At 71.4% G+C, this 57,271-nt stretch carries 51 protein-coding genes, 1 tRNA gene and 1 pseudogene (2 of these 53 only partly in view); 27 read left to right on the top strand and 26 right to left on the bottom strand.

Annotated features, from left to right (window positions below):
* From ACWGR4_RS10085 to ACWGR4_RS10070, 4 genes and pseudogenes are all read left to right on the top strand, one after another.
* Positions 1-1,290 carry the 3' portion of a transcriptional regulator gene (locus tag ACWGR4_RS10085; RefSeq protein ID WP_452133461.1) on the top strand. It extends 45 nt beyond the left edge of the window, so only the last 1,290 of its 1,335 coding nucleotides appear in the window; the start codon falls outside the window, past its left edge; the stop codon is at positions 1,288-1,290.
* 125 nt (positions 1,291-1,415) lie between these two features.
* Positions 1,416-1,709 (top strand): 4a-hydroxytetrahydrobiopterin dehydratase, encoded by a 294-nt coding sequence (locus ACWGR4_RS10080; protein WP_452133462.1) that lies wholly within the window; start codon positions 1,416-1,418, stop codon positions 1,707-1,709.
* A gap of 62 nt (positions 1,710-1,771) precedes the next feature.
* Positions 1,772-2,346: pseudogene (locus ACWGR4_RS10075) on the top strand (HD domain-containing protein).
* A 55-nt stretch (positions 2,347-2,401) separates the two neighbouring features.
* Positions 2,402-2,950 carry a flavoprotein gene (locus ACWGR4_RS10070; RefSeq protein WP_452134195.1) on the top strand — a complete coding sequence of 183 codons (549 nt, stop codon included), beginning with the start codon at positions 2,402-2,404 and terminating at the stop codon, positions 2,948-2,950.
* Between the two features lie 241 nt (positions 2,951-3,191).
* Here the strand turns inward: ACWGR4_RS10070 and ACWGR4_RS10065 are convergent, their stop codons facing one another.
* From ACWGR4_RS10065 to ACWGR4_RS10050, 4 genes are all read right to left on the bottom strand, one after another.
* Positions 3,192-3,518: a DUF1048 domain-containing protein gene (locus tag ACWGR4_RS10065; RefSeq protein WP_379998585.1), complete on the bottom strand. Its 327-nt coding sequence runs from the start codon at positions 3,516-3,518 to the stop codon at positions 3,192-3,194.
* A 1-nt stretch (position 3,519) separates the two neighbouring features.
* Positions 3,520-3,876: a DUF1048 domain-containing protein gene (locus ACWGR4_RS10060; protein ID WP_452133463.1), complete on the bottom strand. Its 357-nt coding sequence runs from the start codon at positions 3,874-3,876 to the stop codon at positions 3,520-3,522.
* The gene (locus ACWGR4_RS10055) at positions 3,873-4,199 is read right to left on the bottom strand and encodes a PadR family transcriptional regulator (protein WP_379998589.1); all 327 of its coding nucleotides are present in this window, start codon (positions 4,197-4,199) and stop codon (positions 3,873-3,875) included. The genes ACWGR4_RS10060 and ACWGR4_RS10055 overlap by 4 nt, the downstream gene beginning before the upstream one ends.
* A 234-nt stretch (positions 4,200-4,433) precedes the next feature.
* Positions 4,434-4,895 (bottom strand): MarR family winged helix-turn-helix transcriptional regulator, encoded by a 462-nt coding sequence (locus ACWGR4_RS10050; RefSeq protein ID WP_379998591.1) that lies wholly within the window; start codon positions 4,893-4,895, stop codon positions 4,434-4,436.
* Positions 4,896-5,052: 157 nt separating this feature from the next.
* Here ACWGR4_RS10050 and ACWGR4_RS10045 point away from each other — a divergent pair, with 157 nt between their 5' ends.
* The 3 genes from ACWGR4_RS10045 (at position 5,053) to ACWGR4_RS10035 (ending at position 7,839) form a co-directional block, all read left to right on the top strand.
* Positions 5,053-5,727: a nitroreductase family protein gene (locus ACWGR4_RS10045; protein WP_452133464.1), complete on the top strand. Its 675-nt coding sequence runs from the start codon at positions 5,053-5,055 to the stop codon at positions 5,725-5,727.
* A gap of 197 nt (positions 5,728-5,924) precedes the next feature.
* Entirely contained in the window at positions 5,925-6,986 is a 1,062-nt protein-coding gene (locus ACWGR4_RS10040) for a hypothetical protein (protein WP_452133465.1), read from the top strand.
* A gap of 133 nt (positions 6,987-7,119) precedes the next feature.
* Complete coding sequence (locus ACWGR4_RS10035; protein ID WP_379998597.1) at positions 7,120-7,839, top strand: M50 family metallopeptidase; 720 nt, start codon at positions 7,120-7,122, stop codon at positions 7,837-7,839.
* Positions 7,840-7,933: 94 nt separating this feature from the next.
* Here ACWGR4_RS10035 and ACWGR4_RS10030 read toward each other — a convergent pair whose 3' ends face one another.
* The 4 genes from ACWGR4_RS10030 to ACWGR4_RS10015 form a co-directional block, all read right to left on the bottom strand.
* Positions 7,934-8,368, bottom strand: a complete 435-nt coding sequence (locus ACWGR4_RS10030) for an SRPBCC family protein (protein ID WP_078977955.1) — start codon at positions 8,366-8,368, stop codon at positions 7,934-7,936.
* Between the two features lie 124 nt (positions 8,369-8,492).
* Positions 8,493-10,433: an exonuclease domain-containing protein gene (locus tag ACWGR4_RS10025; RefSeq protein ID WP_452132872.1), complete on the bottom strand. Its 1,941-nt coding sequence runs from the start codon at positions 10,431-10,433 to the stop codon at positions 8,493-8,495.
* A gap of 84 nt (positions 10,434-10,517) precedes the next feature.
* Positions 10,518-12,131, bottom strand: a complete 1,614-nt coding sequence (locus ACWGR4_RS10020; protein ID WP_452132871.1) for an alpha/beta hydrolase — start codon at positions 12,129-12,131, stop codon at positions 10,518-10,520.
* 38 nt (positions 12,132-12,169) lie between these two features.
* On the bottom strand, positions 12,170-13,282 hold the full coding sequence (locus tag ACWGR4_RS10015; RefSeq protein ID WP_379998603.1) for an LLM class flavin-dependent oxidoreductase: 1,113 nt from the start codon (positions 13,280-13,282) through the stop codon (positions 12,170-12,172).
* A gap of 142 nt (positions 13,283-13,424) precedes the next feature.
* Here ACWGR4_RS10015 and ACWGR4_RS10010 point away from each other — a divergent pair, with 142 nt between their 5' ends.
* Positions 13,425-14,318, top strand: coding sequence for an IclR family transcriptional regulator (locus ACWGR4_RS10010; protein WP_452132870.1), 894 nt, complete (start codon positions 13,425-13,427; stop codon positions 14,316-14,318).
* 211 nt (positions 14,319-14,529) lie between these two features.
* On the top strand, positions 14,530-15,849 hold the full coding sequence (locus ACWGR4_RS10005) for an ammonium transporter (protein ID WP_452132869.1): 1,320 nt from the start codon (positions 14,530-14,532) through the stop codon (positions 15,847-15,849).
* 34 nt (positions 15,850-15,883) lie between these two features.
* On the opposite strand, the gene ACWGR4_RS10000 is transcribed toward ACWGR4_RS10005, so the two are convergent.
* Positions 15,884-16,267, bottom strand: a complete 384-nt coding sequence (locus ACWGR4_RS10000) for an HD domain-containing protein (protein WP_452132868.1) — start codon at positions 16,265-16,267, stop codon at positions 15,884-15,886.
* Between the two features lie 138 nt (positions 16,268-16,405).
* Here ACWGR4_RS10000 and ACWGR4_RS09995 point away from each other — a divergent pair, with 138 nt between their 5' ends.
* A complete protein-coding gene (locus tag ACWGR4_RS09995; protein ID WP_452132867.1) occupies positions 16,406-17,221 on the top strand; it encodes an ATP-grasp domain-containing protein in 816 nt (271 codons plus the stop codon).
* 37 nt (positions 17,222-17,258) lie between these two features.
* Here the strand turns inward: ACWGR4_RS09995 and ACWGR4_RS09990 are convergent, their stop codons facing one another.
* Positions 17,259-17,762 carry a hypothetical protein gene (locus ACWGR4_RS09990; protein WP_452132866.1) on the bottom strand — a complete coding sequence of 168 codons (504 nt, stop codon included), beginning with the start codon at positions 17,760-17,762 and terminating at the stop codon, positions 17,259-17,261.
* A 292-nt stretch (positions 17,763-18,054) separates the two neighbouring features.
* Between ACWGR4_RS09990 and ACWGR4_RS09985 the strand changes: the two genes are divergently transcribed.
* The 7 genes from ACWGR4_RS09985 (at position 18,055) to ACWGR4_RS09955 (ending at position 26,288) form a co-directional block, all read left to right on the top strand.
* Positions 18,055-19,035 carry a helix-turn-helix domain-containing protein gene (locus tag ACWGR4_RS09985; RefSeq protein WP_452132865.1) on the top strand — a complete coding sequence of 327 codons (981 nt, stop codon included), beginning with the start codon at positions 18,055-18,057 and terminating at the stop codon, positions 19,033-19,035.
* 27 nt (positions 19,036-19,062) lie between these two features.
* Entirely contained in the window at positions 19,063-19,251 is a 189-nt protein-coding gene (locus tag ACWGR4_RS09980) for a DUF397 domain-containing protein (RefSeq protein WP_379998563.1), read from the top strand.
* Positions 19,252-19,461: 210 nt separating this feature from the next.
* On the top strand, positions 19,462-21,981 hold the full coding sequence (gene valS, locus ACWGR4_RS09975; protein ID WP_452132864.1) for a valine--tRNA ligase: 2,520 nt from the start codon (positions 19,462-19,464) through the stop codon (positions 21,979-21,981).
* Between the two features lie 100 nt (positions 21,982-22,081).
* A complete protein-coding gene (locus ACWGR4_RS09970; protein ID WP_379998558.1) occupies positions 22,082-23,032 on the top strand; it encodes a DUF7065 domain-containing protein in 951 nt (316 codons plus the stop codon).
* A 188-nt stretch (positions 23,033-23,220) separates the two neighbouring features.
* Positions 23,221-24,159, top strand: a complete 939-nt coding sequence (locus ACWGR4_RS09965; protein ID WP_452132863.1) for a heme/hemin ABC transporter substrate-binding protein — start codon at positions 23,221-23,223, stop codon at positions 24,157-24,159.
* Positions 24,160-24,348: 189 nt separating this feature from the next.
* Complete coding sequence (locus ACWGR4_RS09960) at positions 24,349-25,464, top strand: FecCD family ABC transporter permease (protein ID WP_379998702.1); 1,116 nt, start codon at positions 24,349-24,351, stop codon at positions 25,462-25,464.
* A complete protein-coding gene (locus tag ACWGR4_RS09955) occupies positions 25,464-26,288 on the top strand; it encodes a heme ABC transporter ATP-binding protein (protein WP_379998554.1) in 825 nt (274 codons plus the stop codon). Before ACWGR4_RS09960 ends, ACWGR4_RS09955 begins: the two co-directional genes overlap by 1 nt.
* 49 nt (positions 26,289-26,337) lie before the next feature.
* Here ACWGR4_RS09955 and ACWGR4_RS09950 read toward each other — a convergent pair whose 3' ends face one another.
* Positions 26,338-27,258 (bottom strand): alpha/beta hydrolase, encoded by a 921-nt coding sequence (locus ACWGR4_RS09950; protein WP_452132862.1) that lies wholly within the window; start codon positions 27,256-27,258, stop codon positions 26,338-26,340.
* Positions 27,259-27,363: 105 nt separating this feature from the next.
* Entirely contained in the window at positions 27,364-28,569 is a 1,206-nt protein-coding gene (locus ACWGR4_RS09945) for an FAD-dependent monooxygenase (protein WP_452132861.1), read from the bottom strand.
* A gap of 159 nt (positions 28,570-28,728) precedes the next feature.
* Here ACWGR4_RS09945 and ACWGR4_RS09940 point away from each other — a divergent pair, with 159 nt between their 5' ends.
* Positions 28,729-29,394, top strand: a complete 666-nt coding sequence (locus tag ACWGR4_RS09940) for a TetR/AcrR family transcriptional regulator (RefSeq protein WP_452132860.1) — start codon at positions 28,729-28,731, stop codon at positions 29,392-29,394.
* Positions 29,395-29,483: 89 nt separating this feature from the next.
* Positions 29,484-31,049, top strand: coding sequence for an APC family permease (locus tag ACWGR4_RS09935; RefSeq protein WP_452132859.1), 1,566 nt, complete (start codon positions 29,484-29,486; stop codon positions 31,047-31,049).
* Between the two features lie 76 nt (positions 31,050-31,125).
* Here ACWGR4_RS09935 and ACWGR4_RS09930 read toward each other — a convergent pair whose 3' ends face one another.
* The 8 genes from ACWGR4_RS09930 to ACWGR4_RS09895 all read right to left on the bottom strand — a co-directional run bounded on the left by ACWGR4_RS09930 (position 31,126) and on the right by ACWGR4_RS09895 (position 42,665).
* Positions 31,126-31,725, bottom strand: a complete 600-nt coding sequence (locus ACWGR4_RS09930) for an LURP-one-related/scramblase family protein (protein WP_379998547.1) — start codon at positions 31,723-31,725, stop codon at positions 31,126-31,128.
* Between the two features lie 77 nt (positions 31,726-31,802).
* Positions 31,803-33,350, bottom strand: a complete 1,548-nt coding sequence (locus ACWGR4_RS09925) for an AMP-binding protein (protein WP_452130711.1) — start codon at positions 33,348-33,350, stop codon at positions 31,803-31,805.
* Positions 33,351-33,478: 128 nt separating this feature from the next.
* Positions 33,479-34,759, bottom strand: a complete 1,281-nt coding sequence (locus ACWGR4_RS09920; RefSeq protein ID WP_379998543.1) for an alpha/beta hydrolase — start codon at positions 34,757-34,759, stop codon at positions 33,479-33,481.
* Positions 34,760-34,948: 189 nt separating this feature from the next.
* On the bottom strand, positions 34,949-36,163 hold the full coding sequence (locus ACWGR4_RS09915) for an acyl-CoA dehydrogenase family protein (protein ID WP_452130712.1): 1,215 nt from the start codon (positions 36,161-36,163) through the stop codon (positions 34,949-34,951).
* A 3-nt stretch (positions 36,164-36,166) separates the two neighbouring features.
* Positions 36,167-37,945: an acyclic terpene utilization AtuA family protein gene (locus tag ACWGR4_RS09910; protein WP_452130713.1), complete on the bottom strand. Its 1,779-nt coding sequence runs from the start codon at positions 37,943-37,945 to the stop codon at positions 36,167-36,169.
* Complete coding sequence (locus ACWGR4_RS09905; protein ID WP_452130714.1) at positions 37,942-39,987, bottom strand: acetyl/propionyl/methylcrotonyl-CoA carboxylase subunit alpha; 2,046 nt, start codon at positions 39,985-39,987, stop codon at positions 37,942-37,944. Before ACWGR4_RS09905 ends, ACWGR4_RS09910 begins: the two co-directional genes overlap by 4 nt.
* Before the next feature lie 97 nt (positions 39,988-40,084).
* Positions 40,085-41,683 carry an acyl-CoA carboxylase subunit beta gene (locus ACWGR4_RS09900; RefSeq protein WP_452130715.1) on the bottom strand — a complete coding sequence of 533 codons (1,599 nt, stop codon included), beginning with the start codon at positions 41,681-41,683 and terminating at the stop codon, positions 40,085-40,087.
* A 178-nt stretch (positions 41,684-41,861) separates the two neighbouring features.
* On the bottom strand, positions 41,862-42,665 hold the full coding sequence (locus ACWGR4_RS09895) for a hypothetical protein (RefSeq protein WP_379998533.1): 804 nt from the start codon (positions 42,663-42,665) through the stop codon (positions 41,862-41,864).
* Positions 42,666-42,924: 259 nt separating this feature from the next.
* On the opposite strand from ACWGR4_RS09895, the gene ACWGR4_RS09890 reads away from it, so the two are divergent.
* The 3 genes from ACWGR4_RS09890 (at position 42,925) to ACWGR4_RS09880 (ending at position 44,957) form a co-directional block, all read left to right on the top strand.
* Complete coding sequence (locus tag ACWGR4_RS09890; protein ID WP_452130716.1) at positions 42,925-43,617, top strand: nucleotidyltransferase domain-containing protein; 693 nt, start codon at positions 42,925-42,927, stop codon at positions 43,615-43,617.
* A gap of 69 nt (positions 43,618-43,686) precedes the next feature.
* Positions 43,687-43,863 (top strand): hypothetical protein, encoded by a 177-nt coding sequence (locus ACWGR4_RS09885; protein ID WP_379998529.1) that lies wholly within the window; start codon positions 43,687-43,689, stop codon positions 43,861-43,863.
* A 134-nt stretch (positions 43,864-43,997) separates the two neighbouring features.
* Positions 43,998-44,957 (top strand): DUF1152 domain-containing protein, encoded by a 960-nt coding sequence (locus tag ACWGR4_RS09880; RefSeq protein ID WP_452130717.1) that lies wholly within the window; start codon positions 43,998-44,000, stop codon positions 44,955-44,957.
* 13 nt (positions 44,958-44,970) lie between these two features.
* On the opposite strand, the gene ACWGR4_RS09875 is transcribed toward ACWGR4_RS09880, so the two are convergent.
* From ACWGR4_RS09875 to ACWGR4_RS09860, 4 genes are all read right to left on the bottom strand, one after another.
* Positions 44,971-46,407 (bottom strand): DUF6745 domain-containing protein, encoded by a 1,437-nt coding sequence (locus ACWGR4_RS09875; RefSeq protein WP_452130718.1) that lies wholly within the window; start codon positions 46,405-46,407, stop codon positions 44,971-44,973.
* A 253-nt stretch (positions 46,408-46,660) separates the two neighbouring features.
* Entirely contained in the window at positions 46,661-47,329 is a 669-nt protein-coding gene (locus ACWGR4_RS09870) for a response regulator (RefSeq protein WP_452130719.1), read from the bottom strand.
* A 13-nt stretch (positions 47,330-47,342) separates the two neighbouring features.
* Positions 47,343-48,629, bottom strand: a complete 1,287-nt coding sequence (locus ACWGR4_RS09865; protein WP_452130720.1) for a sensor histidine kinase — start codon at positions 48,627-48,629, stop codon at positions 47,343-47,345.
* Positions 48,630-48,804: 175 nt separating this feature from the next.
* Positions 48,805-50,973 (bottom strand): putative bifunctional diguanylate cyclase/phosphodiesterase, encoded by a 2,169-nt coding sequence (locus ACWGR4_RS09860; RefSeq protein ID WP_379998519.1) that lies wholly within the window; start codon positions 50,971-50,973, stop codon positions 48,805-48,807.
* Between the two features lie 542 nt (positions 50,974-51,515).
* Here ACWGR4_RS09860 and ACWGR4_RS09855 point away from each other — a divergent pair.
* Positions 51,516-52,370, top strand: coding sequence for an ADP-ribosylglycohydrolase family protein (locus tag ACWGR4_RS09855; RefSeq protein ID WP_452130721.1), 855 nt, complete (start codon positions 51,516-51,518; stop codon positions 52,368-52,370).
* A gap of 129 nt (positions 52,371-52,499) precedes the next feature.
* Here the strand turns inward: ACWGR4_RS09855 and ACWGR4_RS09850 are convergent.
* Positions 52,500-52,575: transfer RNA gene (locus ACWGR4_RS09850), tRNA-Thr, on the bottom strand.
* 119 nt (positions 52,576-52,694) lie between these two features.
* Complete coding sequence (locus ACWGR4_RS09845; protein ID WP_379998698.1) at positions 52,695-53,492, bottom strand: STM4013/SEN3800 family hydrolase; 798 nt, start codon at positions 53,490-53,492, stop codon at positions 52,695-52,697.
* A gap of 288 nt (positions 53,493-53,780) precedes the next feature.
* Here ACWGR4_RS09845 and ACWGR4_RS09840 point away from each other — a divergent pair, with 288 nt between their 5' ends.
* From ACWGR4_RS09840 to ACWGR4_RS09825, 4 genes are all read left to right on the top strand, one after another.
* Positions 53,781-54,683 (top strand): NUDIX hydrolase, encoded by a 903-nt coding sequence (locus ACWGR4_RS09840; protein WP_452130722.1) that lies wholly within the window; start codon positions 53,781-53,783, stop codon positions 54,681-54,683.
* Positions 54,680-55,834, top strand: coding sequence for a lipopolysaccharide kinase InaA family protein (locus tag ACWGR4_RS09835; protein WP_379998513.1), 1,155 nt, complete (start codon positions 54,680-54,682; stop codon positions 55,832-55,834). The genes ACWGR4_RS09840 and ACWGR4_RS09835 overlap by 4 nt, the downstream gene beginning before the upstream one ends.
* A 120-nt stretch (positions 55,835-55,954) precedes the next feature.
* Positions 55,955-56,950 carry a hypothetical protein gene (locus ACWGR4_RS09830; protein WP_379998511.1) on the top strand — a complete coding sequence of 332 codons (996 nt, stop codon included), beginning with the start codon at positions 55,955-55,957 and terminating at the stop codon, positions 56,948-56,950.
* Positions 56,947-57,271: the beginning of an adenylosuccinate synthetase gene (locus ACWGR4_RS09825; RefSeq protein ID WP_452130723.1), read on the top strand. 962 nt of this gene lie beyond the right edge of the window; 325 of the gene's 1,287 nt are visible here — the first part of the coding sequence; its start codon is at positions 56,947-56,949; its stop codon lies beyond the right edge, outside the window. Before ACWGR4_RS09830 ends, ACWGR4_RS09825 begins: the two co-directional genes overlap by 4 nt.

The raw sequence follows: 57,271 nt of genomic DNA, 5'->3' as shown, positions 1-57,271 counted from the left end.
CGGCAACAGGGCAAGACCCAACAACGCCTCGCCGATCTGCTGTGCGAGGCGTCCGGCGACGCCACGGTCACCAGGCACGAGGTCTCGCGTTGGGAGCGCGGCACCCGCCTGCCCACCCGATGGTTGCCCTGGATCTCGATCGTCCTCGGGATCAGCCGGGACGAACTCGAAGTCGCTGCGGCCCCGTTGCGCGGGCGCCGTGGCCAAGTCGGATCGACGACGCCGGGTTCGGCCGCACCCTGGTGCACCGAAGAATGGACTCGGGCCGACGTGGAGGCCGTCGCCCACGCCCTCACCGCCGATCACGCCGATGGGCTCGCCGCGCGGGTGGCGCATGAATGGCTGCTCGCGGACGCGCCCCAGGTTTACGAGATGCGCTCCGGGAGGCGTGTCGGAGCCGCGCTCGCCGACACCATCCGACTCCGCAGCGACCGCCTTCGACGCATGGACGACGTCGTCGGCGGCACCGACCTCTACCCCGCCATCGCCACGGAGCTCGCCGATACCCTCCGCGTGCTCCGCGAAGGTGCCTACACCGACGAGACCGGCCGGGCCCTGTTGACGGTGGGGGCCGAACTCGCCCAGCTCGCCGGGTGGGTGGCGTCCGATCTCGGGATGCATGCACAAGCCGAGCGCGACTACCTCGCCGGCGTGCGGCTCGCGCACGGCGCGGGCGATCGGCCCCTCGCGGCGAATCTTCTGTCTACGCTCTCGTACCAAATGGCCAACACAGGTCGGGAAGCCGAGGCCGTCCTGGTCGCCCGGTCGGCGGAGGCGGGAGGCCGGAGGGAGGCGACCGCCGACGTGCGCGCACTCCTGCTCGAACGCGTGGCATGGGCCCACGCCCGAGCCGACCAACCCCGCGAGTGCGACCGGGCACTCGGTGCCGCCGACGACGCGTTCGAGCGCGGCCGACCGGGCGACGAGGAGCCCGAGTGGGTGTACTGGCTGAACCGCGACGAGATGGACGTCATGGCCGGCCGCTGCTACACCGAACTCCGCAGACCGCTGCGTGCCGAGCCGCTGCTGCGCGGCGCCGTCGACCGGTACGACGCGAGACACACGAGGGAAGTGTCCCTTTACCTGTCGTGGTTGGCCGAGGCGTACCTCCAGGCGCGCGAAGTCGACGAGGCGGCCGGTATCGCCATGCGGGTACTCGATATCGCGGCCGGCATCGACTCGGTACGCAGCCACGCCCGGCTGTCCCTGTTGGCCGATCGGCTCGCTCGACACGAGTCGGTTCCGGCGGTGCGCGAGTTCCGTGACCGCTTCGCGGAAGTCGTCCCGTAGCCGACTCGCCACCGTACTCCTGGCGGCGGCTCGGACCCTGGCGTCGCGAACCTCGGGTGCGTCAGGCTGAGTGCGCAGTGGCCGGCCCGGCGGTGGCCGGGAAAAGGCAGAGGAGGACGGATCTCATGGGCAAGCGCACACCCCTCGATGCCGCCGACGTGACAGCTCGGTTGGCGGTTCGAGAGGGCTGGTCCGGAGACTCGACGCGCATCTCGAAGTCCTACGCCGTGGACTATCACGACGGCGTGCGACTGATCGTCGAGGTTGCGGAGGTCGCCAAGGAAATGGAGCATCACCCGGATGTCGAACTGCACTGGCAGCAGGTTCGGTTCAGCCTGACCACCTACTCCGCAGGGGGCGTGGTGACCGAACTCGACTTCAAGCTCGCCGACACCATCGACAAGATCGTCAACGCGTAGCGCCGGGCGCCCGAAAGCGCACGACACGCTGCGAGGGCACGAGACACGGTAAGGAGCATGGTGTGGTCGGCGAGGATCGGGCGGTGGCGAACTTCCTCTTCGAGGCGGGGACGCTGAAGAACCACAGGCGCACCGGGTGGTGGAACGCCGGGGTGAAGGATCCGGAGAGTGTGGCCGAGCATTCGTGGCGGGCTGCGCTTTTGGACTCGTCGTCGCGGAGTCGAAGGGTGCGGATCCGGCGAGGGCGGCGTTGTTGAGTGTGTGGCACGACACCGGGGAGAGTCGTACGGGGGATCTCGCGCACATCGGTCAGAAGTACGTCGGCAAGGGGGACGCGGTGGCCATCGTCGCGGACCAGTCGAAGGGTATGCCCGCCGGGTTGGGGGCGTTGATGCGGTCGATCGTGGGCGAGTACGAGGCGCGGGAGACGCCCGAGGCGGTCTGTGCGGGTGACGCGGACAAGTTGGAGTGCCTGGTGCAGGCGATCGAGTATCGGGACCGGGGGTATGCCAACGTGGAGCGCTGGATCGTGAACTCACAGAAGCGGATTCGGACCGAGTCCGCCAGGCGCATCGCGGCCGAACTCCTGGAGACCGGCTCGCTCGACCGGCTTCGCGAGGCCATGGGCGAGTCGTAGCCGGACACGCAGGGTTCGGAAGCCCGTTGGCCGGCTGTGTGATCGGGGGGCTGCCGTGAGCCGGGTGTTGTATCTCGTGGTTTGTGCGGCGGGGCCTGCGCCGCATGTCGTGGCCCTGGTTCGGGATGCGGTCGGGCGGGGGTGGGATGTGTGCACGATCGCGACGCCGGCGGCCGAGAGTGGCGGGTTCGTTGATACGGCTGCCGTCGAGGACGCTTCCGGGCGGGCCGTTCGGCATCGCTATCGGCGTGCCGACGAGGCCGGGCGGTGGCCGAAGGCGGATGCCGTAGCGGTGGCGCCCATGACCATGAACACCCTCACCAAGTGGGCCGACGGGCACGCCGACACCTACGCGCTCGGCGTCCTCACCGAAGCCATCGGCCTGCGCCTGCCCATCGCCGCGCTGCCGTTCTGGAACGCCGCCCAGGCCGCCCACCCCGCCGTCGACCGGGCCGTGGCCACACTGCGCTCCTGCGGCGTGCAAGTCCTGTACGGCGAACCCCACTTCGTCCCGCACCCACCCGGCAGCGGCGACACCCGCATCCCCACCTACCCCTGGCACCTCGTCCTCGACGCGCTCGCGGAGTACGCCACCGGCGGCTGACCGGACCCATACCTCCACCACCCGCACGCCCCGATCGGCGATCATGGCAACCCGGCTCGGAAACCATTGGCCCTGTCGTGCCGCTCGCCGCAGGCCGCCGAGTGCTGCCCGGAGCGATGCCCACCGGGCGGGTTCCAGCGGGCCACTTCGACGGCCAGGCGCGGTGTGGTTCGTGACGGCTGCGCACGGTCTCTGCGCTCCGCGTCTGCGGACCGGGGCGACCGGTGCGAGGCGGGTGGTTCTACCGCTCGGCCGGGCCGGGTCGACCGCCGATGGCCTCCTGGAGGATGTCCGCATGGGTGCGGGAGCCCTTGATCAGTTCGTCGCAGAACGCGGCGACGTCGGTGCCGATGAGTTCGAGGACTCCCTTGCCCGCGGCGGCGCCCTCCTCGAAGAAGTCGACGATTCCCGGGAGTAGGGGCCCGTCGGGCAGGTCGAGCGGGCCGACCTTGAACAGGTACGTCTGCATTTCCTTGTACACGATGCGGTAGTCCGGCGGGAGTGCCTTGACCCGAGCCATGTGCGCCCGCCACTGCTTCTTGCCCTCGATGATGTCCCGGATGCTCACGTCAGCCTCCCAGCCGGCTCAGTTTCCGTGCCACGTTCCTGTTCAGCTGCTCGCGCCACCGGTCGCGATAGGTACGGGCTCCTTCGCCGCCGGCCAGGGCCGAGCAAAAGCCCGGGATGTCGTCGCCGAGCACCTCGTGGGCGCTCTGCCCATCCGCCGCCGATTCCTCGAGCAGCCCCAGCGCGCCGTCGAGGATCGGCATCAGGTTGCGGCCGGTGAAGTCCCCGTAGGGGAAGAGGTTGGCCTTGATCTGTTCCCACGCCGCCCGGTGGTCGTCCGGGAGGGCCTCGGCCCGGGCCTCGAACGCCTTCCATTCCCTGGTGAGATCGCTGCCGGTGATGGTCTCCCGGAAGTTCATCCGCCGCCCTCCTTGAGCTTGTCGATGCGTGACGAGACGTACTGCCATTTCGCCCAGAACCTCGCGAGTTGCTCGCGTCCGGCGTCGTTGAGCGCGTAGAACTTGCGCGGCGGACCGACCCCGGACGGTTGTTTCGTCACCTGGACCAAGCCGTTGCGCTCCAGTCGCAGCAGGATGGTGTACACCGTCCCCTCGACGACGTCGGCGAAGCCGAGTTCGTTCAGCCGACGGGTGATGGCGTAGCCGTAGGTTTCCTCGCCATCGATGATTTCGAGCACGCAACCTTCGAGCGTGCCCTTCAACATCTCCGTCAAGTCGTCCATCGCGGTTCTCCTCGGCTTCCCCTGGTACTGAGTGACACCGAGTACCACTATAAAGTATCACCGAGTAGTGGCGATGCCAACCGCCGGCCACGCGAGTAGGGGATCGCCGAGGCAGGCCCGGAAGCCGCCGGGAGTCGATCTCGGCGGGGGAGTGTCGGGGCGGCCTTCAGCCCCGGGTGCGGGCCGCGGTGGATGGAGGTGCCCGGGTCCTCTTCGAAGACGACCGGGTCCGTGTCAGGGGCGGAGGCGCAGGACTTTCGCGAGCAGCGCGGAGAGTTGCTCGCGTTCGGCCGGGGTGAGGTCCGCGAAGGTGGCGTCGAGGAATTCGGGTACCGCGTCCTCGGCGCGGGCGAGGAGCCGGCGGCCCGAGTCGGTGATCGTGACGGCGTAGGCGCGGCGATCGCCCGCGTCGCGTTCGCGCCGTACGTGCCCCGCCTGCTCCAGGCCGTCGCAGATGCCGACCATGACGCTGCGGTCGATGCGCAGTTGGTCACTCAGGATTCGCTGCGAGCCGGGGCCGACCTCGGCGAGCATCTTGAGCACCAGATGCTGCCCGACGCCGATCCCGGACTCGTTTGCCCGGGCTTCCGCGGCGCGGGCGACGACCGTCGAGGCCCGGCACAGCGCGATGTCCGGGCGCTCCGCGGCAAGCCTCGAAAAGTAGCCGGCCTCGCGGTTTGCGGTCTTGGGCGGCATGCCCACCTCCTCTGCGTGTGCGGCGGTCACTCGCCGACCCTACCAAAACTAATCTGCATCAAGATTGTTTGCGCACCACTCATTAGATTTGTATGCTCGCCAATCATCTGATGGCAGATGGTCTGTCTAAAGACGAAGATCTGCGAAGGAAGCGGCCGTGACCCTGGATCTGACCCCCGACCAACTCCTGTCGACCACCCGCGCCGTGCGCAAACGCCTCGACCTGGACCGCCCGGTCCCGCGATCCCTGATCGAGGAGTGCGTGGATCTGGCCACGCAGGCGCCGACCGGTCGCAACCGGCAGCGCTGGCATTTCATCGTCGTCACCGAAGACGCTCAGCGGCGGGCCGTGGCGGACATCTTCCTGCGCGCCCTACCAAGGGCCACCGGACACCCCCTGACCGAACGCGACGCGTGGCGGATGAACTACCACGCCGGCTCCACCGAGCGTGTCTTCGACGGCCTGCGTCACCTGGCCGCGAACATCCACCGGGTGCCCGCCTTCGTCATCCCTGGGGTGGAAGGACGTACCGACCACGCTCCGGTGACCGTGCAAGCGGGGGCGTGGGGCTCGATCCTGCCGGCGGTGTGGAGCTTCATGCTGGCCGCCCGGGCACGCGGCCTGGGCACCACCTGGACGACAGCGCAAGGACCACTGGAGCAGGACTTGGCCAAGGTACTCGGCGTTCCGTACGACGAGATCATGCTGGCCGCCTTCATCCCGCTGGCCTACACCATCGGCACCGACTTCAAGCCTGCCCGCCGAATCCCCCGCGAGCACGTCCTGCACTGGGACCGATGGGAACAGCGCTCCGCCGGGCCCACTCGGTAGCGCACCACTGCTCTCGCCGCCGCCGCACGTCACGCACTTCCTCGGCCGACGATCACCGAACCAGCACCGAACCCCAAGATCGACTACTGGCGGCCTCCGAACCTGCCTCGGTGATCCCCCGCGTACGGCGGCGTGTGGCGCGGCGGGGTGGGCGGGTTTCGGATAGGAATGGGGCAGGGTTCGAGCAGGGGGACGGTATGTGGGACGCGATCGTGGATGTGGCCGATGTGTGTCACTCCGAGGAGTGGGAACCGGCCGGCGCGGAGGGCGCGGTTCTGGCTCGGGTCGATGCCGCCAAGGCGGCTTGGCGGGCCTGCCACGGGGCCGATGCACGGGTCGAACTCGTGGTCGACCGGGCGTTGTTGTACACCCTGAGTCCGGCCGACGCGCAGGCGTTGCGGCGGCTGGTCGGGCTCGGTGAGGCGAGTCTGGTGCCGGTCGCGGACACGGTGATCCTGGAGCGGGCCGAAGCCGGCGGGCTGCATGTGCTGAGCGGGGATCGTTACCTCGACTTTCGCCGCCGACACCCGTGGATCGAGGCGCATCCCGAGCGGTTCCACCACTGGCGGCGTGATGCGGACGGAGTGGTGCGCTTCGTGCCCGCCGGGATCCGGCCCGAGGCGCCCGCCACCCGCACCGAGGACGACGTCGACGACCGCTGTCCCGACCCGGCGCGGCATCCGGAGATCGTGCGCACCCGGTGGCGATGCGCCGAGGCGTCGTGTGTGTACGCGCGCACCTGGAGCGGGCGGCTGCCGGTGTGGCCGCGCGTGGACGACGGTGGGCAGGCGATCTGTCCGGGCTGCGCGAGCGCGCTCCGGGCGGCGGGGGCGCGGCGGGCGCTGCGCGAGGTGGCGCTGGCCGACCATGCCGGCGGCGCGTCGATCGAGCGGCTTCCGCTGGAGGTGGGCGACGCCCTCGTGCTCGGCCGGGGGCGCATCGACAACGGCTACGACCTGGGCGGTCGGGGGCACCGGTTCGGCGAGGCGGTGCGCTACGTGAGCCGACAGCACGTACTGCTTCGCCTCGCGTCGGGACGGGCCGGCGAACACGTGGTCGCGGTCGATCTCGGCTCCGCCAACGGCACCGAGGTGGAGCGCTGGAACGGCGCGACGTACGAGCCGGGCCGGCCGCTGGCCACGGACGCCGAGGTGATCCTCGCCCCGCGTGATCGGCTCGTGCTCGGCGGTGGGGTCCGGGTGGAGGTCGCCGACCACCGGATCGCCACCGCGACCGAAGCAGCCGGCGCCGGCGGTTGACCGCCCGGTCCGGGCGTGCCCCGGGTCGGCGACAGTCGCGTCACGGGACGGTGCGCGAGCGATCGGGGGTGCGCGGCGGGCGGTAGCGTTCGCGGCGGGGGCAGCGGTCGGGACGTAGGACGAGAGGGGCGGCGTGAGCAACGTCGACACGGTGTCGTTGCAGGACATGTGGGACCGGGTGGTCGGGACCCAGCCGGATCCGCCGAGTTGGCTCGCGTTGGTGACGGGGGCGGTCGCGGTCGCGGTGGTGCTGTACCGCCCGACCTGGCGACCGCTGCGCACGGTGGTGACGATCGCCCACGAGGGCGGGCACGCGATGGTGGCGCTGCTGATGGGGCGCCGACTGTCCGGGATCCGGCTGCACTCGGACACCTCCGGGGTGACCGTGTCGGTGGGCAAACCCACCGGCCTGGGCATGGTGTTCACCGCGATGGCCGGCTACATCACCCCGTCGATCCTGGGCGCGGGCGGGGCGGCGCTGCTCGCGGGCGCGCACATAACCATGGTGTTGTGGGTGGCGCTGGTGCTGCTCGCACTGATGTTGATCGCGATACGCAACTTGTTCGGCGCCCTGGTACTGCTGGTCACCGGCGGGGTGATCTTCGCCATCTCGTGGCTGGCCGGCGCCCGGATCCAGGCGGCGTTCGCCTATCTGCTGGTGTGGTTCCTGCTGGTGTCCGGCGTACGTCCGGTCCTGGAGTTGCAGCAGATGCGCAGCCGGGGCCGGGCGCCGTGGTCGGACGCGGACCAACTCGCCGATCTGACCCGGATACCGGGCGCGTTCTGGGTCGGCTTCTTCGGGCTGGTCTCCGCCGCCGCCCTCGGCATCGGCGCGGGCTCCCTGCTCACCTGATCCCGCCGGCCGACCCGAACACGCCGAGGCCGCCGGCCCCACCTCGCGGTGGGGCCGGCGGCCTCTTCCGTCGCGCGTGACCCGTTCCGGCTCGTCAGAGCGCGTCGGGCAGCTTCGCCAGGACGCCGTCGTAGATCCGCTTCAGCCCGGCCGGCGCGAAGGTCTTCTCGAAGAAGCCCCCGATGCCACCGGCCCCGTTCCACACCGTGACGACCTCGACCCGGCTGCCCGCGCCGGCGGGCGAGACGGTCCACGTGGTGACCATCGACGAATTGGCGTCGGTCTCCACCAGCGTGAGGGGCGCCGGTTCGGTGACCGTCACCAGGCAGTCCCGCGAACGCTTGCTGGTGGCCTGCAGCCGCCAGTGCGCGACCGTACCGGCGCCCTTGCCGCCCTCGCGCACGTCGTACTCCGAGAAGTGCTCGGTGAGCAGCTTGGGTCGCACGTCCGCGTAATCCGCGACGGCCGCGAAAACCGCCTCCGGTTCCGCCGCCACAGTCGTGTGTGCGGTTGCCCTGACCTGCGCCATGACCACTCCTTGCCCTCGATTGCTGTCGGCCGGGTCAAGCAAACCACTCCGCCGCCCGGCGACCGAATCGCACTCCGGTTACCGGCCGGTCGGGTGGTCGTCATGTCGATGAGTCGGACCGGTTCTACGCGATGTCCACGCCGAAGGAGGAGGCCAGACCCGCGAGGTCGAACTCGTAGCCCTGGCCCTCGGTGCGGAACTTCCAACCCGTGCCCAGACGGTAGAACGTGCCCAGCAGCAGCACCCGTTCCACCGTCGCGGCGTCGAGCACCGAGCGGCGGAACGCGGTGCCCTGGAACGGCGCGACGTCCAGTTCGATCGGCCCGACCGCGTCGAACGTACTGGTCCCGTCGACGGCGGCGGCGATCACGACGCGACGTACGTCACGCGGCAGCACGTCCAGTTCGAGCGTGACCGTCTGCTCGGCCGGCCCCGACGCGTCGAGCACGACCAGGTCCAGCGGCGCGGCCGGCTGGTTCCAGAACACGAAGTCGGCGTCGCCACGCACCCGTTCGTGCTCGTCGAGGAGGAAGGCCACGATGTCGATCTCCTCGTCGGGGCGATCCCAGGCCCACGAGGCGTTCAGCGTCCACCGGCCGGGGTTGGCGCCGCCGGGCAGCTCGACCGTGCCCCCGCGCGGCAGATGGCCGGTGTCCGGCCGGCCGGGCGTCGAGGGCGCCGCCGGGGTCGCGGCCGGCGATGCGGACCACTCGGCCTCGGTCAGACAGACCGCGCCGAACGCCTCGGCCCGGGCGATCCGGGGGTCGCCCGCCGCGCCGGGCAACACCACCACGGTGTCCACGGTCGAGGTGAGGTTGATCCGAAGCCGGGCCCCGGAGTCCAGGACGAGCTGCCGGACCCGGCCGCCGTCCAGGTGCTCGTCGCGACCCTGGAGGACCAGGACCTGGCGCACGGCCGTACGGGCGCCGGCGCGGGGTGATTCGAGCGCGGCAGCGGCGGCCTGGGCCGGATCCGGCACGGCGACAGCCTCGGCGGGAACGCCCACGGCTCGGGCCGGGTCGAGCGCGGCACCGGTGTCGGCCCGCTCCGGGACCACCACCCCCGCCGAGCCGCCCGCGCCCACCACCGGCCCACCCTCCCCACGCGGCGCCGGCACCACCCCGACCCGCGCCGTGCCGGGCCGCACCCGGCCCACCAGCTCGACGAACGTCGCCTCGTCGATCACCGGCGTCCCCGCCTGCGCCGCCCGGCGGTTTTTGCCGCTGCCGCTTCGCGGATCGTTCGTGACCAGGACCGACGTCTTGCCGCTGACCGAACCGGTGACGTACAACCCGGCCTCGGTCGCGCGCAGTTCCAACGCCTCGCGCGGCCGGTCGGTCTCGCCGGTGAACACCACGCGCATCCCCTGGACCAACCCGACGCCGAGATCGAGCCGACCCGGATTCACCCACGGACACGGCGCCTTGGCCGGTGCGCCGCGTTCCGCGTCGCGACCGCGCGCGACCGCCGCGCGGCGCTGCCCCGGTTCGTCGCCGGGCGCGGTCAGCGGCAGCGGCAGGCCCGCGCCGGCCGCCTCGTGCAGGCCGTACCGGAAGATCTCGGAGAGCACCCGCGCGTCGTCCACCGCGTCGTGCGCCCGCAGTCGGCGAACCCGGTAGTACTCGGCAAGGGTGGCCAACCGGTAGTCGCCGACCGGCAGTTCCAGGTGCCGAGCGAGCGCCATCGTGCACAACCGACGCTCCATCGGCCACGCCGTACCAAGTCGCCGATACTCCGACGTCAACATCTGCCAGTCGAACGGCGCGTTGTGCGCGACGAGGACCCGCCCGGCCAGATACTCGGCCAGATCCTCCGCGACGCGGTCGAACGTCGGTGCCCCGGCCAGCCGTTCGGCGGTCAGCCCGTGAATGTGCACCGGTCCCGGATCACGCCCGGGATCCACCAGCGTCGACCATCGATCGGTGACGGTGCCGTGTCGATCCAGGACCTCCACGGCCACCGAAACGATGCGATCCGAACTCCGCAGCCCCGTGGTCTCCACGTCGACCACCGCGTAGTCGCTCGGGTAGTCGACGGGCCACGTCGCGAGTGATGTGACTGTCACTCACGGACCGTACAACGCGCGGACGCGGCAGGGGGACGAGAGCCGCAATCGTGATCCGCGTCCCGCCCCCCGAACCGGGTCGCGTCAGCGGCAGCGGGTGCCGGCGGCGGGTAGTTCGCCCTTGACCAGATACGTCTCCACCGCGCCGTCGATGCAGGCGCTGCCCTTGTTGTACGACCCGTGCCCGTCGGCCTCACGGGTGAGCAGTACCGCGCCGGGCAGTTGCGGCGTGAGTGCCTGCGCCTGCTCGTAGGGCGTCGCCGGATCCCCGGTGGAGCCGATCACCAGCACCGGCGGCGCGCCCGGCGCCTGGATCGGCCGGACCCGGTCGATTCCGGCGGGCCGGCAGTCGGCGGCGAACGACCAGGCCACTCCGGGCCCGGTGATCGGCATCGTGGCCTCCACCTCTCGGGCCAGTCGGTCGGCCTCGGCGATGGTCAACGACCGCCCGTCGGCGCAGTTGATGGTGAGGTTGGCCGCGGTGTGGTCGCGGGGGTAGGCGCCGTTGCGGTCCCGCCCGAGCCACAGGTCGGTCTCCGCGGCGGCCTTGGCCGCGTCGTTGCCCAGGTAGGCGCGCAGCGTGATGCGCAGATCCTTCCAGAACCGGTCACTGTAGATGCCCTGGGAGATCGCGTTGACGACCTCGCCCTCCCCGATCGTGCGACCCTGGGCGGTCGTCAGGGGTGTGCGGCCCAACTGGTGCAGGCGATCCGCCAGTTTCCCGGTGGCCTCGTCCACGGTGCCGTCGAGCGGGCAGTCCCGTTGCTTGAGGCAGTCGGTCAGGAAGGCCCGGAAGGTCCGCTCGAAGCCCTGCGCCTGGCTGCGCGCCGCCGCGACCCGGTCCCGGGCCGGGTCCATCGGCGCGTCCAGCACCACCCGGCCGCTGTGCGCGGGGAACTTCTCCACATACACGGCGCCCAGGAAGGTGCCGTAGGAGTAGCCGAAGTAGTTGAGCTTGTCCTCGCCCAGCACCCCGCGCAGCACGTCGAGGTCCCGGACCACGTCCTCGGTGCCCAGGTGCGCGAGCATCCTGCCGCTGCGCGCGGTGCAGCCGTCGGCGAACTCCTTGAAGTAGGCGGTGATCCGCTCCAGTTCGGCGGGGTCGTCGGGCGTCGGGTCGATGCCCTTGTACCGGTCCGTGCCCGCGTCGTCGACGCAGGTCACCGGGTTGCTTCCGCCGGTCCCGCGCGGGTCGATCCCGACGATGTCGTAGCGCTCGCCCAGCGCCGGGCGTTGCGCGAAGCCCGCCGTCATGCCCTGCACCCCCGACCCCGGGCCGCCGGGGTCGACCGCGAGGATGCCCAGCCGCTCTCCCGTGGCCTTCCTGCGGTACGCCTGGAGCTCGATCGTCTCGGCGGAGGGATTCGCGTAGTCCAGCGGCACGGGCAACTTCGCGCATTCGAGCATGCCCTCGTCCGCCTTGGTGAGCTTGTCGTCCGGGCACTTGGCCCAGGCGAGTCGCCGACCGTAGAACTCCTTGAGCGCCGGGTCGTCCGCCCCGATCGGCTTGGCCGTCGGCGGGGTGGTTCCGGCGGGCGCGGAGGCGCCGGTGGCCGGCGGCCGGGTCTTGGCCTCGGCCCTGGGTGTGGCCTTGGAATCGGACCCGCCGCCGGACCCGCCGCAGCCGACGGCCAGGGCCAGGACGAGGCCGGCGGGGATGATGCGTCGCGCTCGCGACACGAATATGGAGGTGCTCACGGCGCCAAGAAATACCAGCAACCGACCGCACCCGCCCACTATTTGTTTGGTCGATACTTCTCCAGTTCCGGAATGACCTCTTTGCCGAGGATTTCGAGGGTGCGCATGATCTCCCGGTGTTCCAGAAAGCCCCACTGGACGTAGCAGATCAGCTCGTCCACGCCCAGGTCCGCGTAGCGCTTGAGTTTGCGTACGCAGGTGTCCACGTCGCCGATCACGATCATGTCGGCGGCGTCGAAGGTGTCCACCGGGACCTCGCCCTCGAACAGCGGCTTCAGGAGCGGGAAGGTGCGGTCCCGCTCCTCCGGGGTCAGGTGCGGCAGTTCCCATTCCAGGGTGAACATGGCCAGGTTCTTGTACCACCACGCGACCGAGTCCCAGACCCGGCGATCCACCCGCTTGCCGGCCGTGGTGTGCACGAGCGTGTACGCGGCGACCTTGTTCGTGGTCACGTCGGTCAACGGCGTGGGGTCTGCCGCCGCCGCGCGGTAGGCGGCCACCTGGGCGGCCATCGTCTCCAGCGGCTGCATGATCGAGAAGGACAACATGCCCAGGCCGTACCGACCGGCGATCTCCGCCGAGCCCTGCGAGGTGGCGGCCATCCAGCACGGCGGGTGCGGGTCCTGGAACGGCTTGGGAGTGACCATCCGGCGCGGGAAGGTGAAGCGCTCCGACGCGTACTCGAAGTACTCCTCGCGCCACATGCCGGTGACGATCTCGATCGCCTCCCGCCAGTCGTCGCGGGAGCGGGCGATGTCCACGCCGAACGCGGTCTGCTCCATCGGCGTGGAGCGTCCCGTCCCCCACTCCACCCGGCCGCCGGACAGGATGTCCACGGTGGCCACCTTCTCCGCGATCCGCTGCGGCGGGGTGAAGCCGAACGGGGTGAGGGTGACGCCGAAGCCCATCCGGATGCGCTCGGTGAGGCCTGCGAGGTGGCCGAGGAAGACCTCGGATGCCGGCATGTGCGAGCGGCCCTCGCGGAAGTGGTGCTCGACCGCCCAGACGGTGTGAAACCCCATGCGGTCGGCCAGCCGGATCTGCTCCACCGCCTCGCGGTAGGCGCGCTGCTCGGCGCGCCGCTGGCCGTGCGGGTGTTCGCCGGGCCAGGGGCGCGGCACGTCCACTTCGTAGAGCACGTCGAGCTTCATGGGGCGACTCCCGGGGTCGGCGTCAGGGCCGGTATGTTTCGATATATCGAAAAGTGTTTCCGAATCCCGTATTTCGTGTTGCCGAGTGTGGCCCCGCGAGGTATCGGCCACAAGATGCCCGCCGAGTCGGAGAGTCGCCCTCATGGTTCGTCCCGCCCTCGCCGCCGCTCGCGCGGTCGAGATCCTGAACTTCTTCGCCGCCCACCCGGGCCAGGCGTACACGCTGTCCGAGCTGCACACCGCGCTCGGCATCAACCTCGCGTCCGCGCTCTCCGTGCTCCAGGCGCTGGAGGACGGCGGCTACCTGGTGCGCCATCCGCGCCGCAAGACGTACGAGCTGGGGCCGGCGCCGATTGCGCTGGGCGACGCGGCGCTGCGCGGCAACCGGGCGGTGGACCTGGCTCGGGCCGAACTGCGCTCGCTGGCGGGCGAGTTCGACACCGAGTTGGTGGCGAGTGTGGTGATCGGCGACGAGGTGGTGATCCTGGCCGTCGAGGGCCGGCCGCAACTGGCGTCCGCCGACGTCCGAGTGGGACAACGACTGCGCATGGTGCCGCCGCTCGGGCAGGTCTTCCACGCCTGGTCCACGCCGGCGGAGGTGGACGCCTGGCTGGACCGGCTCGACGAGCGGGTACGCGGCACGGCCCGGATCCATCTGCCCGCCACGCTCGGCGCGGTCCGCGAGCGCGGCTACTCGATCACCCTGGACAGCCCGACCCGGACCCGGATCGGCGACACGCTGGAGCGTATGGCCGAACATCCCCGCGAGGCGCCGCTGCTGCGCGACCGGCTGGCCGAACTGGTCGCGGCGCTCGGCGAGGAGGAGTACGAGCTGATCGCGGTCGACCCGGAGACCACCTACGACATCTCGACCCTGGTCGCCCCGGTCTTCGACGCCGCCGGGCGGGTCGCGGTCGCCCTCACGCTCAACGGCCTGAAGGCCGTGACGGGCCGTCGGGTGGGCGACTACGGGGAGCGGTTGGGGGCGGTGGCCCGGCTGGTCACCCGGCGCTCGGGCGGGCGGGCGCCGGAGTGAACCGGCCGGGCGCCGGAGTGAAGCCGGGTCGGCCATCGGTGTTTCACCGGCGTGTCGGGACGCTCACCCCGTGCACGCCCGCTCACCATCGGGCAATGCCCGCGTAACACACGGCCGGTTACTTAACCCGCGCGTAACACCGAGGTATACGCCAGGAAACCCGCGCTGCGCACCCTGACCTGAAACCCCATCAGGCCCATGAGGGAGCCGCATGACCGTCGCCGTCGCCCCCGACGCCCTGAACGCCGGAGACACCGCGTGGTTGCTCGTGGCCACCGCGCTCGTGCTGCTGATGACCCCCGCCCTGGCGATCTTCTACGGCGGCATGGTGCGGGCCAAGAGCGTGCTGAACATGCTGATGATGAGCTTCGTGGCGATCGCGGTGGTGACCGTCGTGTGGATCGCCTTCGGCTACAGCCTGGCCTTCGGCGGCGACGTGGGCGGCGGTCTGCTCGGCGACCTCGACAGCGTGTTCATGGCCGGCACCAAGCCCACCGACCTGCACGGCACGGTGCCCGAACTGCTGTTCATGGCCTTCCAACTGACCTTCGCCATCCTGACGGTGGCGCTGATCTCCGGGGCGATCGCGGACCGGACGCGGTTCAAGGCGTGGGTGCTCTTTTGCGCCGTGTGGGTGGCCTGCGTGTACGTCCCGCTCGCGCACTGGGTCTGGGGCCCCGACGGCTGGATCGCGCACCATCTCGGCGCGCTCGACTTCGCGGGCGGCCTGGTGGTGGAGATCAACTGCGGCGCGGCGGGCATGGCGGTGGCGCTGGTGCTCGGCCCGCGGATCGGCTTCAAGCGGGATCCGATGCGGCCGCACAACCTGCCGCTGGTGGTGCTGGGCGCGGGGCTGCTGTGGTTCGGGTGGTTCGGCTTCAACGGCGGCTCCGCGCTCGGCGCCAACGGGCTGGCCGCGCAGGCGCTGGTGAACACGCAGGCGGCGGGATGTACCGCGCTGATCGGCTGGCTCGCGGTGGAAAAGCGCCGGGACGGACACGCCACCACCCTCGGCGCGGCCTCCGGCGCGGTCGCGGGCCTGGTCGCGATCACCCCGGCGTGCGGTGTGGTGGACCTGCCCGGCGCGATGGTGATCGGCCTCGTGGCGGGCGTCCTGTGCAGCTTCGCGGTCGGCTGGAAGCACCGCTTCGGCTACGACGACTCGCTGGACGTGGTCGGCGTGCACTACGTCGGCGGCGTGGTCGGGACGCTGCTGATCGGCCTGTTCGCGGCGAAGGACGTCACGGGCGGACCGGCGGGCCTGCTGCACGGCGGCGGCGCGGCGCTGCTCGGCAAGCAGTTGGTCGCGATCGTGGTGGTCTCCGCGTTCTCCTTCGGCGTGACGTACACGATCGCCAAGGTGATCGACCGCACCATCGGCTTCCGCGCCCACGCCGACCACGAACAACGCGGCCTGGACCTGGCGGTGCACGCCGAATCCGCCTACGACCTGACCGCCTTCGCCGGCACCAAGCGCACCCCCGGCCCAACCTGGCACCCGAGCCCAAAGCCGGCGGAGGAGATGGACTGACCTCCGTTCAGTCGTCCGAACCCTGCGTGTCCGGCTACGACTCGCCCATGGCCTCGCGAAGCCGGTCGAGCGAGCCGGTCTCCAGGAGTTCGGCCGCGATGCGCCTGGCGGACTCGGTCCGAATCCGCTTCTGTGAGTTCACGATCCAGCGCTCCACGTTGGCATACCCCCGGTCCCGATACTCGATCGCCTGCACCAGGCACTCCAACTTGTCCGCGTCACCCGCACAGAGCGCCTCGGGCGTCTCCCGCGCCTCGTACTCGCCCACGATCGACCGCATCAACGCCCCCAACCCGGCGGGCATACCCTTCGACTGGTCCGCGACGATGGCCACCGCGTCCCCCTTGCCGACGTACTTCTGACCGATGTGCGCGAGATCCCCCGTACGACTCTCCCCGGTGTCGTGCCACACACTCAACAACGCCGCTCTCGGGAACGAAGGCCCACAGCTGGGAATGGCAGTGGAAGCAGACTGCTCGGTCTCGCAGTTGGGAGAGCGACCAAGGTTGTGCCATGCACGGACTGCGCCCGCTACCGGCCGGAGTAACGTGCGTACGTGTCCTCGATCTTGCCCGGCACCCTCGCGCTTTCCGCCCAATCCACCACCACGGCCGAGTTGTTGGCCGAGGTCGCCGTGGCGCGTGGGATGGCGGTTGCCGTGCTTACCGGGCCCCGGCCCGATCTGCGGGGCGTAGCGGCCTACTACGGTGGGCCTCTGTTCGGTGACACCGTTGCCGCGTCCCTGGATGTGGCCCTTTTGGAGCCCGCGGACGGCTGGTTGACCGCGTTGCCGGAGCGGTGGACGCGGCGGGGGATCGCCGCGACGACGATGGGTGAGGCACGGCGGTTGCGGGTGCCCGCGTTCGTGAAGCCGCCCAGTGACAAGTCGTTCGAGGCGGCCGTGTACACGGATGGCACCCGGTTGCCCGCCGGTGTTCCCGACGCCACGCCGGTGCTGGTCGCCGAGATCCGGACCTTCGTCGTCGAGTACCGGCTGTTCGTGCTGGACGGCGTCCCGCATACGGGCTCGCGCTACGCGACCTTCGGCCGGCTCGACCCGATGCCGCTGATCGACGATCCCAGGGCCGGGGAAGTGTTCGCCTTCGCCCGCGACCTGCTCGCCGAGCACGGCGCGGGGTTGCCGAGCGCGGTGGTCCTGGACGTCGGCCTGGCCGGCACCGCGGACAGCGCCGAGGAGCACTGGGTGGTGGTCGAGCCCAACATGGCCTGGTTCAGCAACATCTACGCCGCCGATCCGGCCCGCTGCCTGGACGTGATCGTCGCCGCCGCCGGCCCCCGCGTCGCACTGCGCCCGACCGACACCCGCTTCGCCCGAGCACGACCCGACACGCCGCGCCCACCCACCGGCTGAACCACCCCCACCTCCCCGCGATTCGGTGCCCGTTCGCCTACGCCCCGCCGGAGGCACAGGCCCTCGGCGTGTCGGCCTCGGCGGTCAGGTAGGCGTCGGCCAGCGTGGTGACGCAGGTCAGGTTCGTGCCGAGGCCGGGGCGGATGATCCAGGTCATCGACGAGCCCGGGTGCGGGCGCGGCCCCGGGAGGGTGAGGCAGCCGCCGTGGCCCACGTAGTGGTAGCGGGTGCCCTTCGCCGGGCCGACCGCGCCCTGCCAGGCCTCCGCGCTGCCCGGTCCGACCAGGTACGCCCACTTGCCCGCGTGCTCCTCGGCGATCACCGTCCCCACGGGCGCGCCCGCCGCGACCAGCAGCGCCAGCACCGCCCGGCCCAGATCGGCCCGCACCACCACGGCGTCGAACAGCCGGCCGGTGTCCGCGGCGCGGCGTGCGCCGGGGTTGGTCAGCCAGATGTACCGCGTGTCGCGCGGATCGCGGGTGGCGGCACTGATCCACGCGATCCCGGCCTGATTCACGCCGGCGTCTTGCTCCCGCAGCACGATTCCTCGCCTCCCAAGGTTCGGGACACCGGCGCGGCCCCGGGCGCGACCGGACCCCCACGAGCCCTTCGGCAGGTGCTCGACGGGTCGCTGTAAGTAGCGTCCTCGGTACGGGCATCAAGTGCAAGTCAAACAAGTCACCCGACTTGCATCGTGTCGGATATGAGTACCATGACGCCCACTCCTCGGGGCGAACTCCCGGAATTCCACAGAAAAGCCCTGGGTATTGCGAAAAGACACGGCAGTGGTCGGTGCGGATCGGGATCGGATCGGATCGAAAGCGGGAGGAACCATGGGCGCCGAGCAGTACCCGACGGTGCGCAGGCGCGTCCTGGGTGCCAACCTGCGTCGGCTGCGCGAGGATTGCGCGCTGCTCCTGGAGGACGTGGCCGACGCCCTCTCCTGCCATCCCGCCAAGGTGAGCCGGATCGAGTCCGGCCGCAGCGGCATCCGGGCGCTGGACCTCAAGGCGTTGCTCGATCTGTACGAGGTGGCCGACCCGGCCACGCGCGAAGGCTGGTTGGCGCTGGCGCGCGAGGGTCGGCGGCAGCGCTGGTGGCGCGACCTCGCCGACCGACTCCCGCAGGACTTCCTCGACCTGATCGGCCTGGAGGCCGAGGTCGCCTCCTGTCTGGGCTTCCAACCCAGCATCATCCCGGGGCTGTTCCAGACCGAGGCGTACGCGACCGCCGTCATCCGCGGCGGCACCGTGGGACCGCTCGACGAACAGTGCCGGACCCGGGTCCGGGTGCGGCTGGATCGGCAGCGCGTGCTGACCCGCGAAGAACCGGCGCCGATGCGGGTGTTGATGGTCATCGGCGAGGCCGCGCTGCGCCAGGAGATAGGCGGCCGGCAGGTGTTGCGCGAGCAACTCCTGCGCTTGATCGAAATTGCCCAACTTTCGAACGTGACCGTGCAGGTACTACCCTTTTCGGCAGGCGCCTATCCGGGCGGCCCCACGCCGTTCTCGATCTACGGGTTCCCTCCCCCCTCGGGGATGGAAGTGGTTTCGCTGGAGAACTTCACCAGCCACGCCTACCTGGAAAGAGCCCAGGACACCGCTCACTACGGCAAGGTTTTCGCGGACTTGCGGGGAATCGCGCTGAGTCCCATCGAGTCCGAGGCCTTCATCGCGTCCAGTGCCAAGGAACTCGCAGGCCGATCGTCCTGCGCACCGACCACCTCGCAGCCCCCTCGCGGCCCCACCGACTCGCGGACCGAAGAGCCGAGCAGTCCGGTACCCGAGCAGCCGAATAACCGAGCAGCCGAGTAGTCGAGTAACCGAGTAGGAAGAGTGCCGATGCCTGAGAACTCACCCCTTTGGGTCAAGAGCAGCTACAGCATGCAGAACGGCGACTGCACCGAGATCCGTCCGCACCCGGACGGCCGCACCGACGTACGCGACAGCAAGGACCCGGCGATCGGGCTGCTGACCCTGACCCGGGCGCCCTGGGCCGCGTTCGTCGCCGCACTGCGCGCCGACGCCTGACCGATCCGCCCGCGTACCCGCAGCACCCGACCGGCCCCGGCGAACACCCGACCCCCCCGAGGGGCGTTCGCCGGGCCCACCCCGCCCCGCCCCGGGCGACCCACCGCGACCCGCCGCGACCCACCACCACGAAACGAACAATCGGTTAGAGCCCCGCCCCCTCGCCCGGTACGCTCCGGGGGCATGGTTCCCGCCTCTGGTTCCCCCCGCATGCCCGACAAGCCCACCCTCGACGGGCTGGAAGCGAAATGGTCGCGCGTCTGGGACGAGACGGGCGTATACCGCTTCGATCGCACCCGGACCCGCGACGAGGTCTACTCGATCGACACCCCACCCCCGACCGTCAGCGGATCGCTGCACGTGGGCCACGTCTTCTCGTACACGCACACCGACGCGATCGCGCGCTACCGCCGCATGTGCGGGCGCGAGGTCTTCTACCCGATGGGCTGGGACGACAACGGCCTGCCCACCGAGCGACGAGTGCAGAACCACTTCGGCGTGCGCTGCGACCCGGCGCTGCCGTACGACCCGGACTTCGTGCCGCCCGCGCAGCCGGCGAAGCGTCAGATCCCGGTCTCCCGACGCAACTTCATCGAACTGTGCGAGGAACTCACCCGGCAGGACGAGCGCGCGTTCGAGGAGTTGTGGCGACTGCTCGGGCTGTCCGTCGACTGGTCGATGACGTACCAGACCATCGACGCCGTCTCGCGCACCGCGTCGCAGCGGGCCTTCCTGCGCAACCTGGCCCGCGGCGAGGCGTATCCGGCCGAGGCGCCCACCCTGTGGGACGTCACCTTCCGCACCGCCGTGGCGCAGGCCGAACTGGAGGACCGGGAGCGTCCCGGCGCCTACCACCGCCTGACCTTCCGCGCCCCGACCGGCGACGCGCTGGAGATCGCCACCACCCGGCCGGAGTTGCTGCCCGCGTGCGTGGCCCTGGTCGCGCACCCCGACGACACCCGCTACACCCACCTGTTCGGCTCGTGTGCCCGCACCCCGCTGTTCGGCGTCGCCGTGCCGGTGTACGCCCATCCGCTGGCCGATCCGGAGAAGGGCTCCGGGCTGGCCATGGTGTGCACGTTCGGCGACACCACCGACGTCACGTGGTGGCGTGAACTGCGCCTGGAGACCCGGCCCGTGCTCGACTGGGACGGCAGGTTCCGGGCCGAGCCGCCGGCCGGGATCGAGCGGCCCGAGGGGATCGAGGCGTACGCCCGCCTCGCCGGCGCCACCGTGTTCACCGCGCGCGAGCGGATCGTGGCGATGTTGCGCGAGAGCGGCGAACTGGTCGGCGAGCCAGAGCCGATCACGCACGCGGTCAAGTTCTACGAGAAGGGCGACAAACCGCTCGAGATCGTCACCACCCGGCAGTGGTATCTGCGCAACGGCGGACGCGACGCCGATCTGCGCGGCCGACTGCTGGCCCGGGGGGCCGAGTTGGCCTGGCATCCCGCGCACATGAAGGTCCGCTACGACAACTGGGTCGACGGCCTCAACGGCGACTGGCTGATCAGCCGGCAGCGCTTCTTCGGCGTGCCGGTGCCGCTGTGGTACCCGTTGGACGAGGCCGGCCTGCCGCTCCACGACAAGCCGCTGTCGCCTGCCGAGGCCGACCTGCCGATCGACCCGTACACCGACGTGCCGCCGGGATACACCGAGCAACAGCGCGGCGAGCCGGGCGGGTTCGTCGGCGACCCGGACGTGATGGATACGTGGGCGACGTCCTCGCTGACCCCGCAGATCGCGGGCGGCTGGTGTCGGGACGAGGACCTGTTCGCCCGGGTTTTCCCGATGGACCTGCGGCCGCAGGCGCACGAGATCATCCGTACCTGGCTGTTCTCCTCCGTGGTGCGCGCCGACGCGGAGCACGACAGCCTGCCGTTCGCGCACGCGGCGATCTCCGGCTGGATCCTGGACCCGGACCGCAAGAAGATGTCCAAGTCCAAGGGCAACGTGGTCACCCCGGTCGACCTGCTCGCGCAGCACGGCTCCGACGCGGTGCGCTACTGGGCGGCGAACGGCCGGCCAGGCGTGGACACCGCGTTCGACGTCGGGCAGATGAAGGTCGGCCGGCGGCTGGCGATCAAACTGCTCAACGTGGCCCGCTTCGTGTTGTCGATCGGCGCGGCCGAGACGCCCGAGGCGGTGACCGAACCGCTCGACCTGGCGCTGCTCGCCGAGTTGGCGGAGGTGGCCCGAGCGGCGGGGGAGGCGTTCGAGGACTACGACTACGCACGGGCGCTGGAGCGGACAGAGCGTTTCTTCTGGTACTTCTGCGACGACTACGTCGAGTTGGTCAAGGCCCGCGCGTACGGCGAGGCCGGCGACGAGGCGGGCGCCGCGTCGGCCCGGGCCGCCCTGGCCGGCGCGCTGTCGGTGCTGACGCGGCTGCTCGCGCCGGTGTTGCCGTTCGCCACCGAGGAGGTGTGGTCCTGGTGGCAGGAGGGCTCGGTGCACCGGGCGGCCTGGCCCGCCCCGGCCGCACCGCCGGCGGCCGACCGGGCCCTGCTCGGCGTCGCGTCCGGCCTGATCGCCGAGGTGCGCCGGGCCAAGTCCGCCGCCCAGGTGTCGATGCGCGCCGAGGTGGCCGCGCTGACCGTCACCGGCGACGCCGACGAACTGGCCCGCGTCACGCCGATCGAGACCGACCTGCGCGCGGCCGGCCACATCGCCCGGATCGACCGGGTGTCGGGGAGCGGGCCGCTCACGGCGGAGGTCGTGCTCAAGTAGCCCCCGGCCCTCAAGTCGCGCCCAACCCCAAGTCACGCCCAACCCCAAGTCGCACCCAACATTCATTGACTCGGCCAAGTACCCGTAGTACCCGTTGGCCATGACCACTCACCACCCCGACGACAGGTTCCACCCGCCGACCGGCGACGACCCGTACTGGTCGGAGACCTCCTGGTTCACCTTCACCGTGCCGCACAAGCGGTTGTCCGGGCAGTTGTACCCGTTCTTCCGGGCGAACCAGGGGGTCGCGGCGGGCGGCGCGTACTTCTGGGACGACAGCGGACAGCACCCGCACGACGCGGTCTACGCCAAGAACTTCTGGCATCTGCCGATCCCCGACCAGGACCTGACCGACCTGCGCCTGCCGAACGGCTTCCGGGTGCGCTGCGTGGAGCCGCAGCGGGTGTACGAGGTCGGCTACGACGATCCCGACGGCGGCGACGAGATCCACGTCGACCTCACCTTCACCGGCCTGCTGCCGCCGCACTACCTGGGCGAGAAGCACCTCGACCAGCCCGGCCGCTACACCGGCACGGTGGTGCTGCGCGGCGAGGAGATCCCGGTCGACTCCTACGGCTTCCGGGACCGTTCGTGGGGTCCGCGCTCCCAGTTCGGCCCCGGTCTGATGCAATCGCCCGCCCGGCGCGGCGGATACAGCTATGCCACCGCGTCCGAACACGACGCCTTCCACAGCATCACCATGGACTTCGGCCAGGGGTGCGTGTCGATCCACGGCTATCTACTGCGCGACGGCACCTGGGCGAAGCTGGCCCGGGGCTGCCGCGAGGTGGTCGAGCGGGACGACGCCACCGGCTGGGCGACCCGGGTGGTACTGACCGGCGTCGACACGCTCGGTCGCGAACTGCGCGCCGAGGGGCGGCTGTACAACCGCCTCGGCTTCTTCCTGAACCCGAATCTGTTCACCGTCAACGGCCTCACCGAGTGGACCTTCGACGGCGTCACCGCGTGGGGCGAGGACCACGAGAACTTCTCCGCGGCCGAGATCCGCCGACACAGCCGGGACTGGCGCGCCCGCCGCGCGGCCGGGTGAGCGGTGGGTGAATCGTGGGCGGGGCGGGGGGTTCGTGTGACGTTGTCCACCCGATACGGGCTTGAGTTAGGCAAGCCTTACCTTTAAATTGCCGAGTGAAGGAAGGCAAGGCTTGCCTGACTTCGCCGGCTCCGGGTCGGCCCACCCCGTGCACGAAAGGCCGCCGGATGCGTCTGCGCCGAACAAGCTTGAAGCCGGCCGCGGTCGTCCTCGCCATCATCGCGTTCGCCACGGCGTGCGGCGACGACGACAAGAAGTCCGACGCGAAGACCGCCAAGGGCGACCAGGCCGCCGCCGCGCTGCCCGCCACCGTGGACACCACGATGGGCAAGGTCACCGTCAAGGACGCGAGCCGCATCGTGCCGCTCGGCGGCGACATCGCGCAGACCGTCTACGCCCTCGGCCTGGCCTCGAACGTGGTCGGCGTGGACACCTCCGGCGCGGTCCTGCCGGAGAGCAAGGGCAAGCCCACCTTCGGCAATTCGCGCAGCCTCAACCCCGAGGGCATCCTCGCCCAACGGCCCACCGTCGCGATCGGCAGCGCCTCGGTCGGCCCGCGCAGCGCGGTCGACCAGCTCAAGGCGGCCGGCGTACCGATCGTGCTGGTCCCGGACAGCGGCAAGCCCGAGGACGCGATCACCCGGATCACCACCGTCGCCACCGCGCTCGGCGTGCCCGACAGGGGCAAGGCGCTGGCCGACCGCACCGCCGGCGAGATCGCCGGCGCCAAGGCCAAGGGCGCACAGGCCGCCACCAAGCCGCGCGTGGCCTTTCTCTACATCCGCGGGCAGGCCAACCTGTACCAGATCGGCGGCAAGGGCCTGGGCCCCGACAGCATGATCAGCGCCGCCGGCGGCATCGACGCCGGCACCGAATTGGGCGTACAGATGTCCGCCGCGCTCACCCCGGAGGCGATGGTCGCGGCCAAGCCCGACGTCATCCTCGTCTTCCAAAAGGGCCTCGAGTCCGTCGGCGGCATCGACGGCGTGCTCAAGCTGCCCGGCGTTGCGCAGACCCCGGCCGGCCAGAACCGCAAGGTCGTCGCGATGGACGACCTGGAACTGGGCGGCGGCGGCCCGACCGCGGGCGTCGCGCTGAACAAGCTCGTCGACCTCCTGCATGGCTAGGCCCGGTACCGGGCGGCGCGGCTCCGCCAAGATCCGCCGGGCAGGGCCTAGGCCCGGTCCGATCCGCCGGATCGGGCCCGGGGCCGGCCGGCCCGAGGTCCACGCCCCCCGGGTGTCGGACGGGCCCGTCCCGCCCGTCCGACGCCCGAGGACCCACGACGCGAAGACCCAGGGGAGCCCGTGGCCACGGTGACGGAGCGTCAAGAACCCATCCGCGAGCCGAACGAACCCCCGCCCGTGGTCGAACTCGGCACGCCCGCCCCGGTGCCGGCCGCGCCGCGCCGACACGGCCGTTGGCTGATGCCCACCCTCGTACTGCTCCTCCTGGCCACGAGCATCGTCTCGGCCGGCATGGGCGCCTTCGAGATCCCCTCCGACCAGGTGCTCTACTCCGCGCTGCATCACCTGGGCCTGGACGTCGGCCACGTGTCCGAGGCCAACGAGGCCGTGCTCTGGAACATCCGCTTCCCGCGCATCGTGCTCGGCATCATGGTCGGTGCCTGCCTGGGCTGCGCCGGAGCCGCGATGCAGGGCGTGTTCGGCAACCCGCTGGCCGAACCCGGCGTGATCGGGGTCTCCTCCGGCGCGGCGCTCGGCGCGGTCGGCGCGATCGTGCTGGGCGTGTCCACCTTCGGATCCTGGACGGTGACCGCGTTCGCCTTCATCGGCGGCCTGCTCACCACCCTCTTCGTCTACCTCCTCTCCCGCTCCGACGGCCGCACCGAAGTGGTCACCCTGGTGCTCACCGGCATCGCGATCAACGCCCTCGCGGGCGCCGCGATCGGCCTGTTCACCTTCGTCGCCGACGACGCCGAACTGCGCAGCATCACCTTCTGGAACCTGGGCAGCGTCGGCGGCGCGAGCTGGAAGATCATCGGCGCGCTGGCCCCCTTCGCGGCGATCGGCCTGCTGATCCTGCCCCGGTACGCCCGCGCGCTCGACATCATGGCCCTCGGCGAACGCGGCGCCCGGCACCTGGGCGTGGACACCGAACGGGTACGCGTCGTGGTGGTCGTGCTGAGCGCGACCCTGGTCGGCGCGGCCGTCGCCGCGGCCGGCGTGATCACCTTCGTCGGCCTGGTCGTACCGCACATCATCCGCCTGATCGCCGGCCCCCGACACCGACTGCTGCTGCCCGCGAGCGCGGTCCTGGGCGCGCTGGTCACCGTCGCCGCCGACCTGGCGGCGCGCACGGTCGCGATGCCCAAGGAGGTCCCGCTCGGCGTGCTCACCGCGCTGATCGGCGCCCCGTTCTTCCTGTGGTTGTTGCGCCGGACCCGTTCCCGGCAAGGAGGTTGGGCCTGATGAGGCTGCTCGCCCGGAGCCGGTCGGCGATCGACCGGAGCACCCCCGAGATCGGCACGATCGGCGTCGAGGCCGAAGACGTCACCTTCGCCATCGGCGGCCGCAACCTGGTCGACGGCGTCTCGCTGACCGTGCGCCACGGGGAGATCGTCGCGGTTCTGGGACCCAACGGCGCCGGCAAGTCCACCCTGCTCGGCCTGCTCACCGGCGACCTGACCCCGCACCACGGCACGGTGCGCATCGCCGGCCGACCGGTGCCCGACTACGCGCAGCGGGAACTGGCGCTGCGCCGAGGGGTGTTGCCGCAGAGCGTGACGTTGTCCTTCCCGTTCACCGTGGACGAGGTGGTCCGGATGGGCCGCGCGCCGCACGCGGGACTGCCGAGCGAGGAGTCCGAGGACACGATCGTGGCGCGCTGTCTGGCGCAGACCGACGTGGCGCACCTGGCCGACCGCAGCTACCCGTCGTTGTCCGGCGGCGAGCGGGCCCGGGTGTCGCTGGCCCGGGTGCTGGCGCAGGGCGCGCCCGTGCTGTTCCTCGACGAACCCACCGCCGCGCTCGACCTCCGGCACACCGAGGACGTCCTGCGCCTGGCCCGCACCCGGGCCCGGCTCGGCGACGCGGTGGTGATCGTGCTGCACGACCTCAACCTCGCCGCCGCCTACGCGGACCGGATCGCGCTGCTCGCGGGCGGACGCCTGGTCGCGTGCGGCGTACCGGACGCGGTGTGCACCGCGCCGGTGCTCTCCGACCTGTACGGCCACCCGGTCGAGGTGTTGCGCCGACCCGGCACGGACGAACTGCTGATCCTGCCGTCCCGCTGAGCGGCGCGACCGGGCGCCACGCGCCGCAGGCGCCCGCGCCGCCGCCCGGTCAGGGGTGCAACGCCCGGTGCAGCGCCGCGAACGAGCCCGTCGCGCACTCCTCGCAGCGCGGGACCAAATCCACGAAGCTCATGAACCCGTGCACCATGTCGTCGAACGACTCGCACTCGACGGTGTTGCCCGCCGCACGCAACCGCTCGGCGTAGTCGGCGCCTTCGTCGCGTAGCGGATCGTGGCCCGCGATCACCACATGCGCCGGAGCCAGGCCGGACAGGTCCTCGATGGTGCCGATCCGGGCGTACGGACCGAGGTCGGCCGGCTTCCGGTCGCCGAAGTAGTGGCCGAGGAACCATGCGATCGAGGCCGCGGTGAGCAGCGGCGCCTCGGCGTTCTCGACCTGCGACGCGGTGCCCTCGACGCCGGTCGTCGGATACCAGAGCATCTGCAACGCCGGTTGTGGAAGCCCGTGTTCGCGGGCCAAGAGGCACACGGTGGCGGACAGCGTGGCGCCCGCGCTGTCCCCGGCGAGGGCGATCCGGGTGGGATCGGCGCCCAGTTCGCCGGCCTGGTCCAGCAGCCACCGGTACGCGGCGAACGCATCCTCGGTCGCCGCGGGAAAGGGGAATTCGGGGGCGAGCCGGTAATCCAGGGACACCACCACGCAGTTCGCGTGCCGGGCGATGCGCCGGGCCAGTGCGTCGTGGCTGTCCAGGCCGCCGATCACGAAGCCGCCGCCGTGGAAGAACAGGGTCACCGGCAGCCCGGGTTCCTCCGACGGCCGGTACACCCGCGCCGGCCGCGCGTCGACGGCGCCGGGGACGGTGCGATCCTCGACCCGCGCCAACTCGGTCAGTACCGGCAGCAGTGCGACCCCGGCGTCGATGCCGGCCCGCGCGGTCGCCGCGTCCCCCACGAACAGGTCGTCCGGCAGGACCCCCAACAACTCCACCAGCTGCGGATCGATGGTCACCGTGCCCCCTTCGTCGAGCCCCCACGCCGGCCGGTACGGAATGTACGACGCATGCCCTGAAGGCGGAACCCACATCGGTACCGCACGCGGGCCGCCCCGCCGGGATCAGACCTCGGCCCGGGTCGACGCGCCGGCCCCCGTCGGCGGACGCCAGGCGAGCACCGGGTCCAGCGGGCGCAACGCCGCGTCCGGCGCGACCCGGCCGGCCACCCGTAGGAACGTGTCGCGCACCGCGACCGCGCCGCGCCCGTGCCACTGCGCCATCGCCCCGATCCGACGCGACTTCCGGACCACCGCCGAGGTCCGGGCCACCCGGCGTCGGCTGTATCCCGGCAGCGCGTCGACCACCCCGGTCGCGCTCACCCCGGAGAGTACGTCGGCCAGCTCGATCGCGTCCTCCAGCGCCTGGTTGCCACCCTGGCCCAGATTCGGCGTCATCGCGTGCGCGGCGTCGCCGATCAGCACGACCCGCCCCCGGTGGTGGGCCGGCAGCGGCGTTGCCATCTCGTGCACGTCCAGATGCAGGATGCGCTCGGCCGGCGCGGCGGCGATCAGGTCGCCGACGGGCGCGTGGAAGTCCCGGTACAGCCGCAGCAGTTCGGCCCGTTCCCCGGCCGCGTCGCCGTGCGTGGTGCCGGCCGGCCGGTTCGCCGTCGCGTACCAGTACACCCGCCCGTCGGCCAGCGGCATCGCCCCGAAGACCAGTCCGCGTCCCCAGGTCTCGCCCGGTGTGATGTCCATGGCCGGGACGATCGCCCGCCACGTGGTGAAGCCGGCGTAGCGCGGACCGGGGTGCTCGGGGAACACCGCCTGCCGGATCGGCGACCGGATCCCGTCGGCGGCGACCACCAGGTCGGCGGTCAGCGTCTCGTCCGCGGTGGTCACCGTCGCGCGCCGATCCGCGTCCCCCGGGGTCACGGTGAGCACGGTCGTCCCGGTCCGCAGCGCCTCGGCCGGCAGCCTCGCGAGCAGCACCCGCATCAACTCGGCTCGCGCCGCGAGCACCATCGGCTCGCCGAACCGCGCGGTGAACGCCTCCCCGCTGGTCGGCGCGAGCACCCGCCCGTCCGGCCGGCGCAACGTCGCGGCGCCCCGGATCGCGGCGAGCGCGCGCAGCGGCACACCCGCGTCGATGGTGTCCAGGGCGCGCAGCCCGTTCGGCGCGATCGCGATCGCGGCCCCGATCGGCTCCAGCGTGGCGGAGCGCTCCAGGACCACCACGGACCACCCCTTCCGGTGCAGCGCGCCGGCGGCGGCAAGCCCGCCGGGGCCGGCGCCGACGACGATCGCTTCGGGCTTGGTGATGGACATGGTTTCCCCCGATGTCGGTGGTGTCGACGACGTCGACTGCCCGGTGCCCACTACAGGTGTAGAGGACCTGGCCATGACTCTACAGCTGTAGTGGCCCGAATCTCTACACCTGTAGCGGATTGATCTCTACAGCTGTAGCGAAATCGCTAGGCTGCCCCCGTGACGACCATCGCCAAGCGCACCCCCGACCGCCCCGACCGCCTCGTGCTGATCGGCGACACCGCGATCCGCCTGCTCGTCGAGCGCGGCATGCGCGGGCTGACCCATCGCGCGGTCGACGAGGCCGCCGGGCTGCCGGCCGGGTCCACCTCCTACTACGCGCGCACGCGCGTCGCGCTCCTGGAGGTGGCGCTGGCCCGGATGACCGTCCTGGAGGCGGGGGAGTTCGCCCCTGCGCTGGCCGACGGCGACCTGCCGCCCGCGCTGCCCCGCGACGTGGACGGGGTCGCCGACATGGCCGCCACGATCGTGAGCGAGGCCATCCGCGAGGGGCGTGCGCAGAAGATCGCCCGCTACGAACTGGCCTTGGAGGCGACCCGGCGCCCCGAGTTGCGCGGGATGTACGACAGTGCCGGGGTCGCGTTCCGGGAGGCGGCCGTCGCGATGGTGGCCGCGCTCGGCTCGCCCGAACCCGCGCGGCACGGCCGATTCCTGGTCGCGTGGTGCGAAGGGGTGATGTTCGACGCGATCGCCGGCTCGGGCTGGGCCACACCCCCCTCCCGCGCCGACATCCGCACCGGAATCGCCGAACTGCTGGCCGGGATGCTCGGCGATAGCGCCGGCCGGCCCCGCCCGACGGCTCCGCCCGAAAGCCCCAACGAGTGACATGAGCGACTCGTGCGATCGTTCCCGACCCCTTTGGTCAAAAGTCGTTTCATCCTGACTTAGTCTGTTCACTTGTGAGTCATGAGCACGTGCGCCAAAGGGGCGATAAGCACCAGCACCACCTGGTAGGGGAGTCGCACTACCTGCCGGAGTCCGATCTCCAGGACAAGGGGCTGAGCAGAAATTCCATCGGCCTGCTGGGCAGCGTGGTCGTCGCCATCTCCACGGTGGCGCCGGTGTACACGCTCACCGGCGCGCTCGGGCCCACGGTCAACCAGGTCGGCACCCACATGCCGGCGATCTTCCTGGTCGGCTTCGTGCCGATGTTGCTCGTCGCCTTCGCGTACCGCGAACTCAGCAAGGCCGTTCCGGACGCCGGCACGTCCTTCACCTGGACGGTCAAGGCGTTCGGTCCGCGCGTGGGTTGGATGTGTGGCTGGGGCCTGGTGATGGCCACCATCATCGTGCTGTCCAACCTGGCCGGCATCGGCACGTCGTTCTTCTACCTCGCGCTGGGTGAGGCGTTCGACAGCGACCGGATCCGCGACCTGGACGACAACAAGCTCGTCCACGTGCCCACCTGTCTGGCCTTCATCGCCATCGCCACCGCGATCAGCTACCGCGGCATGACGGTGACCAAGCGGGTCCAATACGTGCTCGTCGCGCTCCAACTCGCGGTGCTCGCCCTGTTCGTCGTGATGGCCATCGGCAAGGCCGGCGCGGGCGACGTGCCCACCTCGATCCCGTTCTCCTTCGACTGGTTCAACCCGTTCAGCATCGGCAGCTTCGCCGCGCTGACCGCGGGCCTGTCGTTGTCGATCTTCATGTACTGGGGTTGGGACACCGCACTGAGCATCAACGAGGAGACCGCCGGCGGGCCCAAGGTTCCGGGTCGGGCCGCGATCATCTCGGTGTTGTGCATCGTGGTGGCCTACCTGACGACCGGCGTCGCCACGCTGATGTACGCGGGCACCGGGACCACGGGACTGGGCCTGAACAACGACGAGGACGACAACATCTTCGCGAAACTGGCCGATCCGGTGATGGGTTCGGGGCTCGGCGTGCTGATGTTCGTCGCGGTTCTGGCCAGTTCGGTGGCCAGCCTCCAGACCACCTTCATCCCGGTCGCCCGCACCCTGTTGTCGATGAGCACCTACCAGGCGGTGCCGAAGGTGTTCTCGCGGGTGCATCCCCGGTACAAGACACCGGGGTTCGCCACCATCACCGCGGGCGTCGCGACCGGCGCGTTCTACACGGTGATGACGATCCTGTCGGAGAACGTGCTCACCGATACGATCTATGCGCTCGGCCTGATGATCTGTTTCTACTACTCGCTGACCGCGTTCTCCTGCGTGTGGTACTTCCGCAAGGACCTGTCGCGCAGCGTGCGCGAGGCGATGGTCAAGGGTGTCATGCCGGCCCTCGGCGGACTGATGCTGGGCGCGATCTTCGTCAAGACGCTGGTCGACGTGGCCGACCCGAACTACGGCGACGGCAACCGGGTCCTGGGCGTGGGCAGCGTGTTCATCATCGGCGTGGGCCTGCTGGTGCTGGGCGTGGTGCTGATGGAGATCCGCCGGATCGAGAGCCCGGCCTTCTTCCGGGGCGAGGTGCTCAAGCGGGACACGCCCGTCCTGGTGCCGGACGAGGACTGAGCGCACGCGGCGCACCGGGCACGACCGGCCCGCCGCCGGCCGGGTCGCTGGGGGACCCGGCCGGCGGCGGAACGATTCAGCGGTTCTGGATGGCGTCCATGGCCACCGCGACGCAGATCGCCAGTCGGCGGTCCATCGTCGGGTCGGGGAGCGAGACCAGGTACTGGTCGCGCAGCTTCATCTGCCGCTCGACGGTCAGCACCGGCCGGCCGCCCTCGTCGACGAAGTCGAAGTGGTAGGTCGGGGCCGGCAACCAGTCCCCGACCACCGGTATGAGGCCCCACAGGCGGCGCACGATCGCCCCGGTGAGGCTGCGCTCCTGCCCCGTTGCCCGGGGAGCGTCCGGACGTTCCAGGTGCCACGTGGAACGCAGCAGCGACTTCTTGAAGTCCTTGGCGAACATGCCGAGGTTGCTGCCCTCGACACCGGTCACGTCGTGCTGGGACCGGATGTCGAGCATCTGGCGCGCCTTGAACCGGGCGAGTTCGGTGGTCTTGGTGTCGTCCGTGTAGAGGATCACCTCTTCCTTGAGCTTGCCGCGCTTTTGCTGCGCGAAGGCGATCACCGGTCCGTGCTTGCCGTCCGGGCCGACCAGGTGCACCACGTATTGGTTCACGATCGGGCGGAAGTTCTGCCGGATGATCAGCTGTGTTTCGTTCTGGAACGGCATGGTCATGACGTGCGCGATCCCCCCGGGGATTCATTGGATTCGCAGGCACGGGGCCTTGGGCCGCACAACCTACCGGTGTTCCCTCACGAGCGCTCGTACTCCTCGACCAGCAGACGTTTGTACAGCTTCCCGGTCGGGTGGCGCGGGAGTGTGGGACGGAAGTCGACGGAGCGCGGGCACTTGTAGTGGGCCAGTCGGGCGCGGCAGTACGCGATCAGTTCCTCGGCCAACTCCGGTCCGGGCACGGCGCCTTCGGCCGGCTGCACGACCGCCTTGACCTGCTCGCCCAGGTCCGCGTCGGGCACGCCGAACACCGCGACGTCGGCGATCGCGGGATGCAGGGCGAGCAGGTTCTCCACCTCCTGCGGGTAGATGTTCACCCCGCCGCTGATGATCAGGTGTGATTGACGATCCGTCAGGTACAGGAAACCGTCCGCGTCCAGGTGTCCGATGTCGCCGAGGGTGGTCCAGCCCCGGCCGCCGGGATCGCGGCCGGCCTCGGTCTTGGCCGGATCCTCGTGGTAGGAGAACTGCGGCCCGTCGGCGAAGTAGACCACGCCGTCCTCGCCCACCGGCAGATCGCGGCCCTGCTCGTCGCACACGTGCGGCGTGCCCAGGATCGCCCGCCCCACGGTGCCGCGATGGGTCAGCCACTCCTCGGGCGTGCAGGCGACGTAGCCGTTGGCCTCGGTGCCCGCGTAGTACTCGTACAACACCGGCCCCCACCACTCCAGCATGCGTTCCTTGACCTCGGGCGGACACGGCGCCGACGCGTGCACCGCGTAGCGCAGCGACGACAGATCATGGCGATCGCGCACCTCGGCGGGCAGTTTGAGCATGCGCACGAACATGGTCGGCACCCACTGACTGTGCGTCACCCGGTATCGCTCGATCGCCGCGAGCGCTGCCTCGGCGTCGAAGCGCTCCAGCACCACCACGGTGTGCCCGCCCCGGAGGAACTGCATGCAGTAGCGCAGCGGGGCCGCGTGATACAGCGGCGCCGGGCACAGGTAGACGTCGCCGCCGGCGCCCGAGGTGTCCATCCCGTACAGCGCGCCGAGCAGCCGATAGAGCGTCACGGCAGGTCCGCTGCCCAGCGGATGATCCTCGCGGCGGGGCAGTACACCCTTGGGTCGGCCGGTGGTGCCGGAGGAGTAGAGCATGTCGGCGCCTTCGAGTTCGACGGCGATCGGCGTGCTCGGGTACGGCCGCACCGCCTCCTCGTACGCCTCGAACCCGGCTCTCGCGCCGTCGAGCATCAGCCAACGCTCGACCCGGGGCGCCCGTTCCCGGACGGCGCCCGCGAGTTCGCCGACGCCGGCCGAACAGACGAATACGCGGGCGCCGCAATTGTCGACCACGTAGGCGAGTTCGTCCGGGTGCAGGCGCACGCTCACCGGCGTGTAGATCAGTCCGGAGCGCTGTGCGGCCCAGGTGATCGCGAGATAGAGGGGATGGTTCTCCAGGGCGATGGCCAGATGGTCCCCGGGACGCAGCCCGGCGTCGTACATCAGGTGGGCGAAACGATTGGATTCGGCGTCCAACTCGGCGTAGGTGACGACCCGGCCGGAGCCGGCCAGGATCACGGCGGGGCGGTCGGGGTGCGCGGCGGCGATGACACCGGGATGCATGGGCGATCCTCGTCTCGGTGCGGCGGTCCACCGCCCGGGCGGGCGACGGGCTGCTGAGCTTCCGTTCGGATGGCGCCGCAGAAGTCTCGCACCGTACGCAGCCGCGTTGAAGGACCGGCGGCCACCGCTCAGTGCAGCGGGCGTCCGCCCGTGAAGGCCGGTCCGCGTACCTCGCCCTGCTGCGCGGTGGCCGCCGCGAGTTCGCGCCCCAGCCACTCGAACGCCGCGGGCAGCCCCCTGGCCCAGGTGCCGAAGTTGTGCCCGCCGGACGACTCGATCTGTACCTTCACCGTGTCCGTGGGCCGGAACCTGCGGGCGAACTCGCGGGCCTCGCGCACCGTTTTGCCCTCGCCCTTGGCCGCGAACAGATACATCCGCACCGGCGCCCGCCGGGGGTTGTCGATCGTGTACTGCGGGCTGTTGGCCCGGCGCAGCCCGTCGTCGCCCCTGTACAGATCGCCCGTGGTCATGTCGGTGATCGCTTTGAAGTAGCCGGACAGGCTGGCCGCCGCGGTGTAGCGGTCGGGGTGGCGCAGGGCCAGGTTCGCCGAGCAGAAGCCGCCGGTCGAGTAGCCGAGCAGCCCCCAGCCCGCCGGCGCGGGCGCGGTGCGGAAGTTGGCCGCTATCGCGTCGGGCACGTCCTGGCCGAGGTAGGTGTCGGCGCGGGCGCCGCCGGGCGCGTCCACACACTCGCTGTCGCGGCCCTCGATCGGGTTCTGTGCCGCGATCACCACGATCGCCGGCGGCATCCGCCCCGACTCCATCAGGCCCGCCAGCATCTGGTGCACCTTCATCCGGCGCAGCCAGGTGTCCGGGGTGCCGGGGAAGCCCGAGGTCAGCTGGATCACGGGGAAGCGGGTCCGGGCGTTGTCCGGGGTGAAGTAGGCGGCCGGCAGATAGACGAAGGTGTTCAGTTTGTAACCGGTGCGCGGGCCCTGGATGCTGGTGTTGACCAGCACGCCGTGCTTGGGGTCGGCGCCGCGCCGTGGCGGATGCGGCGGGCGCGGCTGGTCGGTCAGCGGGGGCTTGGTGACCATGAACGGCAGGCCCTTGCCGTCGTCGTCGGAGAACGGCACGGCCGGCTTGGGATCGAGGTGCTTGACCTTCACCGTGGACACCGACACGTCCGGTACGGACGGCCCGTCGGCGATGTGCATCAGGTCCGACAGGGTCGAGTAGAAGTACATCTGCGCGTTGACCGCGGCCAGGATGGTGAAGGTCACCATGAGCTGGGTGAACAACAGCGTGCAGATCCGGCGGGTGCGCTGCAGCGTCGGGCGGTTCCAGAACCAGACGGTGGCGAAGGCGGTACCGGCGGTGGCGACCGCCATGCCTATGACGAACCACACACTCGTGATGTCCACGTCCCAGACGGGCCGTCCCGCCAGCACTTGATCCAACGCTCCCACTGCCTTCTCCGCCGAGCCCGACCGATGGCGCCGGTCCCGGACGACGCCCCGCACGGTCGCGCCGGGAGCGGTGCAGCCTCTGTCTATTTTGTGCCCGACGGGTTGCCGGCGCGTCGATCCCGAGTCCCGTGCCGAGTCATTCACAAGTCGCACGCAAGTGCGCCGACTCCTCCGGCCGCCGATCGGGGATCAGTACGAACGTGGCAATCCCAGTGTGTGCCGCGCCACATGATTGAGGATCATCTCCCGGCTCACCGGCGCGATCCGCAATGTGCGGGCCATCGCCCACAGGGGGATCAGCCCGTAGTCGCGGCTCATCCCGTTGCCGCCGTGGGTCTGGATCGCCGCGTCGACGGCGTGTACGGCCGCCTCGGCGGCGGCGTACTTGGCCATGTTGGCGGCCTCTCCGGCGGCCTTGACCCGCGCCTCGCCCGCGTCGTGCAGTCGGGCCGCGCGGTAGGTCATCAGCGCGGCCAACTCGACCTCGATGGCGGCCTGGGCGAGCGGGTGGGCGATCGCCTGGTGGGTGCCGATCGGGCGATCCCATACCTCGCGGTTCCGGGCGTAGTCGGCCGCGCGGGCGAGGGCGTATCTCGCGATGCCCACGCCAAGTGCCGCCCCGGTCACCCGCTCGGGGTTGAGGCCGTGGAAGACCTGGCGCAGCCCGTCGCCCTCGGTGCCGATCAGCCGGTCGGCGGACAGTGGTACGTCGTCGAAGAAGAGGGTGAACTGGCGTTCCGGGGCCGCTCCTTCGATCGCCAGTGGGGTCGCGGTCAGTCTCGGGTCGGCGGTGTCGACCAGGAACAGCGAGAGCCGGCCGTGCCCGGAGCCGGGGTCGGTGCCGGTGCGGGCCACCACGAGGACCGCGTCGGCCTCGTCGACTCCGGAGATGAACTGCTTGGTGCCACGCAGCAACCAACCCTCGCCGTCGCGGCGGGCCGTGGTGGACAGTCGATGGGTGTTGGAACCGGCCTCCGGTTCGGTGATCGCGAACACGATCTTGTGGGTGCCGGCGGCCAGGCCCGGCAACCACGCGGCCTGTTGCCCGGCGGTGCCGAAGCGGGTCAGCACCTCGCCGGCGATCGCCCCGGACACCAGGAGCAGCAGCAGCGGGCAGCCGTGCGCGGCGACCTCCTCGCAGACGATGGTCAACTCGACCAGACCGCCACCGCCGCCGCCGTATTCCTCGGGCAGGTTGACGCCGATGTAGCCGTGCCGGCCCAGTTCCCGCCACAACTCGGTGGTGGGGCGGCGCTCGCGGCTGTGCTCGGCGAAGTAGCCGGGGCCGAATCCGTCGGTGATGGCACCCACGGCGGCGCGTAGGGCCCGGTGTTCGTCGCTCTCGTCGATGCTCGGGTCGAAGCCTTCGTCGCGGGTTTCGTCGCGGTTTTCGGCAAAGCGCATGGATCACCCGTCCAGCAGCGTCGTGGGGATGTCGGTATGGCGGGACCGCACGTACTCGCCCAGGCCCTTGGCCTGCGGATCGGGTCGGGTCGAGGAGCCGACGCCCTCGCCGAGCAGGCCGGTGATCACGAAGTTCACCGCGCGCAGGTTGTCGAACACGTGGCGTTCGATCGGCAGGTCGGCCGCCTCCGGCAGCAGCTCGCGCAGCCGATCGACGGTCAGATGTACGCGCAGCCAGCGATACGACGCGTCGTCGCGCGTCCACAGGCCGAGGTTGGCGTCGCCGCCCTTGTCGCCGGAGCGGGCGCCGCAGACCAGGCCCAGGGGGGCTCGGCGAGTGGGGGTCGGCGGGCGGGCGGGTCGGCCCGGCGGGTCGAGGCGTGGGGGAGGTAGGGGGTCCGGGAAGCCGTGGGGCAGCGCGGCGGTCAAATCCGGCGGCGGGATCGGGCGGGCGGTGCCGTCGGGGAGCACCACGGTGTGCGCGACCTCGCCCGCCGGGATCCACGCGGCGCGGAAGACGGCGTAGGCGGTCTCGGCCGTGGGCGGGGTGGTGGTGTGGAAGCCGGGGTAGCCGGCCAGGGCCAGTTCGACGACCGCGCCGGAGAAGGCCCGGCCGACCCTGGTCGGGTCCGGGTCCTTGACGGTGATCCGCAGGTGCGCGCCGGCCTGCTCGTTGGTCGGCGCGTCGGGGCGGTCGTAGCGGATCAGCCGCACGTCCACCTCGGCGAAGCGGTCCCGGCCGCCGAGCGCGTCGAACAACATGCGCTCGGCGTGCGCGGCCTTGGCCTCGATGTCCAGGCCGGTGAGCACCATCGTCATGGTGTTGCGGTAGCCGCCGAGTTCGTTGACGCCGACCTTGAGGGTGGGTGGTGGCGGCAGGCCCCGGACGCCCTGGATCCGGACCCGGTCGGGGCCGGCCGGACCTATCCGGATGGTGTCGAAGCAGGCCACCGCGTCGGGGTTGGCATAGGCGGGGCCGCCGATCTCGTACAGGAGTTGGGCGGTGACCGTGCCGATCGAGACGGTGCCGCCGGTGCCGCGGTGTTTGGTGATCACCGACGAGCCGTCGGCGGCCACCTCGGCGATCGGGAAGCCGGGTCGGCGGCTGTCCAGGGCGAAGTCGGCGGTCCGGCCCGGGCGTTGCCGTCGCGCGGGTTCGCCGAGGAAGGGGTAGTTGCCGCCGGTGGCCTGCGGGCCGCACTCGATCACGTGGCCCGCGACGATCGCGCCGGCGATGCGGTCGTGGTCGGTGCGTCGCCAGCCGTGCCACCACGCGGCGGGGCCGACCACCAGGGACGCGTCGGTCACGCGCGGGCAGACCACGATGTCGGCGCCCTCGGCCAGCGCCTCGGCGATGCCCCAGCCGCCGAGGTAGGCGTTGGCCGTCACGGTGCGCGGGCCGGCGTCGATCCGGTCCAGTACGTCGTCGCCGGTGATGTACGCGATCTTCGGGGCCAGGCCCAGGCGTTGCGCGCTCGCGTGCAGTCGCTCGGCCAGGCCGGCGGGGTTGAGGCCGCCCGCGTTGGAGACCACCCGGATGCCCCGGTCCAGGCACGTGCCCATGACCTGTTCGAGTTGGGTCACGAAGGTGCGCGCGTAGCCGGCGCTCGGGTCCTTGGCGCGGGCCTTCCACAGGATGGACATGGTCAGTTCGGCCAGGTAGTCGCCGGTGAGCACGTCGATCGGGCCGCCCTCGACCATCTCGTGCGCGGCGGAGAGGCGATCGCCGTAGAAGCCGGAGCAGTTGGCGATCCGGATCGGGCGGCTGTCGGTCCGGCTCATCCGACCGCCTCCTCCGGTGTCTCGGCGGGTGGGTCGGCCGGCTTCGTGGTGAGCCCCGACTCCTCGCCATCCGCGACGCGGACGACCGCCAACACCGCGCCGGTGTCCACCGCTTCGCCCGTGCCGACCGGCAGGTGGGACACCACGCCCGGGTACGGGGCGGTCACCTCGTGCTCCATCTTCATCGCCTCCACGGCCAGGACGAGTTGCCCGGCCGTCACCCGTTGGCCCACGGCGACCGCGATCCGCACCACCGTGCCGGGCATCGGCGCGAGCAGTGACCCGGCCGGTTCGGTCTCGGCCGGCACCGGCTCGGGCAGGCGCGGGAGTTCGGTCAGCACGCTCGCGCCGAGCGGGCTGTCCAGGTACACCGTGTCGCCGACCCGGTGCACGTGTACGGTTCGCCGGACGCCGTCGGCGGTCAGGTCGACCCGATCGGCGTGCGCGGCGTGGATCACCAGGCCCGGCAGGGGTTTTCCGTCGATCGCGACGTGGTCCGGGACGCGGTAGGACACGGTGGTCCGGGTGTCCGGGTCGGATGTGTAGGTCACCTGCTGGTCGGCGTCGCGGACATTGCGCCAGCCGCTCGGGATGCTCGTCAACACGCTTGCCCGGGACCGGCGTTCGGCCTGTCCGGCGAGCGCTGCGGCGGCGGCGTGCACGGGCGTCGCCGAGGGGTCGGCGGCACACAGGTCGGCGGCGGCATGCCGATCCAGGAAGCCGGTGTCCACGGCGCCGGCGGTGAATTCGGCCGAGCGCAGCACGCCGACGAGCAGGTCGCGGTTGGTGCGTACGCCGTGTACCCGGGCCCGGGCCAGTGCGCGGGCGAGTTTGCGACACGCCTCCTCGCGGGTCGGCGCATACGCGATCACCTTGGCCAGGAGCGCGTCGTAGTGCGCGCCGATCCGGCTGCCCGTCACCACCCCGGCGTCCACCCGGATTGCGTCCCGCTCGGACTCGGCGAGTTCGAACCGGTGCAGGGTGCCGACCGAGGGGGCGTAGTCCCGGATCGGGTCCTCCGCGTACAGCCGGGCCTCGATCGCGTGCCCGGCGGAGTGCGCCTTCGCGGGCAGCGCGTGGCCCTGGGCCACCAGGAGTTGCAGGCGGACCAGGTCCAGGCCCGTGGTCAGTTCGGTGACCGGGTGCTCGACCTGGAGTCTGGTGTTCACCTCCAGGAGGTGGAAGGCGCCGGCGCGGTCGATGACGAACTCGACGGTGCCCGCGCCGAGATAGCCGATCGCGCGACCGGCGGTGACCGCCGCCGCGCACAACTCGGCGCGCAATCCGGGGTCGATGCCCGGCGCGGGGCTCTCCTCGATCAGTTTCTGGTGTCGGCGCTGGATCGAGCAGTCCCGCTCGAACAGGGCGATCACCCGACCGTGCGTGTCGCCGAGGATCTGCACCTCGATGTGCCTTGGATTCACGACCAGTTGCTCCAGGAACACGGTGTCGTCGCCGAACGCGGCGGCGGCCTCGCGACGGGCGGCGGCGACGGCGGCGGGCAGTTCGTCCGGGGCGCGGACCACGCGCATGCCCCGACCGCCGCCGCCGAACGCGGCCTTGACGAGGAGGGGGAAGCCGATGCGGGCGGCCAGTTCGTGCACGGATTCGGGCGCGGACTCGGGGGCCACGACGCCGCCCGGCAGGACCGGGACGCCGGCGCGGCCGAGGAGGTCCTTCGCGGCGAGTTTGTCGCCCATCGCGGCGATGGTCTCGGGGGCCGGGCCGACGAAGAGCAGCCCCGCCTCCGCTGTTCGGCGGGCGAAGTCGGCGTTCTCGGACAGGAATCCGTAGCCGGGGTGGATCGTGTCGGCGCCGGTGGTCCGGGCCGCCTCGATCAGCAGGTCGCCGCGCAGGTAGGTGTCCGTGGCCGCCGCGCCCGGCAGCCGGACCGCCTCGTCCGCCGCCGCGACGTGCGGGGAGTCGACGTCGGGATCGGCGTACACGGCCACGGTGTCGATCCCCATCGCGTGTGCGGTGCGGGCGATCCGGACCGCGATCTCGCCGCGGTTGGCGATCAACAGCCTGCGGATGAGCGGCATACGATCCCCTCGGTGTGCGGGTGGCCGGTGGGGGTGGTCGCGGGGGCAGGTGCGGTGGCGGGTGCGGTGGCGGGTGCGGCCCCGGCGGAAGTCGGGCCTACATGCGGAAGATCCCGTAGCCGGTGGTACCCGCGACCGGGGCCGAATGTGCGGCGGACAGCGCGATGCCGAGCACGGTGCGGGTGTCGCGGGGATCGATCACCCCGTCGTCGTAGAGCCGCGCGGTGACGAAGAAGGCGTGCGATTCGCGCTCGATCTGCGCCTCGATCGCGGCGCGCCGCAGTTCGTCCACGTCCTCGTCGAAGGCGATCCCACGAGCGGCGGCGGCCTGGCGGCCGACGATGGACAACACGCCCGCCAGTTGCGCGGCGCCCATCACCGCGAGTTTGGCGGTCGGCCACGCGAACAGCAGGCGGGGGTCGAAGGCACGCCCGGACATCCCGTAGTTGCCCGCGCCGAAGGACGCGCCGATGTTGAGGGTGAGGTGCGGGACGGTGGAGTTGGTCACCGCGTTGATCATCTTGGCGCCGTCCTTGACGATGCCGCCCTGTTCGTAGGCGGTGCCGACCATGTAGCCGGTGGTGTTCTGGAGGAACAGCAGCGGGGTGTGCGAGCGGTTGGCGAGTTGGATGAACTCGGCGGCCTTCCTGGACTCCTCGCCGAACAGCACCCCGCGCGCGTTGGCCAGCACCCCGACCGGGAAGCCGTGCACCGAGGCCCAGCCGGTGACCAGGCTGGTGCCGTGCTCGGACTTGTACTCGTCGAACCGCGACCCGTCCACCACCCGGGCCAGCACCTCGCGCGGATCGAACGGGACGCGCAGGTCCGTCGGTACCAGGCCGAGCACCTCGTCGATGTCGTACAGCGGCTCGTCGGGCGGTCGGCTCGGACCCGGACCGTGCTTGCGCCAGTTCAGGTCGGCCACGATGCGCCGCCCGATCCGCAGGCAGTCGTACTCGTCGACGGCATGGTGGTCGGCGAGTCCGGACACGCGCGCGTGCATCGCGGCGCCGCCCAACTCCTCGTCGTCCGCCTCCTCGCCGGTGGCCATCCGGACCAGCGGTGGCCCACCGAGGAAGACCTTGGCCTGGCCGGCCACCAGGACCGCGTGGTCGCACAGACCCGGGATGTAGGCGCCGCCGGCGGTCGAGTTGCCGAACACGAGGGCGATGGTGGGGATCCCGAGCGCGGACAGCTCGGTCAGGTCGTGGAAGACCCGGCCGCCGGGCACGAACAGCTCGGCCTGGGTGGGCAGATCCGCGCCCCCGGACTCGACGAGGTTGACCACGGGCAGTCGGTTGCGGCGGGCGATCTCCAGCGCGCGCAGATTCTTGCGCAGGGAGTACGGATTGACGGAACCGCCGCGCACCGTCGGGTCGTTGGCGATCAGCACACACTCCACGCCGGAGACCGGACCGATACCGGTGACCACGCCGGCGCCCACGGTGAAGTCGGTGCCCCACGCGGCCAGGGAGGACAACTCCAGGAAGGGCGCGTCCCGGTCGAGCAGCAACTCGATGCGCTGACGGGCGGTCAGGCGCCCGCGGGCCCGATGTCGTTCGACGTAGCGTTCGCCGCCGCCGGCCCGGGCCAGGTCCAGTTGTTCGTGCAGCGCCGCGAGGGCGGCCAGTTGTGCGGTGCGGTTGGCCCGGTAGGTGTCGGACCGGGGATCGAGACGGGAACGCAGAACGGGCACGACCTCGACTCCTCGCCTGTCGACGCGAAGGCAGCTTCCGGATGTTAACGGCCGGTCACTTGGCTATGGAAGGCCCGAGCGCAGCGGGGGAGTCGCGGACGCCGGCGCCGTACCCGGGGCGGTCGGCGCACAACGACGCCGACGCGACCCCGGATGGGGGCCGCGTCGGCGGGTGGGATCAGCCGTGGTGCCCGTGGTGCCCCGCGTGCGGGTCGGCCTGCTCCGGCGCGTGGGCGTGCGGTGCGGGCTTGCCCGCCTCGACGGTGAACTCGGCGGTGCGGACCACGCCGCCGTGTTGGAAGTCGAGGAAGAACCGGTACGTGCCGACGCTGGGCAGTTCGGTGTGGAACGCGATCTCCGGACCGGCCGGGGTGACCCCGTCGCCGGGCGCGCCGCCGGGGTGCACGTGCAGGTAGGCGAGGTCGCCGTCGCGCAGCACGACCAGGTGGCCGAACGCGGCCAGGTAGGGCTCCAGGTCGGTGACGGGCACGCCGCCCCGGGCCACCGAGAGGGTGATGTGCGCGCCCTGTCCGGCCGCGGGTTCGCCGGCGAGGGTGACCGTGTAGCCGTCGACCTCGGCGGTCGCGGCCGGGGCGGGCAGCGGCACGGGCCGGAAGTCGCCCGCGACGTGGATGTCGACGCCGAGGGTGAGCGGGGTGCCGGTCGCGGCCGGGGCGAAGTCGGTGAAGACCCGGTACGTGCCGGCCTCGTCGAGGGTCAACTCCTGGGTCCAGACGCCGTCCTCGCCGAGGACCGGGTGTACGTGCCGGAAGCCGCTCAGATCGCGGCGCACCACGATCAGGTGCAGGTCCTTGTCGTGTTGCGGGACGTACTCGCGCACCGGGGAGCCGTCGGGGCCGTCGATCCGGAACGCGAAGGTGCCGGCGGGCGCGGCGACCGGGACCAGGGTGTAGCCGTCGCGGGAGACCTGAAGACCCTCGGGGGTGGCGGGGGCGGCTGCGTGGTGGGCGTGGACGGTCATGACGGTCTCCCTGAGCGATGTGCGTGCTGTTCGAGGTGTTCGGGCTCTTCGTCGGCGGCCGGTGGTGCCGGCCACGAAGTTGAAGTTATACCCCTGGGGGGTATCAGGCAAGATCATTGGCGAGGCTCCCCGAAACTTCTTCGCAGCGTGACGGCCGATGCCGGTGAGTCGCCGGGCCGGAAAACGGGATTCGCATCGGGTGCGCGGTGTCGGATACTGCGGGCTCGGGGGACGGTCACGGGGAAGCGAGGTCGGCGGGATGCGTACGTTGTTGATGGGGGTGGTCGGGTCGACCGCCTACGGGTTGGCCACCGAGACCTCCGACGAGGACCTGCTCGGCGTCTTCCTCGCGGATTCGCGGGAGGTGCTGGGCCTGGACGGCGCGGCGGCGGCCGGCCGCTCGCGGGTGACCACGAAGCCCGACGTGACGATGCACGAACTGGGCAAGTACTGCTCGCTCGCACTCAAGTGCAACCCGACGGTGACCGAGCTGTTGTGGCTCCCGGAGTATCGGGTCGAGACCGAGGCCGGTCGTCGACTCCGGGCCCTGCGGGGGAAGTTCCTGTCCACGGAGTACGTCCGGTCGGCCTACGGCGGCTATGCGCTCCAGCAGGCCAAACGCCTGCTCGGGCGACACGAGGCGGGCAAGGACGGCTTCTCCGCGGACACCGCCCGACGCACCGCCAAACACGGCCGACACTGTCTGCGCCTGCTGATCCAAGCCCAACGCCTGCTCGCCACAGGCGAGTTGATCCTGGATGTGAGCGCGCAGCGCGAGGACCTGTTCGCCGCGGGCCGGCTGGCCGTCGAGGACCCGCCCGCGTTCGCCGCGCGCTTCGAACACGAGAAGGCCGGCCTCGACGCCGTGGCCTCGGTGCTCCCCGACCGCCCGGACCGGGCGGCGATCGACACGCTGGTCGTGGAATTGCGGATGGCCGCCCTCACTCCCTGACCGAGGTCGAATACGCTCCGTGTGGGTAGGTATCGACACGGACCGGAACCTTCGAAGGGAGGCGCGATCATGGCGCAGGAAAACGACCCTCCGCGAAAGAGCAGGCCGCCCCGGAAGGACTGGAAGAACTCCTTCGAACACTGGGACGCCACGCCGCACGACTGGCACGCGGAGGGTCCGGACCTGTTCCAGTGCGGCGAGTGCGGCTTTCGCTCCTCCGCCGTCCCGGTACCACCGACGCGATAGCGGCCGCCGCGGCAGCGCCGAGCCTCGGCGCCGAGCACACCCGCGTCCGCGTCCTGTCGGGGGCGCCCCGGGACCCTTGCGGTATGGCTCAAATGTGTTGACTTTCGTGGTGATCACCTTGGTACGGTCCGGCCGTGTTCACACTTGCCGAACCTCCGCTCTTCGCCCGCCTCCGCGATGCCCGCTCGGTGTTGATCGCCGGGGCGGGCGGTGGCTTCGACGTGTTTGCCGGGCTGCCGCTCGGCATCGCGTTGACGGATCTGGGCAAGCGGGTGCACTTCGCCAATCTGTCGTTCGTGACGGTGGATCACCTGCCGTCCTCGGTACGGGTGACGCCGGGCCTGGCGGCGGTGCGGTCGGATACCCCCGGGAACGACGACTACTTCCCGGAGCGGGCGCTGGCGATGTGGTTGTCGCGCAACGGTTTCCCGGACACGGTGTACGCCTTCGCCAAGACCGGGGCGAAGCCGCTGCGGGCGCTGTACCGGCGCCTGGTCCACGACTTGGACATCGACGCGATCGTGTTGGTCGACGGCGGGACCGACATCCTGATGCGCGGCGACGAGGCGTCCCTCGGCACGCCGGAGGAGGACATGACCAGCCTGGCCGCGGTGGTCGGGGTGGACGTACCGGTCCGGTTGGTGGCCTCGCTCGGGTTCGGGATCGACGCCTACCACGGGATCTGCCACGCGCAGGTGTTGGAGAACCTGGCCGCGCTCAGCCGGTCGGGCCACTATCTCGGCGCGCTGTCCATCCCGCGCGAGTCGCGGGAGGGCACGCTGTTCCTGGACGCGGTGGCCTACGCGAATCGGGTCACCCCGCGCCGCCCGAGCATCGTGCAGGGGTCGGTGGGCGCCGCGCTGACCGGCCGGTTCGGCGACGCGCACTTCACCGAACGCACCGGGAACAGCGAGCTGTTCATCAACCCGCTGATGAGCGTCTACTTCACTGTCGACCTCGTCGGTCTGGCCGAACGTTCGCTCTATCTCGACCGGTTGGAGAGCACCCGCAACATCTGGGAGGTCTCGTCGCGCATAGCGGAGTTCCGCGACGAATTGCCGTCGACCCGGCCCAGGCAGGCGATCCCGCACTGAGGCCGATCGGCCGTCAGGTCTCGCGCAGCGGGCGGTAGTCGTCCGGGCCCAGGCCGAACGTCCAGGCCACGCCCGCGCGGGCGGTCTCGGTGTCGGGTGGCACCCGCAACCAGTAGGTGCGGACGCTGCCGTCGGGCTCGGGCGTGGAGTTGCGCACCTCGACCATCACGATCGGCTCGTCGTCGTCGAGGTCGATCTCCCACAACACGCCGGTCTCGTCCCGGTCGAGCGGCTGCGCGCCCACCTCGCGCAGGTAGCGGTCGTAGCCGTAGATCTCCAGCATCACCCGGCGCAGTTCGGCGTTGTGTTCGTGCCGGATGGCCCGTGCGGTCAGCCTGCTGCCGCCGGGACCCAGGCCACCGACGAAGTCGGCCGGCACGGGCATCCCGCGCCACGCGTGCAGCGCGAAGCCGTCGGCGTAGGTGAGCGCGGGGCCGTCGCCGTGGTGCAGCCGGGAGTGGTCGTCACGGTGCATGACGATGGGCCGTTCGCTGACGAGGGCGACCTGCTCGTAGGGCCACCACCAGCCGACGTGGCGGGCCACCTCGCCCAGTTCGGCCACGACGGGGAAGTCGAACTCGGGGAAACACCTGCGCAGTCCGTCGAACACCGCAAGCCAGGCCCCGTCGAACTGGCCGCCGAGGGCGCTGTACGTGGTCGCGCGGACCTTGTCGGCGACATCCCATCGGCCCGGGACGGAGGCGGCGCGCCTGGTGGGGGTGCGTACCGAGGGGTCCGTCGCGCCGACGCCGGCGTGTACGGCCTCGCGGATCCGCTCGGTCAGCTCGCGGGTGGGTTCCCACAGCCGTGACGCGCCCTCGTTCCAGGCGAGTTGCCAACCGGCCGCACCGAGCGCCGCGCTTGCCCCGGCCTTGGCGGCCTGCCACGGCCCGCTCCACAACCGCTCCTGGACGGGCCGACCGGGCCGGCCGGGCACCTTCACCGACAACCGCGTGGCGGCCAGATCCGCCGGCCGGCACGTACCGGAGGCCACCGCCGCCGCGACCGCCGCCGTGAGTGGCGAGTCGTACCAGACCACCCGCTCGGGCTCCGCCATCCCGGCGGCCCGATACACCGCCCGGATCGCCCGCTCGGCCGCCTCCCGATCCGCCCCACCGGTGGCGGAGACCACCTCGCCCCAGTGGTCGGCGGCCTCCTGCAACACCACCCGGTCCGCGTCCCGGAGCACTCGGGCCGGCCCGCGGCGGGGCCCGGAGGGCGCGGGAGTGCGCCTCGGGGGTGGGGCGGTGGGGGCGGAGACGCCCGTGCGGACCGCCGTTGCGTCGTGCGGAGCCTGCGTCTCGCGGGCCGTACGCGCCTCGCGGGCCCGGAGCGCGGACCAGGCCGCGGCGGCCGGATTGGCGGGCGGCGCGGGGCGGGGCGCCGGCTGTGCGGCGGGCGGCCTGCGGGGCAGCGCGATGCCGGGCAGTCGGCGGGGCGGCGGGGCCATCGTGTCTCCCAAGACTCGCGGTTCGCCCCGAGACGCTAACGCCCCCAACCGACACGCCCACCCCACCCGAGTCCCACCGCACCCGCGCCCGCCCGTTCCCGCGCCCGCCGGTGCCTGCGTCCGCCGGTGCCCGTGCCCACCGGTGACCGCGCCCGACTGCGTTCGCGCCGCGCCGCCCCCCGACCGGGCCCGTGCTGCGCTCGACCGAGCTTGCGTCGTGACCGGCCAAGCCCGCGCCGCGTCGCGTATGGGCTCAGTATCCCGTCGGGCGGATCAGGCCGGATTCGTAGGCGTACACCGCCGCCTGGGTGCGATCGCGCAGGGACAGCTTGACGAGGATCCGGCCCACGTGGGTCTTCACCGTCTGTTCCGCCACCACCAGGCCGGCGGCGATCTCGGCGTTGGACAGGCCCTGGGCGATCAGGGACAGGACTTCGGTTTCGCGTTCGGTCAGGTCGCCGAGCCGGCCCTTGACGGGAAGCTTCGGGGCGCCGGCCAGGCGGGCGTACTCGCCGATCAGGCGTTTGGTGAGGTTGGGCGCCAACAGCGCGTCGCCCGCGGCCACCACCCGTACCGCGTGCGCCAGTTCCTCGGCCGAGGCGTCCTTGAGCAGGAAGCCGGACGCGCCGGCGCGCAGCGCCTCGTACACGTACTCGTCCAAGTCGAAGGTGGTCAGTACGAGGACCTTGGCCGCGGCGTCGGCGGGGCCGGTGATGCGGCGGGTCGCCTCGATGCCGCCCAGGCGCGGCATCCGGATGTCCATCAGCACCACGTCGGGGGCCAGTTCGGCGACCATCGCGAGCGCGTCGAGGCCGTCCACCGCCTGGCCGACCACCTCGATGTCGGGCTCGGCGTTCAGCAGCACGGTGAACCCCTGCCGGACCATCACCTGGTCGTCCGCGATCAACACCCGCACGGTCACGAACCGTTCCCCCTCACGAACCACTCCCCAGCGGCAGCCGCGCCACCACCTCGTAACCGCCGTCGGGAATCGGCCCGTCGGCGAACTCGCCCCCCAGCATGGCCACCCGCTCCCGCATGCCCGGCAACCCGTGCCCGCCACCCGCTGTCCCCGCCCCGGCGGTCCCGGCGACGCCCTCCGTCGTCGGCGGCGCCGTATTGGCCACCCGCAGTGCCAACCCCGTGGCCTGATACCCCACCTCCACCCGGATCGCCGCCCCGGGCGCGTGCCGCAGCACATTGCTGAGCGCCTCCTGCACGATCCGGAACGCGGACAACTCGACCCCCGGCGACAACGCCCGACGCTCCCCGGTGATCCGGGTGTCGACCTCGACGCCGGCACCACGTACGTTGTCGACCAACTCGTCCAGTCGGTCCAGGGTCGGCTGCGGGACGTGCCGCATCGCGGTCGACAGGTCGTCCTCGGAGCGCAACACTCCCAGCACCCGGCGCAGTTCGGCGAGCGCGTCCACCGCGTTCGCCCGGATGCCGATCAGGTTCTCGCGCAGCGCGTCGGACGGGTTGTCCACCAGGTGCGGCGCGACCTGCGCCTGGATCGAGATCACCGACATGTGGTGGGCGACCACGTCGTGCAACTCGCGGGCGATCCGGGTGCGTTCCTCGAGGAGGGTGCGCCTGGACCGTTCCTCGGCGGTGAGTTCGGTCTGCGCCAGCAACTGGTTCCGGGCCACCCCCCGCGCGCGCAGCGCGGCGCCGACCAGCACCGTGACGCAGAAGATCAGCGTGGCCTGATACAGATCGGGGTTGTGCACCGGCGCCGCGGCCACCGTGCACACCGCGCCCACCAGGACGCTGATCCCCAGCGCCTCGGCCGCGATCCGCGGCCGCATCCGCAGCGCCAGGATGAACAACGCCGCGGCGTGCAGCGCGAGGCCGCTGCCGGTCCACGGATACATCTGCGGCCCGTGCGGCTTCGCGAGCACCGCGACCAGGACCATCGCCACCGTCACCGCCCACCAGGCCGGCAGCGGCCGTCGCACCGCGTACACCACCGCCAGCGGCGGAATCGCGCCCAGCACCACGCCGGGCCCCTGACCCAGGCCGTACTGCCAGATGGCCTGGTTGATGCCGAGGATCCCGGTCGGGAACACCGCGAAGGCGACCAGCAGCACCATCGCCGGCTGCCAGTCGCGCCAACCGGGCGGCAGCGGATCGGGCCGCGCCGTCCACAGGTCGTCACGGAGCGTACGGGTCAGTGTGCCCAGTGCCGCGCCGAATCGGCCCCCGCTGCCCTCCCGCACAGGATCAACCCTAGGCACGCCGTACCTCCGCCGTCCGGGCGGGTCGACGCCCGACCCGGCCCGGCACCGAAGCTACGCACCGCCTCCGCCGCCGCGCATCCCGCCGCGGAGCCGCCCTCGCGACTGGCTCGGAGGTATTACGGGTATGACGGCCGGCATTCGGCCGCCGCACCCCTCAACCGGGCTCCTTGACCCCCGCCAGCATGCCCTCGATACGGTCCGGCGGGCCCGGGCGGGAGAAGTACCATCCCTGCCCCGCGTCGCACCCGATCGCCCGCAGCCGCTCCGCCTGGACCGCCGTCTCGATGCCCTCGGCCGTCACGGTGAGCCCGATCGCGTGCGCCAGCTCGACCAGCGAGGCCACGATCCGCCCGTCCACCGGGTCCGAGTCGCCGGGCTGGCGCAGGCCCTCGACGAACGAGCCCGCGATCTTGAGTTCGCACACCGGCAGTCGGCGCAGATAGGCCAGGTTCGAGTAGCCGGTGCCGAAGTCGTCGATCGCGATCCGGATGCCCATCGCGGCCAGTTCGCGCAGCCGTTCCAACGGACCACCGTCGGTGGACATGATCTGACTCTCGGTCAGCTCGAATTGCAGCCGGCCCGGATCCAGGCCGGTCTCGGCCAGTACCCGCTCCACCTGCCGGACCAGGCCCGGTTCGCGGCACTGGCGTTCGGCCAGGTTGACGCTGATGAACGGTGCGCTGTCCGGCTCCAGGTCCTGCCAGCGGCGCGCCTCGCGGCAGGCCTGTTCCAGCACGTGCATGCCCAGCGGCACGATCAGGCCGGTCTCCTCGGCCAGGCCGATGAAGCGGTCCGGTCCGACCAGGCCGTTGCGCGGATGGCGCCAGCGCACCAGCGCCTCGACGCCCAGCACGCCGCCGTCGGCGAGGGACACCAAGGGCTGGTAGTCGACGTAGAACTCGCCATGATGCAGCGCGGCGGGCATCTCCGCGGACAGCGTGTAGCGGGCCACCTCGCGGTCGTTGCGGTCGGTGTCGAACACCGTCCACCGGCCGCGGCCGTCGGACTTGGCCCAGTACAGCGTTATGTCGGCCGCCCGCAGCGTGTCCGCCGGGCTGGTGCCGGCCACCGGCCGCTCGACGATGCCGATGCTCGCGGTGACGGTCAGATCGTGGCCGCGGATCCGGAACGGCTCGCGCAGCGCGGCGAATACGCCGTCGGCGAGCGCCACCACCTGGCCGGTCCCGGTGGAGTGCTCGACCAGGATGACGAACTCGTCGCCGCCCATCCGCGCCATCAGATGCCCGGCCTGGCCCGCGTACCGGCTCAGCCGCCGGGCGACCGCGACCAGCAACTGGTCGCCCACGTCGTGCCCGAGACTGTCGTTGACCACCTTGAACCCGTCCAGGTCCAGGTAGCACAGGCCGACCCGATCGCCCGGGCCCGGGTGTTCGAAGGCCGCGGTCAGTCGTTCGACGAACAGCGCGCGGTTGGGCAGCCCGGTGAGTTGGTCGTGCATCGCCTGGTGGCGCAGTCGGGTGTGCAGGCGGTGGCGGTCGGTGACGTCCTCCAGCATGCAGACCTGGTACTCGGGGTTGCCCTTGGAGTCGCGGACCAGGGAGAGCGACAGGTGTGTCCACAACGTCTCGCCGTCGGCGTTCTCGAACTGCTTCTCCAGCGCGAAGTGATCACGCTCGCCGGTGACCAACTCGTCGTAGAGCTTCCACATGTGGTCGGTGTCGCCGGCGTGCATGAAGTCGCGGACCTGCCGCTTGCACATCTCCTCGACGCTGGCCGCGAACATGGTCGTCATCGCCTGGTTGACGTCGATCACGTTGCCGTCGACATCGCCGATCCCGATGCCGATCGCGGCCTGGTCGAAAACCGCCCGAAAGCGCGCCTCGCTCGTGTGCAGCGCGTGTTCGGCGTTGTCCCGCGCGACCAGGACGGCGGCGTGGATGGCCTCCTGCTCGTCCAGCGTGCGCCGCCGCAGCGCCTCCGCGTAGCCCGCCGCGAGCGCCCCGGTGAGCGCGGAGACGCGCTCCAGCCAGACGTCGGGATCGTGGCCCTGGGCGGCGGCCTTGGCGCGCAACACGGGCCACCAGGGGCCGACCAGGCCCAGCGTGCGCTCCAGCGTCCCGCTGCCGGTGAAGTGTTGCCCGACCAGCGACGCGCCGACCTCGCGCGCGATCGCGGGGTCGAACGGCTCGGAACGCAGCGCGTGGGCGAGACGCTCGGCCTGCCCGCGCAGGTACTCCTCGATCTCGGCTCCGCTCAACGGGACGAAGCTGGTGCCCTCGATGGTGCGGGCCCAGTCCCGGGCGAAGCGGCTCAGCGACCCCTCGGCCTCGTCGAAGCGCGCGTCGTCCGTTCCGCCGCTCACGCTCTGCTCCCCACGGTGGTCCGGGCGCGCCGGCCGGCTCCCCGGCACGCCTGGAGCCACATGCCCGGCGCCCACGATGGTCGATCCACCGCCCCACCTTTCCTCCTCGGGGGCGATCCGCCACCGCGCAATGTCGGTGCGGTCGCCTCTCGGACGAGCCGGCCACAATCCCCAGCGGCCGTGTGAACGAGCCACATCACCCGTTATCACCCGTTCGGACGAGCCGGATGGTACGTCCGGCACGTCCCGACGATCGCGTGATCATCGTTGACGGTATCCGCCGCGGCGCGGAAACGTCTTGCAGTTGGACACGGCGCGAGGAGCATCACTCCGGAGAGGGACAGGTGGTGCGCGCGGGTCCGTACCGAATTGTGGCGTACGCCCTCGTGCTCCGGCGCACGCAGGGCGCCCGACGCGATGACTGACGGACCATCAGGTTGTCGCCCCCGGGTAACGGTACGCTCTACCGGCTCGCGTCGGCGAGTCGGGGCGCCGCCGCGACCGGCGTTCGGCGACCCGTCCGGAGAGAGGATGTGGTCCCGATGATGGTCGAGTTGGCGGTGGGCGACGCGTACGGCGCCGGGTTCGAGTACGCGGAGCGCTCGTTCGTCACGCGAGGCAACACACTCGCCGGTTATGTGCAGCATCCCCGTCATCGTGACGTGCTGCCGGGTCGATATACGGACGACACGCAGATGAGTATCGCGGTCGCCGAGTGGTTGCTCGGCGACGATCGCGGAATCCCGGCCCTGGCGGAGCTGTTCGTGCGGGCGTACAAGCGGGATCCGCGCGCCGGATACGCGCGGGGGTTCCGGGGCGTACTCGAGGAAGTCGCGGACGGCACCCGGCTTCTGGAGGTGCTGCGGCCGGAGAGCGACAAGAGCGGCGCGGCGATGCGGGCGGGCGTGATCGGGCTGATCCCGGACCGGGACGAGGTGCGGCGCACGGCGGCGCTCCAGGCCCGGATCACCCACCGCACGCTCGGCGGGATGACCTCGGCCACGGCGGCGGCGCTGGCGGTGCACTACTGCCGGTACGGGCTCGGCCCGGTCGCCGAGCTGCCGGCATGGCTGGCGGCGAACCTGCCCGCGTCCACCGGCCCGACGGTGTGGACGGAGCCGTGGCGCGGCAAGGTCGGCTCGGCCGGGATGGACAGCACCCGCGCGGCGGTCACCGCGCTCGCCGCGCACACCGGCACGGCCGCGCTCCTGCGCGCGTGCGTCGCGTACACCGGCGACGTGGACACGGTGGCCACCATCGCGCTGGCGGCGGCGAGTTGCTCGGCGGAATACGCCCAGGACCTGCCGCGCGAGCTGCTGACGGGCCTGGAGGACGGCCCGTACGGCCGGGAACATCTCGCGGGCCTGGACGCGCGGTTGACGGCGCGATTCGGCTGAGCCGCGCGCGGGGCGAAAGTCCGGCGAAAGATCGCTTCGGCCGCGTCCCGAGGGGTGGGCGGCCGAAAGACGGGAAGCCCCGGCGAAAGTACGAGAGGCCCCCGGCGAACCGGGGGCCTCTCGTCTGCCTGGAGCCCCAATACGGAATCGAACCGTAGACCTTCTCCTTACCATGGAGACGCTCTACCGACTGAGCTATTGGGGCCTGCGCGGCGAAAACTTACCGGATCTGCGTTCGGTCTGCCAACTTGATCCGTTCGGGTCGCCGGCCCGGCCCGGGAGCGGTTCCGCGCCCGGGCTCGCGCCCGGCCCCCGGGACGGTGCTCACCATTCGCCGGGGCTCATCGTGAAGTGCGCGTAGGGCACCGTCCAGACCACCTCGCCGGCGGCTTGCGCGACCTCGTCGTAGGCCGTGCCGTGGTCGCTGGTGACGATCGCGAAGCACGGCCGGCGGCAGCTCATCGCGCGAAACAGCCGGCCGATGTGCCGGTCCACGTATTCCAGCGCCGCCGCGTGGGTGTCGCGGGTGTCGCCGTCGGCGGCGGTGGCGCCGGGGGTGTGGAACCAGTTCGGGTGGTGCACGGCGGCGACGTCGACGAGCAGGAACAACCGGCGATCGGGGTCCAGGCCGCCGACCACCAGCTCGGCCCGGGCGACCTGGGCCTCGAAGGAGATCGGTGAGGTGACGCCGAGTTCGGGGTCCCAGTGGCTCTCGGCGAACATCGCGGGCAGCACCGAGTCGAGCGCGCCCTGCTTGTCGAAGCAGCCGACCCCACCGATGCACGCGGTGTGGTAACCGGCCTTGGTCAGCGCGCTGGGCAGGTCCGGGGTGTCGAACAGCCAGGTGTGCGGGCCGGTCGTCTCGGTGTCGCCGAGGCGGGAGGCGAACAGGCGCGGGTGTGGCCCGGGTCCGTCCGGGGTGGGCAGGTAGCCCGCGAGGAACGCGGTGTGCGCGGCGAAGGCGAGCCGCGCGGGGGTCTGCCGGCGCTGCCAGCCGCCCTCGGGCAGGACCCGCGCGAGGTTGGGCAGCCGGCCGGCCGCCGCGAGCTCGACGGCCACGTCGTACCGCAGCGCGTCGAGCGTGACGAGCAGTAGGTCCTGCTCACCCACGACGGCGTTCATGTCGGGATCGGTCATATCGGACATGCCACCTGCTCCGCATCTGCTCGGGTGTTCGGGGCCGCCGCCGGTGGCCCGCACGCGGGCGGCGAGTGGATCGCCCATGCCTACCAGAGGGAGGGGACTCTTCGAGGGATAACCCCCTCGCCGGTTCGGATCCGGCCGTGTATGTTGTTCTCAGATTAAGAAGATCTCAATCGGAGAACAACCGTCGAGTCGGTGTCGGGAACGTGAACCGACAGGGCTGCGTCGGACGTGCATCGCCATGAGCGCATGGGAGGGATTCGCGATATGGCCGACACCGCCACCACCGAACGCGACTGGCTCGCGTCCTACGACCCCAGGGCCTTCGAGCCGATCGCGGTGACCGTCGACATCGTCGCGCTGACGATCCGTCAACTCGGCCCGCCGGTCGGGGCGTCGGTCGATCCGGGGGACGACGCGGAGGTGGGGGCGGAGCCCGGGGCCGGCGGGGGAGCCGGTGAGGGATCCGAGAGCGCCGCCAAGGCGCTGCACGTGCTCCTGGTTCGGCGCGGCGAGATGCCGTTCGCGGGCCGCCTCGCACTGCCCGGCGGCTTCGTCCGCCCGGTGATCGACCCGGACGGGACCCGACACGAGGAGGACCTCGCCGAGGCCGCCGAGCGCGAACTCGCCGAGGAGACCGGGCTCGCCGCCGGCACCCGGCTCGACCGGCTCCACCTCGAACAGCTGGGCACCTACGGCACGCCCGGGCGCGACCCGAGGATGCGGATCGTCTCGGTCGCCCACCTCGCCTTCGCCCCGGACCTGCCCGACCCGACCGCCGGCGGCGACGCCGCCCACGCGCAGTGGGTGCCCGTCGCCGACGTCGACCCGGCCGAACTGGCCTTCGACCACGCGCGCATCCTCGCCGACGGCCTGGAACGCGCCCGCGCCAAGCTCGAATACTCGCCGCTGGCCACCGCGTTCGCGGGCGAGGAGTTCACCGTCACCGAACTGCGCGAGGTCTACCAGGCGGTGTGGGGCCGGCCGATGCACGCCGGCAACTTCCACCGCAAGGTGCTCTCGGTACCCGGCTTCGTCCGGGACACCGGCGCCACCACCGCCCGCGGCGGCGCGCGCGGCGGGCGCCGCGCCCGGCTGTACCGCGCGGGCCCCGCACGTCTGCTGCACCCGGCGCTGCTGCGCCCGTCCCCGGAGGAGGACTCCCGATGACCAGGACGCCCGGCACCACCACGACCGGCCCCACCACCTTCGACGACGCGCTCGATCTGCTGACCGGCGCGCCGGACCCGCAGGGTGTCTTCGGGCCCTACGACGGCACGCCGGAGGCCTGTCTGCGGGCGGGCAACCGCACCTATCGGCTGCTCGCGCGCCTGCTCCACCCGGACACCGCGCCGGCCGACCGCCGCGCCGAGGCCGCCGCCGCGTTCACCCGGCTCGGCGAGTCGTGGAACCGGTATCAGCAGGACATCACCGGGGTGACCGGCCGTCAGGTGGTGATCACCACCAAGCGCCGGGTCTACTCGGTCGGCGGCGAGCGGGCGAGCGGCGACATCGCCACGCTCTACAAGGTCAACTACCGGGCCGAGGACGACGGCGAGGCGCGGGCGTTGCTCAAGCTGCCGCGTGCGGTCACCGACAACGACCTGATGGAGCGCGAGGCCACCGCCCTGGAGCGGATCGCGCGCGAGGGCGACCCGGAATACGCGAACTACGTACCGCGGCTGATCGAGACGTTCCGGCATCGCGACGCCGCGTCCGGTACCGAGCGGCGCGCCAACGTGATCGAACGGGTGCGCGGCTTCCGGTCGTTGGCCGAGGTGCGCGAGGCATACCCGGACGGCCTGGACGCGCGAGACGTGGCCTGGATGTGGCGCCGGCTGCTGGTCGCGATCGGATACGCGCACCGCGCGGGTGTGGTCCACGGCGCGATCACCCCCGACCACGTGCTGATCCACCCGCGTGAGCACGGCCTGGTCCTGGTCGACTGGTGCTACTCGGTGCTGCTCGACGGCCCGGCCGACCCGGCCCGACCGGAGGCGATCCTGCGGGCGAAGGCGGTCGAACACGTGCCCGCGATGATCGACCGGCACGCCGACCTGTACCCGCCGGAGATCCCGGCCAAGCAACCGCCGGAGACCGCCGCGGACGTCTACATGGCGACCCGCTGTGTCACCGGCCTGCTCGCGCCGGACGCGCCCAAGCCGCTGTTGCGCTTCGCCCGGGGCTGCTCGCTCCCCGCCCCGGCACGCCGTCCGCACGACGCGTGGAAGCTGCTCGGCGAGTTGGACGAACTGCTCGGCAAGCTCTACGGCCCGCGCCGTTTCCGGCCGTTCGCGATGCCCACGCGTCGCGAGTCGTAGATCCCATCCGACGGGAGCGGCGGCGGTCTCCGCCTGCTCCCGTCGCACCTTCGGCCGGCCTGCGCGGCCGGCCGAACATCCACGCACGCATCCCAGCGTCCCGATCGGGGAGTGAGCACCATGGGTAGTGGCAATTGGTCCACCAACGTCTACGACGCGGCCCAGAGTTACAACCGGGCCAGCGGTCGCAGCGCGTTCCACTACGACCACGTCACCAAGAACAGCACGCCGCACAGCGCCTGGAAGGCGCACGTCGACCTGGATCCGGCGCTCGCGGGCGTCCGGGAGAGCCGGGACAGCGACGAACACCCCATGTCCCTGGCCGTCTCGGTGTTGTTCGACGTGACGGGCTCGATGCTGCGGGTCCCGCAGACCCTGCAGACCAAGCTGCCCGAGTTGTTCGGGCTGCTGCTGCGCAAGGGCTATGTGCAGGACCCGCAGATCATGTTCGGCGCGATCGGCGACGCGACCAGCGACCGAGTCCCGTTGCAGGTAGGCCAGTTCGAGTCGGACAACCGGATGGACGACCAGCTCGGCAACATCCTGCTCGAAGGGGGCGGCGGCGGACAAAAGCGCGAATCCTACGAGCTGGCCCTGTACTTCATGGCTCGGCACACCTCGATCGACTGCCACGAGAAGCGTGGGAAGCGCGGCTACCTGTTCGTGATCGGCGACGAGATGCCCTACCGCAAGGTGCGCCGGTCCGAGGTGCTGGAGTTCATCGGCGACGACATCGGCGAGGACATCCCGATCGAGCGGATCCTGGCCGAACTGCGGCGCAAGTTCGAGGTGTACTACATCCTGCCGGCCGGGTCCTCCTACGTGGGCGACAAGGAGGTCCTGGGCGAGTGGAGGGGCCTGCTCGGGCAGCACGTGATCGAACTCGACGACCCCGACGGGGTCTGCGAGACGATCGCGCTGACCATCGGCCTCGCGGAGGACGCGATCGATCTGGACGAGGGCCTGGAGCACCTGCGTGACGTGGGTGCCGACGCGCAGGTGGCCAACGTGTCCAAGGCACTGGCCTCGTACGCCCGTTCCGGCGGCGCGGTGGCCGTCTCCGGTTCGCTGCCGGGCCTGGGCGAGGGCGACGGCGCGGGCACCACGCGCCTGTGACACCTCGTCATGTCGCGGTCGTCGACCTGGGGTTCGGCGACGCGGGCAAGGGCACCACGGTGGACCGGCTGTGCGCGCGGGGACGCGCGCAGGGGCGGCCGGTCCACGCGGTGATCCGGTTCAACGGGGGTGCGCAGGCCGCGCACAACGTGGTCACCGACGACGGGCGGCACCACACGTTCGCCCAGTTCGGCTCGGGCACGTTCACCCCGGGCACGCGCACCCACCTGTCCCGGTTCGTGCTGGTGGACCCGCTCGCGCTGGCCGCCGAGGCCGAACACCTGCGCGCGCTGGGGGTGGCGGATCCGCTCGGGCTGCTCA

This window comes from Embleya sp. NPDC055664 (genome assembly GCF_053618075.1).
The sequence above is the reverse complement of the archived record's forward strand: the minus strand, read 5'-3'. Positions and strand labels throughout refer to the sequence as shown.

Coding starts and splice junctions, on each gene's coding strand:
- ACWGR4_RS10080 (WP_452133462.1), top strand. CDS start 1,416: ATGGGCAAGCGCACACCCCTCGATGCCGCCGACGTGACAGCTCGGTTG.
- ACWGR4_RS10060 (WP_452133463.1), bottom strand. CDS start 3,876: ATGAACTTCCGGGAGACCATCACCGGCAGCGATCTCACCAGGGAATGG.
- ACWGR4_RS10055 (WP_379998589.1), bottom strand. CDS start 4,199: ATGGACGACTTGACGGAGATGTTGAAGGGCACGCTCGAAGGTTGCGTG.
- ACWGR4_RS10050 (WP_379998591.1), bottom strand. CDS start 4,895: ATGCCGCCCAAGACCGCAAACCGCGAGGCCGGCTACTTTTCGAGGCTT.
- ACWGR4_RS10040 (WP_452133465.1), top strand. CDS start 5,925: ATGTGGGACGCGATCGTGGATGTGGCCGATGTGTGTCACTCCGAGGAG.
- ACWGR4_RS10030 (WP_078977955.1), bottom strand. CDS start 8,368: ATGGCGCAGGTCAGGGCAACCGCACACACGACTGTGGCGGCGGAACCG.
- ACWGR4_RS10015 (WP_379998603.1), bottom strand. CDS start 13,282: ATGAAGCTCGACGTGCTCTACGAAGTGGACGTGCCGCGCCCCTGGCCC.
- ACWGR4_RS10010 (WP_452132870.1), top strand. CDS start 13,425: ATGGTTCGTCCCGCCCTCGCCGCCGCTCGCGCGGTCGAGATCCTGAAC.
- ACWGR4_RS10005 (WP_452132869.1), top strand. CDS start 14,530: ATGACCGTCGCCGTCGCCCCCGACGCCCTGAACGCCGGAGACACCGCG.
- ACWGR4_RS09985 (WP_452132865.1), top strand. CDS start 18,055: ATGGGCGCCGAGCAGTACCCGACGGTGCGCAGGCGCGTCCTGGGTGCC.
- ACWGR4_RS09980 (WP_379998563.1), top strand. CDS start 19,063: ATGCCTGAGAACTCACCCCTTTGGGTCAAGAGCAGCTACAGCATGCAG.
- valS (WP_452132864.1), top strand. CDS start 19,462: ATGCCCGACAAGCCCACCCTCGACGGGCTGGAAGCGAAATGGTCGCGC.
- ACWGR4_RS09970 (WP_379998558.1), top strand. CDS start 22,082: ATGACCACTCACCACCCCGACGACAGGTTCCACCCGCCGACCGGCGAC.
- ACWGR4_RS09955 (WP_379998554.1), top strand. CDS start 25,464: ATGAGGCTGCTCGCCCGGAGCCGGTCGGCGATCGACCGGAGCACCCCC.
- ACWGR4_RS09945 (WP_452132861.1), bottom strand. CDS start 28,569: ATGTCCATCACCAAGCCCGAAGCGATCGTCGTCGGCGCCGGCCCCGGC.
- ACWGR4_RS09930 (WP_379998547.1), bottom strand. CDS start 31,725: ATGACCATGCCGTTCCAGAACGAAACACAGCTGATCATCCGGCAGAAC.
- ACWGR4_RS09925 (WP_452130711.1), bottom strand. CDS start 33,350: ATGCATCCCGGTGTCATCGCCGCCGCGCACCCCGACCGCCCCGCCGTG.
- ACWGR4_RS09915 (WP_452130712.1), bottom strand. CDS start 36,163: ATGCGCTTTGCCGAAAACCGCGACGAAACCCGCGACGAAGGCTTCGAC.
- ACWGR4_RS09910 (WP_452130713.1), bottom strand. CDS start 37,945: ATGAGCCGGACCGACAGCCGCCCGATCCGGATCGCCAACTGCTCCGGC.
- ACWGR4_RS09905 (WP_452130714.1), bottom strand. CDS start 39,987: ATGCCGCTCATCCGCAGGCTGTTGATCGCCAACCGCGGCGAGATCGCG.
- ACWGR4_RS09895 (WP_379998533.1), bottom strand. CDS start 42,665: ATGACCGTCCACGCCCACCACGCAGCCGCCCCCGCCACCCCCGAGGGT.
- ACWGR4_RS09890 (WP_452130716.1), top strand. CDS start 42,925: ATGCGTACGTTGTTGATGGGGGTGGTCGGGTCGACCGCCTACGGGTTG.
- ACWGR4_RS09885 (WP_379998529.1), top strand. CDS start 43,687: ATGGCGCAGGAAAACGACCCTCCGCGAAAGAGCAGGCCGCCCCGGAAG.
- ACWGR4_RS09875 (WP_452130718.1), bottom strand. CDS start 46,407: ATGGCCCCGCCGCCCCGCCGACTGCCCGGCATCGCGCTGCCCCGCAGG.
- ACWGR4_RS09855 (WP_452130721.1), top strand. CDS start 51,516: ATGATGGTCGAGTTGGCGGTGGGCGACGCGTACGGCGCCGGGTTCGAG.
- ACWGR4_RS09845 (WP_379998698.1), bottom strand. CDS start 53,492: ATGAACGCCGTCGTGGGTGAGCAGGACCTACTGCTCGTCACGCTCGAC.
- ACWGR4_RS09840 (WP_452130722.1), top strand. CDS start 53,781: ATGGCCGACACCGCCACCACCGAACGCGACTGGCTCGCGTCCTACGAC.
- ACWGR4_RS09835 (WP_379998513.1), top strand. CDS start 54,680: ATGACCAGGACGCCCGGCACCACCACGACCGGCCCCACCACCTTCGAC.
- ACWGR4_RS09830 (WP_379998511.1), top strand. CDS start 55,955: ATGGGTAGTGGCAATTGGTCCACCAACGTCTACGACGCGGCCCAGAGT.